We start from the raw sequence: 57671 nt of genomic DNA, 5'->3' as shown, positions 1-57671 counted from the left end.
GGCGCGCACCGCCGAGATGGCGGCGCTGACCGTGTCGAGTGCCGTGCAGGGCCAGGGCGACGGCGACCGCATCCTCAAGCGCATCGAGCAGCGCGCCAAGGCCCAGGGCCTGACCAGCATCTTCGTGCTGACCACGCGCACCATGCACTGGTTCATCAAGCGCGGCTTCCAGCCGGTCGACCCCGAGTGGCTGCCCGAGGAGCGCAAGCGCAAATACAACCGCGACCGGCGCTCACAGGTGCTGGTCAAGAAACTGGTCTGAGCCAGGGCCTTTCCAACCCCGCTACAGTCGCCTCCGTTCAATCTCTGCAAGGAATAACTCCCATGGCCCGCATCGTGCAATGTGTTCATCTGAAGAAAGAAGGCGAAGGCCTGGATTTCGCCCCCTACCCCGGTGACCTGGGCAAGCGCATCTACCAGAACGTCTGCAAGGAGGCGTGGCAGATGTGGCTGCGCCACCAGACCATGCTGGTCAATGAAAACCGGCTGAATCTGGCCGATGCCCGCGCCCGCCAGTATCTGGCGCGCCAGATGGAGCAGTTCTTCTTTGGCGAGGGCGCCGACAAACCCGCCGGCTATGTGCCGCCCAGCGCCTGAGCGGAGCTTGATCGGGGACAATATTCGGTAACGCGAATCATTCTTGTTCGATGCTAGACTGAAGGCTTCTCGCATTCGCGCAAGCCTTCGGAGTTCGCATGACCAGCCCCCGCTTCCCCCGCCTCAAAACCCTGCTGCACGCCTCGCTTTGCGGTATCGCCCTTGCCGCGACCGGCGTCGGCGCGCAAGCCCAGGACAAGGTGTTGAATCTCTATTCCGCACGGCACTATCAGACCGACGAGGCGCTGTACGCGAATTTCACCAAGGCCACCGGCATCCAGATCAACCGCGTCGACACCGATGACGCCGGTCTGCTGGCCCGCCTGCAAAGCGAAGGCGCGGCCAGCCCGGCCGACGTGATCTTGCTGGTCGATGCCTCGCGGCTGTGGCGCGCCGAAACCGACGGCCTGTTCCTGCCCGTCAAGTCCAGCCTGCTGGAGTCGCGGATACCGGCACAGCTCCGTGCCATCGACAACGGCCAGGGTTCGGCATGGTTTGGTTTTTCAACGCGAGCCCGCGTCGTGGTTTACAACAAGCTCAGTGTCAACCGCGAAGACGTCGACACCTACGAGGAACTGGGCGATGCCAAGAACAAGGGCAAGCTCTGCACGCGTGGCGGCTCCCACCCCTACAACCTGTCGCTGTTTGGTGCCGTGCTCGAGCACCTCGGCGCCGAGCGCACCGAGACCTGGCTCAAGGGTATGGTGGCCAATATGGCCCGCGACCCCAAGGGCGGAGATACTGACCAGATCAAGGCCGTGGCCAGCGGCGAATGCGGCATTGCGCTGACGAACACCTATTACCTGGCGCGCATGATGCGTTCGACCAAGCCCGAGGACCGCACGGTGGTCGAGAAGATCGGCGTGGTCTTCCCCAATCAGAACTCCTGGGGTACGCATATCAATATTGCCGGCGGCGCGGTGGCCAGGCACGCCAAGAATCGCGACAACGCGGTCAAGTTTCTTGAATACCTGAGCAGCCCGGAGGCGCAGGCCTATTTCGCCAACGGCAACAACGAATGGCCGGCGGTGACCGACACCAAGGTCGCCAATCCCGCCCTGCAGGCGCTCGGAAACTTCAAGAGCGAAACCATTCCATCGGCGGTGGTCGGGCGCAATCAATCCAAGGTACAGCAATTGCTTGACCGCGTCGGCTACAAATGATTTGCCCATCACGTCCGGGGTTTTAATCAGAAATCCCGGCGTGATGCAATTCACGCGCTGATGAATATCGACACGAATACCTCAGGTAGGCAAATAGATAAGCTTATGCCTATAATCAGTCCGTCCCATACTGGGTTTGGCCCGAAACCTACCGAGGAAGCGAACGATGGCATCTCTGAAAGACCTTTTGGCCCAACGGGCCGCCCTGGACCAGCAAATCCAGGAAACCACCTCGCGTGAACGCAGCGACGCAATTGCCAAAGTCAGGATGCTGATGTCCGAGTATGGCTTGACGATTGCCGATCTGAGCACCAAGACACCCAAGGTGGAAAAGGTATCCAAGGTTGCGGCCAAGTATCGCAACAAGTCCACCGGTGAATCCTGGAGCGGCCGTGGTCTGCAGCCGAAGTGGTTGAAGGCAGCCATTGGCGCGGGTGCCAAACTGGAAGACTTCGCCATTTAGTGCGCCCGAGTCAAGACAAAAGGCCACCCTCGCGGTGGCCTTTTTGTTTGCGGGCTCCATAGACCTGACCACCGAAACCTCGACGTCGAGGGCGGTAGACTCCTTTCGTGATCCCACCCGGCTTTATCCAGGACCTGATTTCCCGCATCGACATCGTCGAGGTCGTCGGCCGCCATGTCGAGCTCAAGAAGGCGGGCATCAACCACAAGGGCCTGTGCCCCTTCCACGGCGAGAAGTCACCCAGCTTCATCGTCAGCCCGACGCGCCAGACCTACCACTGCTTCGGCTGCGGCGTGCATGGCAATGCCATCGGCTTTCTGATGGAACACAGCGGCCTGGGTTTTGTCGAGGCGGTCAAGGACCTGGCCCAGCAGGCCGGCATGGTGGTGCCCGAGGAGGAGCGCTCGCCCGAGGAGCGGGAACAGGCGGCCCAGCAAAAGCAGAAACAGGCCACGCTGACCGAAGTGCTGGAGCGCGCCGGCGACCACTATCGCCGCCAGCTGAAGGAAACACCGCGAGCCATCGACTATCTGAAGAAGCGCGGGCTGACCGGCGAGATTGCCGCCCGCTTCGGCATCGGCTATGCACCCGAGGGCTGGCGCAGCCTGGCCGGCGTGTTCCCTGCCTATGACGACCCGCTGCTCAGCGAGGCTGGCCTGGTCATCGTGCAGGGTGAAGACGCCGCCGAGCAGCGCCGCTATGACCGCTTCCGCGACCGCATCATGTTCCCGATACGCAGCGTGCAGGGCGACGTGATCGGCTTTGGCGGCCGCGTCCTCGACAAGGGCGAGCCCAAGTACCTGAACTCGCCGGAAACCCCGGTGTTCAGCAAGGGCCGCGAGCTCTACGGCCTGTTCGAGGCCCGCCAGGGCCTGCGCGCCAAGGGCTATGCCTTGGTCGTCGAGGGCTATATGGACGTGGTCGCGCTGGCGCAATGGGGTTTCCCGAACGCGGTGGCCACGCTGGGCACGGCCTGCGGGCCCGAGCATGTTCAGAAACTGTTCCGCTTCACCGACTCAATCGTCTTCAGCTTTGATGGCGACGCCGCAGGCCGCCGCGCTGCCGGCCGTGCGCTTGAAGCCGCCCTGCCCTTTGCCACCGACACGCGCACGGTACGCTTCCTGTTCCTGCCCACCGAGCATGACCCGGACTCCTATATCCGCGAGCTGGGCCCCGAGGCCTTCGAGCGCTGCGTGGAGCAGGCCATGCCGCTGTCCAAGCAGTTGCTGGAGGTGGCCAGCGAGGGCTGCGCGATGGACAGCGCCGAGGGCCGCGCCCGCCTGCTGGCGAACGTGAAGCCGCTGTGGGCCGCCCTGCCGGTCGGGGGGCTGAAGCGCCTCTTGATCGGCGAGATCGCCAAACTGGCCCAGTTGCCCGAGGCCGAGCTGATGCAGCAGTGGCAGGGCGGCGGCGCCGCGGCGGAATCCCGCCAACGCAATGATGAGCCTGACTACATCGGCGAACCGCCTGCGTTCGACGACTATATGGATCATGGCGCCCCAAGCGCACCGCGCGTCCCGCGCCGTGACCAACCCTGGACGCCCAAACCCGGTGGGCAGGGAAAGTGGCAGGGCAAGGGCAAGTGGCGCGACCGCGGAGAAGCCCCGATGCCGCCACAGTCGCCCCGGGTCGAGCCCGACGGCCCGGCCGACAATGCGGTGCGCATGCTGCTTTTGCACAGCGACTGGTGGGATCAGCTCAGTGCCGACGACCATCAGCTGCTGCACGAACTGCCCGGCGAGCATGGCGCGCTGATCGCGTGGCTGGAGCGCCGACTGGTGGACCATGGCCCGGAGGCTTGGCCGGCGATGCAAGCCGCAATGGTGGGAGACTCCGTGCAACCTGCAGCAGATCGCATCATGAAAGCGATGGCGGCCGAGGATGCGCACGGACAAGACGAGCTGCGAAGAGTGATTTGCAAGCTGTGGATCGAACGGCTAGAGACCGAAGCGGCGCAAATTGCAGCCGACGCCGCCGCGCCCGGTGCATTGGTGCGACTTCAGCAGGTTCGGCTTCAGATCCAAACTTTGAGGGCCGCCTCGCAGCCCGCACCTAACCAATAGCAATCGAAGGCAATATTTCGCCAAGCCTTTGAATATTGGCGATTCTTCAGCGATAATTGAGGGTTGTTACGCGCGGCAAGAGTGACGGCAGCACCTCCGGTCCCCGGCCACCCACTGACCCTGGGTACCCTTCAATGGGTTGATAGGCCAACCAATACCCGCAAGGGCTGCACTCCACAAACGATCACCCTCAGCTTGCCCGCTTCCGGCGCTGTGCCACACGTCCGCTCGTCGGCCGTGGGTACGGCCTGCCTAGCTGTCGCTGAAACGCATGAAATCCGGCATTGATTTGCTGTTTTTTGATGCCATCTACCGGCACTGGCCTTGCCCCGCCCCTAAGCACTTGAGGACTTGCATGACCGCAAAGAAGACCGCCCCGTCGAAGGCTGACGCCCCCGCCACGACCGAAGCAGAAGACAAGAAGAAATCTGCCAAGGCAGCCAAGGCCGCTCCCGCAGCCAAGGCGGACGACGAAGTCAAGGCCAAGCGCGGGCGCAAGCCCAAGGCCGCCGCGGTCGAGACCAAGAAGAAGGACGACATCCCCGAAGAGGACTTCAGCGATGTCGAGGCCGATCTGGAGCTGGAGGCTGAAGCCGAGCCGGAAGCCGAGGTCGAAGACACCGGCGAAGCCAAGCCCAAGGCCAAGCCGCTGCGCATGAAGGTGTCGCGGGCCAAGGAGCGCGCGCTGATGCGCGAGTTCGGCCTGGACGAGACCGCGCTGACCGAAGAGGAAGTCGCCAAGCGCCGTCATGAGCTGAAGACGCTCATCAAGATGGGCAAGACGCGCGGCTTCCTGACCCACCAGGAAATCAACGACCACCTGCCCGAAAAGCTGGTGGACAACGAAATCCTCGAAGCCATCGTGTCGATGTTGAACGACATGGGCATCGCGGTCTATGAGCAGGCGCCCGACGCGGCCACCCTGCTGATCGCCGGCGCCAGCACCTCGACGGCCACCGAAGAAGAAGCCGAAGAAGCCGCCGAAGCGGCACTGTCGACGGTGGACTCCGAGTTCGGCCGCACCACCGACCCGGTGCGCATGTATATGCGCGAAATGGGCACGGTCGAGCTGCTGACCCGTGAAGGCGAAATCGAGATCGCCAAGCGCATCGAAGGCGGCCTGCAGGCGATGATGCTGGCCATCTCCGCCTCGCCCACCACGATCGCCGAGATCCTGGCCATGGCCGGCCGCATCCGCTCGGGCGAAGCCAAGATCTCCGAAATCGTCGACGGCTTCGTGTCCGAAGGCGAGGCCGACGACTATGTGGCCGAAGAAGACGTGGACTTCTTCGACGAGGAAGACGACGACGACGGCCAGGGCGGCAGCAAGGCGCTGACCAAGAAGCTCGAAGAGCTGAAGAACGCGGCGCTGGTCAAGTTCGATGCGCTGTCGACCAACTTCGACAAGATGCGCAAGGCCTTCGAGAAGGACGGCTACAAGTCGCCTTCGTACGAGAAGAGCCAGCATGCCATCAGCTCGGAGCTGATGACCATACGCTTCACCGTCAAGACGATCGAGAAGCTGTGCGACATCCTGCGCTCGCAGGTCGATGACGTGCGACGCTACGAGCGCGAACTGCGCAAGATCGTCGTCGACAAGTGCGGCATGCCGCAGGAGCACTTCATCAAGACCTTCCCGCCCAATGCGCTGAACCGCAGCTGGGCCGAGAAGGAAATCGCCACCGGCAAGCCTTTTGCTGCCGTGCTGACGCGCAATCTGCCGGCGGTGCAGGAACTGCAGCAGAAGCTGATCGACCTGCAAGGCCGGGCCGTCGTGCCGCTGGAAGACCTGAAGGGCATCAACAAGCGCATGAACGAGGGTGAGAAGTCCTCGCGCGATGCCAAGAAGGAGATGATCGAGGCCAATCTGCGCCTGGTGATCTCGATCGCGAAGAAGTACACCAACCGTGGCCTGCAGTTCCTGGACCTGATCCAGGAAGGCAATATCGGCCTGATGAAGGCGGTGGACAAGTTCGAATATCGCCGCGGCTACAAATTCTCGACCTATGCAACCTGGTGGATCCGTCAGGCCATCACCCGTTCGATCGCCGATCAAGCGCGCACCATCCGCATCCCGGTGCACATGATCGAGACGATCAACAAGATGAACCGCCTGAGCCGCCAGCATTTGCAGGAGTTCGGCTTCGAGCCGGATGCACCGACGCTGGCCGAGAAGATGGAGATCCCCGAGGACAAGATCCGCAAGATCATGAAGATCGCCAAGGAGCCGATCTCGATGGAAACGCCGATCGGCGACGACGACGATTCGCATCTGGGCGACTTCATCGAGGACACCAACAACACGGCGCCCATCGAGGCCGCCATGCAGGCGGGTCTGCGCGATGTGGTCAAGGACATCCTCGACAGCCTGACGCCGCGCGAGGCCAAGGTGCTGCGCATGCGCTTCGGCATCGAGATGAGCACGGACCACACGCTGGAAGAAGTCGGCAAGCAGTTCGACGTCACCCGCGAGCGCATCCGCCAGATCGAAGCCAAGGCGATCCGCAAGCTCAAGCATCCGAGCCGGTCGGACAAGCTGCGCACGTATCTGGATAACATCTGATTCTGCGCATGCACTCTGCATCTAAGGCCGGCCGCAATGCCGGCCTTTTTCATGTGCGCTGCGCAGCATCAGCCGTCACGACCCGGCGCTACACTGAGCAGTAGTTCTCATCTCACAGCCCAACACCTTCACTCATGACCCTGATACGGGAGCGCACCGTCTTGTTTGCCGACCTGCGCGGCAGCACGGCGCTCTATGAGTCGCTGGGCAATGCCGAGGCCACGGCTGTGGTGACACAGACCGTCAAGCAGGTCAGCGAGGCGGTGGGCAAGTGCGGTGGCACCCTGGTCAAGACACTTGGCGATGGCTTGATGGCCATCTTCGCCACACCGCCCGAGGGTTTGAAGTCCGCAGCGATGATGCACGAGGCCTTGCAGCGCATGGTCCTGCGCGGCCGCCAGCGCGGCGCATCGAAGGCGCTCAGAGGCATGAAGCTGCAGGTGGCGCTGGCCCGCGGCGAGGTGGTCGAGATGGCCGGCGACTGCTTTGGCGATGCGGTCAATGTCGCGGCCCGTCTGCTCGACCATGCAGGCGACAACGAGACCCTGATCACGGGCGAAGTGCTGGCCGGCCTGCCCAAGGCCCAACACGGGCACTTCCGCAGCCTCGACCGCATCACCCTGCGCGGCCGCGTCGAGCCCATCCACGTGCTGGTGCTGGACACCTCGAATGGCGGCGACGTCGCGCCGACACAATTCGGCGACGTGATCCGCTCGGCCGAGCCCGACGGTATACGCCTGGTCTGGCTGGACCTGGACCGGGTCTTCGACGCCGCCGCCATGCCCATCGTGCTGGGCCGCAGCGTGCAGGCCACCTACTGCATCACCGATGCCCGCGTGTCGCGCTCCCATGCGCGCATCGACTGGCATGGCAACACATTCTCCCTGACCGATCTCAGCTACAACGGCACCTATGTGCGCTTCGGTACCGATGGCGAGATTCTCAACCTCAGGCGCGGCTCCTGCACCCTGCATGGCAGCGGCGTGATCGGCCTGGGCAGTCCGCCGACCGACCTGAGTGCGCCCAGCGTCCGCTTCGAAGTCCTGCACTTTGCCGACACCCAACCGGGCCAACATTTCAGCGGACGCTCCGGCGGCTGACCTCAAACTCGACCCATGCGCTATCAACCCGAACCCGCCTTCTCTCACGGCCAGACGCCGCGCACCGCCGTGCTGCTGTGCAATCTGGGCACGCCCGATGAGCCCACCGCTCCGGCGCTGCGCCGCTACCTGGCCCAGTTCCTCAGCGACACCCGCGTGGTCGAGATTCCGGCCATCGTCTGGAAAGTGATCTTGCACGGCATCATCCTGCGCGTGCGGCCGGCCAAGTCGGCGGCCAAGTACGCAAGTGTCTGGATGCCCGAGGGCTCGCCGCTGCGCGTCTGGACCGAGCGGCAGGCCAAGCTGCTGGGTGGCTATCTTGGCGAGCGGGGCCACGCCGTGGCTGTGCGCTATGCCATGCGTTATGGCAACCCGGGCATCCCGCAGGTGCTTGACGAGTTGGCCGCCCAGGGCGTGACCCGCCTGCTGATACTGCCGGCCTATCCGCAGTACTCCGGCGCGACGACGGCCAGCACCATCGACGCGGTCTCGCAGTGGACGACCCAGCGCCGCAACATCCCCGAACTGCGCTTCGTCAACCGCTACCACGATGACCCCGGCTTCATTGCCGCCCTGGCCAATAGCGTGCGCGAGCATTGGGAGCGCGAGGGCCGGCCGGACAAGCTGGTGATGAGTTTTCACGGCATGCCGGCACGCACCCTGGCCCTCGGCGACCCTTATCACTGCGAGTGCCTGAAGACGGGGCGTCTCTTGGCTGAGGCACTGAACCTAGCCAAGGAACAATACCTGGTGACCTTCCAGAGCCGCTTCGGCAAGGCCAAGTGGTTGGAGCCCTACACCGAGCCCAGCCTGAAGCGTCTGGCAGCTGAGGGCGTGGCCCGCGTTGATGTGATCTGCCCCGGCTTCAGCGCTGACTGCCTGGAGACCCTTGAAGAGATCAACCTGGAAGCCCGCGAGGCCTTCCTAGCCGCCGGTGGCAAGGACTTCCACTACATCCCCTGCCTGAACGACAGGCCCGATGGCATGCGCGCCCTCACCGCCCTGGCCGAGCGCCATCTGCAGGGCTGGCCCACGCAGGTGGCGCCTGATGCGGCGGCCCTGCAGCGTCAGCGCGAGGCCGCGCTGGCGCTGGGTGCTGCCAGCTGATTTCAGCGGCGGCGCCGTGCCACCGACGCCGTCAGCAGCAAGCCACCCAACATCAGCGCCCAGGTGCCCGGCTCCGGCACCGGAACGGCACTGAACACCGCACCGCCATCGGCGCTGAACGTGAAACTGCTGATCGTGTACTGGTCGGCCTGGGCCGTGAAGCTGGCGGTGGCAAACAGGTCGTGCGCCAGATCGCTGTCACCACCAGCACCGCGCGAACGGAAGAATTTGTCCACATCAAAGCCGCCGCTGCTCTGGAAGGCATTCGGATCCGTGGCACCCAGGAAGCGGAACTCGACCTTCAGCGCCGACAGGTCCAGCAGCGAGCCCTCGCCGAACACCACCTGGTCGGTGTTGAAACCGCCCGCGCCATCACTCTCCACCTCCAGGATCAACCGGCTGCCGGCCGCAGCCGAGAACGCGCCGTTGATGGCCATCGTCCCAGGCGAATTGCCCGGGCTGAAGATGCCGTAGTTGGTGACCGTGCCATTGATCGTGCCATTGCCGCCGAGGAAGCCATTGGTGCCGATGATGACGGTCGGCGCGTTCAGCACGCTGTTGTTGAGCACGAAGGTGCCGGTGCCGCCATCCACGCTGCCTCCCGCCGTCTTGTTGCGGCCCACGCCCACCCAGCCAGCGTTGACGGTCGAGTTCTCGCTGACGATCAAGGTGCCATCCGATCCCGACAGCCGGCCGATGTAGAGCGAGCCGTCGCCCAGGTCTATGCTGCTGGCGCCGCGCACGCGGGCGAATGCCGTTCCATCTCGGCCCAAATTCATGGTCGCCATGCCCGGCGCCGCGATGACGTGAATGGCCGAAGCGCCGGACAGCGTCAGGCTGCCATCGCCGAGAGGAAAGTTGCTGGTGCCGCCCAGGTTGAGGCTGGCACCGCTGGATCCCATATTGCTGATGGTGACGCTGCTGCCGTTGCCTATCATCGCCACGCCGACGCCGCCGCCATTGCCGATCGACAAATTGGCCCCGGCCTGATTCGAACCGGTTTGCTGGCCCGTCAAGGTCAGCACACCGGCATCGAGCTTGAGCACGCCGACGCCGCCGGTGCGACCGATGGTGATGCTGGTGGAACTGACCTCACCGTGGTCCTGCACCGTCAGCTGGCCATTGCTCTGCGGACCATGGCCGACGCCGATGTAGCGATCACTGCCGCTGAGCCTGATCTCCGAGCCGGCCCCCGAGACCAGGGCAATGCCCTTGCCGCCATTGGCCGATTCCGACACACCGCCGATCAGCAGGCTGGTGCTGCGTGAGGCGGCCGGCGTCGACACCGCCTGGCCATCCAGCAACAGCTTCCCCCCGGCCAGGACGTTCAGCTGGCCCGAGCCCTCACGCCCCACGCGCATCTGCGGATTGAGCGCCTCGCCCACGCCGCCACCGGGCAGCACCGAGGCCGCGGAGATCATCACCGTCGAGCCTGCGCCGCTGATGTTAAGCGTGCCCGACGAACTGGCATCACGGCCGATGTTCAGGACCGTGCCCGACGGCCGTGCCACGGCGGTCTGCAGGAGGATCTTGCCGCCGCTGCTGACAGTGACGACGCCCGTGCCTCCGCCCCGGCCGATGTCCATGCTCCCGGTGGCGGCCGTGCCGTTCGCGGCGGCGGACGCCGTGCCGTTGATCGATACCTCGGAGCCGCCCCCGTCCACGAGCAGTTGGCCGAAGGAGGCATCGCGGCCGACCGACAGATAGAACATGCCGCTGGCCGTGGCGCCCTCGCGTATCTCCAACGAGGCGCTACCAAGCGTTCGACCCACCTGCAGCACGCCGGCATCGCCGGTGAACAGGAGGCTGGAGCCGGCGCCACGTAGGCTCATGTCGGTGCGTCCGCCACCGGTGGTCAGGTTCAGGTAGCTGAAAATGCCCTCCACGCCATCGATGCGCATCTGGCCACCATCGCGGATGTCGATATTGGCCACGGCGTAGCGGTCCAGGGCCGTCGAAATGCCCGACCCGGGATTGAAGATCGCGCCGGTGACGCTGTTCCAGGTCTCGCCCCCGACGCTGACCCAGCGCGAACCGGCGCCGCTGATCAGCACATTGCTGACGCTGCGCTCGTAGCCGGTGCTGGAGGTGTCCCATTGCCGCGTGCCGATCTGGGCGCGGTCGGTCTTCAGCTCGCCCCCGGCCAGCACATTGACATTGGCCGTCACGGTGGCGCCCGGTGTGCCGTAGGTGTAGCCGACCAGATTCTGGATCCCGAGACCCGGATGGCCGACGAACAACTGGCTGCCGATGCGCACCTGGCTGCCAGCGCCGGTCACATTGAGCGTGGCGTTGTCGCCGGCGGCAGAGCCGACAAAAGAGTCGCAGTAATGGAACTGGATCAGGCAGGCGCTGTACTGGGTGCTTGTGTCAAGCGTCGCACCCGCAGCGACGGTCAGCACGCCGGTGCCCCAGTTGCCGACCCACAGACGCTGCGCCTGCGAGCCCGTGCCATTGCCGACCAGCTCGACGCGGCTGCCGGCACCGGTCAGCAGGCCGCTGCCATTGCCGGTGCCGCCGTTGCCGAAGCTCAGGTTCGCCAGTTGCAGGAAGGAACCGCCATCGACCTGCAGCGAACCGACGCCGCCCGACCCGATGATGACGGTCGCGGCCGGTGCCACGGTATCACCCGGCCCCAGCAAGGCCCCCGGCGGATTGGAGGCTGTGCTGCCGGTGGTCGATATGCCCGCCTGTCCGGGCAAGGCCCAAAGGGCCAGCGCAGCGGCCAGGGCAATCGGCGCTAGGGGTTTCAGTTTGAAGACTGGCGGCACAGCGCCGCGAACAGGGGCAACGGGCAAATGCATGTCCTGATCCTCATGTTGACACCCAGCTCCAGGGCCTGGGCAAGATGAGAATAGGTTGCAATTTGCATCAAATCATCCGCAAAGTTGAGGTCCGCACATTTCAATCTAGGGGCGCACAAACCCTGAGGCCCCGACAGGCCGCCTTTCCTCAGGCGGCCCGGTTGCTGCGCCAGCGCATCACCCGCGGCGCCACCAGCACCAGCACGACGACGGCCAGCAGGCCCGCCGACATCGGCCGCTGGAAGAACACGCCCCAGTGCCCCTCGCCGATCGACAGCGCATTGCGCATCTGCGCCTCGGCGATGGGGCCGAGAATCATGCCCACGACCACCGGCGCGGTCGGGAAGTCGAAGCGCCGCATCACCACGCCGAGCAGGCCTATGGCCAGCATCAGATACAAGTCGAAGGCGCTCTGGCGCATGCCGTACACACCCACGGTGGCGAAGATCAGGATGCCGGCGTAGAGCTGCGGTTTGGGAATCTTCAAGAGCTTCACCCACAGGCCCACCATCGGCAGGTTCAGCACCAGCAGCATCACATTGCCGATGTAGAGCGAGGCGATCAGCGCCCAGACCAGGGCGGACGAGGTCTGGAACAGCTGGGGCCCGGCCTGGATGCCGTAGTTCTGCAGCGCACTCAAGAGGATGGCCGCCGTCACCGAGGTCGGTATGCCCAGCGTCAGCAGCGGCACCAGGGTCGCCGTCACCGCCGAGTTGTTGGCCGCCTCCGGGCCGGCCACGCCTTCGATCGCACCGGTGGTGCCGAACTCATGCTGGTGCTTGGACAGCTTGCGCTCGGCTGCATAGCTCAGAAAGGTCGGGATCTCGGAGCCACCGGCCGGAATGGTGCCGAACGGAAAGCCGATGAAGGTGCCGCGCAGCCAGGCCGGCCAGGAGCGCCGCCACTCGCTCTTGGTCATGTGCACCGAGCTCATCTTGTTCAGCTCCTGCGAGCTGCGACCCTCGTACAGGGCGTTGTAGAGCGTCTCGCCGACGGCGAACAGGCCCACCGCCACCAGCACCGTCTCGATGCCGTCCATGAACTCGGGGATGCCCGCCGTGTAGCGCACCTGGGCGGTGATCTGATCCAGGCCGACCAGGCCCATGGCCAGGCCGATAAACAGCGCCGTCATGCCGCGCAGGGTGCTCTTGCCCAGCACGGCACTGACGGTCGTGAAGGCCAGCAGCATCAGGCAGAAGTACTCGGGCGGGCCCAGGGTGACGGCAAACTCGGCCACCACCGGCGCGAACAGCGTGACCAGCACGGTGGCAATGGTGCCGGCGACGAAGGAGCCTATCGCCGACGTGGCAAGAGCTGCCCCCGCGCGGCCGCTCTTGGCCATCTTGAAGCCCTCCAGCGCCGTCACCATCGTCCCCGTCTCGCCCGGCGTATTGAGCAGGATGGAGGTGGTCGAGCCGCCATACATGGCGCCGTAGTAGATGCCGGCGAAGAAGATCATCGAGGCGGTCGGCTCGACCTGCGCCGTGATCGGCAGCAGCATCGCCACCGTCACCGCCGGGCCCAGCCCCGGCAGCACGCCGATGCCGGTGCCGATGACGCAGCCGAGAAAGGCCCACAGCAGATTGATTGGCGTGCCGGCAGTGGCAAAGCCACCCAGCAAGTTGTTCCAGAGATCCATCATTGCCCCTAGTCAGTTGGGGTCGGAGCTTGCTGGGTACAGCAAGGTCCAACCCGCAAAGTCAGCACATCAGATCCAACCGCTGGCCGTCAGGCCCGGCAGATTGATCGCCAGCAATTTGGTGAACAGCCAGAACACCGGTGCGGCGATCAGGATGCCGGTGACAGCGTCGATCAGCGCCTGACGCGGCCCGCCGCCGGGCTTGCCTTCGGACATGCGCAGCCCGCGCACGGCCATTGCAAAGCACAGGGTGCAGGCAAGGATGAAGCCGATCACCGTGATCAGGCTGGCATTGGCAATCACGCCGGCCACCACCCAGGCCACCGCCCGCCAGTCGCCATGAACGGCGCCCGAGGCCGGCTCCATCTCGCGGTAGCCGCCGCTGCGCGCCTCCCAGATCAGCCACAGGCCGCAGACCATCAGCACCACGGATACCAGCCAGGGCAAGGCATTCGGGCCGACGCCCGCATAACCCGCGTCGGACGGAATTGCGGCCGCACCATAGGCCATCACGGCGCCGATCAGCAGCGCGCCAAGGCCCACCAGCGACTGGTTGAGCACGGTTCGGGGTTGGGTCGTCATGCGCCCTCCGTCAGAAATGGAAGAGGCGGGCTGAGCAGCCCGCCGACCGACACATCGATATGCCGTGAGAGGCTTAGATCATGCCGGACTTGACCATGGTCGCGCGCAGCGTCGCGAACTCGCGATCGACGAATTCGTCGAAGGCCGGGCCGGTCAGCAGGGCCGGGGTCCAGCCGTTCTTCTCCAGCGCCTCGGCCCAGGCCTTGGACTTGGTGGCCTTCAGGATCATGTCGGTCAAGGCTTTGCGCTGCTCGGGCGTGACGCCGGCTGCGGCATAGACGCCGCGCCAGTTGCCGATCTCGACGTTGTAGCCCAGCTCCTTCAAGGTCGGGATGTCCAGGCCCTTCAGGCGCGTCGGCGAGGTCACGGCCACGGCGCGCATCTTGCCGCTCTCGATGTATTGCTGGAACTCGCTGTAGCCGCTGCCGCCCACGGTGACGTTGCCGCCCAGGATGGCCGCCGTCGCCTCACCGCCGCCACGGAAGGGCACGTAGTTGATCTTGGCCGCATCGACACCGGCCTCGCGCGCCAGCATGGCCGCGGCGATGTGCTCGGTCGAGCCGCGCGAACCACCGCCCCACTTGACGCTGCCGGGGTCCTTCTTCATCTGCTCGACCACATCCTTCATGGTCTTCAGCGGCGAGGTGGCCGGCAGCACGAACACGTTGTACTCGCTGGTCAGGCGCGCCAGCGGCGTGGCCTGCGACAGATTCACCGGCGGCTTGCCGGTGATGATGCCGCCCAGCATCACCGCACCCATCACCATCAAGGCATTGCCGTCGCCCTTGCTGGCATTGACGAACTGGGCCAGACCGATGGCACCGGCCGCGCCGCCCTTGTTCTCGTATTGCACCGAGGTCGCCACACCGGCGTCCTGCAGAGCCTTGCCCAGCGCGCGGCCGGTGGTGTCCCAGCCGCCGCCCGGATTGGCGGGAATCATCATCTTCAGATTCGCCGAGGCGAAGGCGGTGCTGGGCAGCACGCCGGCAGCGGCCAGGGCAGCCAGGGACTTCAGAAAGGTGTCGCGACGCATGGTTTTGTCTCCATAGTGGTATTTGGCCTGTGCATATTCGCGCCCGAGGCTGTCAGTCGGCTGTCCAGTGACCTAGGGCAAATGCTAGGCTCGCCACCCATGAAGCTGCTTCTTGTCGAAGACGATCCCGCCATGCAGCTGACCCTGGCCCGCGCATTCGAGCGTCGCGGCATGCAGGTCGTCAGCTGCGGCGACGGCCTGCGCGCGCTGGACCGCTGGCAGGCCAGCCTGCCCGATGTGGTGCTGCTGGACCTCAGCCTGCCCGGGCTCGATGGACTGGACGTGCTGCAGCAGGCCCGCGCCGCCGGCCTGAAGACGCCGGTGCTGATACTGACCGCCCGCGGCACCGTCGGCGACCGCATCCTCGGCCTGAACAGCGGCGCCGACGACTATCTGCCCAAGCCCTTCGACCTCGACGAGCTGGAAGCCCGCGTGCAGGCGCTGGCCCGCCGCGCCGGCAGCGAGAGCGCCGGAGGCACGCGCCCCGGGCGCGAGTTCTGCGGCATGAGTCTGGACGCCGACAGCGGTGCCATCTACTTCCAGGGCGCCGTGCTTGAACTGACCCCGCGCGAGGGAGCCCTGCTGCGCGCGCTGCTGGCCCGGCCCGGCCATGCGGTGGCCAAGGAGCGCCTGTTCGAGCTGGTGTTCCAGGGCGAGCCCGACGTGCAGATCGAGGCCATCGAGGTGGTCGTCTACCGCCTGCGCAAGCGAATTGCCCAGACCGGCGCCCAGCTGGTGACGCTGCGCGGCCTGGGCTATCTGCTGAAGGCCGGGGCATGAGGGACCATACATGAGGGTGCTGAGCCGTGGCGGCCACACCTCGCTGCGCCGGCGCCTGGTGATCGGCATCCTGCTGCCGGTGATCGCGCTGATCGCCTTCAACACCGTCAGCCTCTACCGCCAGGCCCTGCAGGCAGCCGACACCGCCTATGACCGCACCTTGCTGGCCTCCGCCAAGTCCATCGGCGAGTTGCTGGAGGTCTCGGGGGCGGGCACCGAGGCACGGCTGCGCGCCACCGTGCTCTATTCGGCGCTGGAGCCCTTCGAGGCCGACAACCGCAGCCGGCTGTTCTACCGGGTCAGCGGTTTCCAGGGCGAGATGGTGTCGGGTTTCGATGACTTCCCGGCCTGGCGAGGCAAGCTGCCGACCCAGGGGCCGTACGCCGCCCTGGTCGATTTCTATGACGACAGCTATCGCGGACTGCCGGTGCGCGTGGCGGTGCTGCTGCAACCGGTGGCCGGCGCCGGCGGCCAGGGCGTCGCCACCATCCAGGTGGCCGAGACCCTGGAGCTGCGCCAGACGCTGGCACGCAAGATCCTGGTCGAGACGCTGTGGCGCCAGGCCCTGCTGGTGATCGTGATCGTCGTCGTCGTCGTGCTGGTGGTGCAACGCGCCACTCTGCCGGTGCGCCGCCTCAGCGCCCAGCTGCTGGCCCGCGGCGAGGACGATCTGGCCCCGGTGGAGGCCCCCGATGCCCCACGCGAATGGCTGCCCCTCGTCGAGGCCACCAACCAGGTGGTCGCCAAGCTGCGGCATCTGCTGGAACATCAGAAGCGCTTTGTGCGCGATGCCTCGCACCAGCTGAAAACACCGCTGGCGGTGCTGAAGACCCAGGTGCAATCGGCCCTGCATGGCGATGTCGAGCCGATGCTGGCGCTGCGCGAGATCAACACCACCGTCGAGCGCGCCACCCAGCTGGCCAATCAGATGCTGGCGCTGGCCAAGGTCGAGCAGTTGCGCCAGCAGCTCGAGCCGGCGCCGGTGCAGGACTGGGCCCAGGTGACGCGGGCGGTGGCGCTGGACCTGTCGGCGCTGATCGCCGAGAGCCAGTTGGACTTCGATATCGCCACCGTGCCGGCACCGATACGCAGCTATGAATGGGCACTGCGCGAGCTGACCCGCAATCTGCTACACAACGCCATCCAGCACAGCCCCGAGCAGGGGCGGCTGAACATTGCCCTGGTGGCCGACGCGAACTATGCGGCGCTGACCATCAGCGACAGCGGCCCGGGGCTGAGCGACGCCCAGCGCGACAAGCTGTTCCTGCCCTTTGCTGCCGGCGAAAAGCGTCAGGGTTCGGGCCTGGGCCTGGCGATCTGCCACGAGATCGTGTTGTCGCTGGGCGGCAGCATCAGCCTGGACAATCTCGTCCGCGGCGGCCGCGTCACCGGGCTGGCGGCGACGGTCAGGTTGCCGTTGGCCGACGATAGAGGACAATAGCCCCCTTTCCTCCTCTGACAACGTCGCACCTTGAGACTGGACAAATGGCTTTGGGCCGCCCGCTTCTATAAAACCCGCTCGCTGGCCGCCGAGGAAGTCGGCAAAGGCCGGGTGCAGGTGAATGGCCAGCCGGCCAAGGCGGCCAAGGAGTTGCGCGCGGGCGATCTGCTCGATCTGCGCCAGGCCCAGATCGCCCGCACCGTGCGGGTGCTGGGTTTGAGCGCCATCCGCGGCCCCGCGCCCCAGGCCCAGGCGCTGTACGAGGAGACGCCGGAGAGCCTGGCCGCCCGTGCCAAGGCCGCCGAGCAGCAGCGCCTGGCGCCGGAGCCGGCCGCCAGCATCACCGAGGGGCGCCCGACCAAGCAGGACCGGCGCAGGCTGGCCGACTGGGACCGCTGGAGCGCCAGCATCGACTGACCAAGCCCGCCTTGGCTACGCCGATTTCGCGAAATTTGGCGGAATCGTAGAAATTCCCCTCTTGAAACCCAGGGCAATGGGCCCACATCAAGCCGGAACCTTTCTTCGGCTTTCACTGACCATGACCAACGACAACTCCACACCCCAAGAGCCTGGCACGGCAGCCGCCGAAACCACGGCCGCAGCCGCCACACAGACCAGCCCCGCCACGCCGGAGGCCCAGTTGGCCGAGGCCCAGGGCCGCCTAGCGGAAATGTCCGACGCCTATCTGCGCGCCAAGGCAGAGGTCGAGAACATCCGCCGCCGCTCGGACGATGAAATGTCCAAGGCTCGCAAATTCGCCGTCGAGGCCTTTGCCGAGGCGATGCTGCCGGTGATGGACAGCATGGAAGCGGCGATCGCCATGCCCGACGCCAAGGTCGAGCAGGTGCTGGAAGGCGTGCACGCCACCAAGCGCCAGCTGGCCAGCGCGCTGGAGCGCAACAAGGTGCTCGAGATCAACCCCGCCGCCGGCACCCGATTCGACCCGCATCAGCACCAAGCGATCAGCGTCGTGCCGGCCGAGCAGGAAGCGAACACCGTGGTCATGGTGCTGCAAAAGGGCTATTCGATCGCCGACCGCGTGCTGCGCCCGGCCTTGGTCACCGTGACCGCACCCAAGTAATTAACAGCCGCCGTCACTTGAAAGACGGCGACTTATCCACAGATTAGAAGCATCAGCAATTCAGGTATCAGGAGCAAAAAAATGGGCAAAATCATCGGCATTGACCTGGGCACCACGAACTCGTGCGTGGCCGTCATGGAAGGCAACACCACCCGCGTGATCGAGAACAGCGAAGGTGCGCGCACCACGCCGTCCATCATTGCGTATCAGGAAGATGGCGAGATCCTGGTCGGTGCCTCGGCCAAGCGCCAGGCCGTCACCAACCCGAAGAACACGCTGTACGCGGTGAAGCGCCTGATCGGCCGCAAGTTCACCGAGAAGGAAGTGCAGAAGGACATCGATCTGATGCCCTACAAGATCGCGGCCGCCGACAACGGCGACGCCTGGGTCGAGGTGCGCGGCAAGAAGCTGGCACCGCCCCAGGTCTCGGCCGAAATCCTGCGCAAGATGAAGAAGACCGCCGAGGACTATCTCGGCGAGGAAGTCACCGAGGCCGTGATCACGGTGCCGGCCTACTTCAATGACGCCCAGCGTCAGGCGACCAAGGACGCCGGCCGCATTGCCGGCCTGGACGTCAAGCGCATCATCAACGAGCCCACCGCCGCGGCCCTGGCCTTCGGCCTGGACAAGCATGGCAAGGGCGACCGCAAGATCGCCGTCTATGACCTGGGTGGCGGCACCTTTGACGTGTCCATCATCGAGATCGCCGACGTCGACGGCGAGATGCAGTTCGAAGTGCTGTCGACCAACGGCGACACCTTCCTGGGCGGCGAAGACTTCGACCAGCGCATCATCGACTACATCATTGCCGAGTTCAAGAAAGAGCAAGGCGTTGATCTGGGCAAGGACGTGCTGGCCCTGCAGCGCCTGAAGGAAGCCGCCGAAAAGGCCAAGATCGAGCTGTCGAACTCGACGCAGACCGACATCAACCTGCCGTACGTGACGGCCGATGCCTCGGGCCCGAAGCACCTCAACATCAAGCTGACCCGCGCCAAGCTGGAGTCGTTGGTGGAAGAGCTGATCGAGCGCACCATCGCCCCTTGCCGCGTGGCCATCAAGGATGCCGGCGTCAAGAACAGCGAGATCGACGACGTGATCCTGGTCGGCGGCATGACCCGCATGCCCAAGGTGCAGGACAAGGTCAAGGAGTTCTTCGGCAAGGAGCCACGCAAGGACGTCAACCCCGATGAAGCCGTTGCCGTGGGCGCAGCTATTCAGGGCCAGGTCTTGGGCGGCGAGCGCAAGGACGTGCTGCTGCTGGACGTGACACCGCTGAGCCTGGGCATCGAAACCCTGGGCGGCGTGATGACCAAGATGATCCAGAAGAACACGACCATCCCGACCAAGTTCAGCCAGACCTTCTCCACCGCCGACGACAACCAGCCGGCCGTGACCATCAAGGTCTTCCAGGGCGAGCGCGAGCTGGCCGTGGGCAACAAGAGCCTGGGCGAATTCAATCTGGAAGGCATCCCCCCGTCGCCGCGCGGCATGCCCCAGATCGAGGTGACCTTCGACATCGACGCCAACGGCATCCTGCACGTCGGCGCCAAGGACAAGGCCACCGGCAAGGAAAACAAGATCACCATCAAGGCGAACTCGGGCCTGTCCGAGGCCGAGATCGAGAAGATGGTGAAGGACGCCGAGGCCAACGCCGTCGAGGACAAGAAGAAGGTCGAGATCGTGCAGGCCAAGAATCAGGCCGATGGCCTGGTGCACAGCGTGCGCAAGTCGATGACCGAGTACGGCGACAAGCTCGATGCCGATGAAAAGGCCAAGATCGAGGCCGCCATCAAGGACGTCGAGGAAGCGATGAAGGGCGAGGACAAGGCCGACATCGAAGCCAAGAGCGAGGTGCTGGTCACGGCCAGCCAGAAGCTGGGCGAGAAGATGTATGCCGACCAGCAGGCCGCCGCAGCGGCCGCCGGCCCCGCCGGTGGCGAGGCCCCGCAACAGCCGGCCGGCGACAGCAAGCCCGCCGACGACAATGTGGTGGACGCCGAGTTCAAGGAAGTCAAGGACAAGAAGTAAGCATCGGGGCACCGGGGCAGCCCGGTGACCTTTCGCCGCGTGAGAGTGTGCTGAACCTGGCGTTCAACCCTCCTCGCGGCGTTCTCATTTGACGAGCCGGACAAGCCCATGGCAAAGCGTGACTATTACGAAGTCCTCGGTGTGGCGAAGAACGCCACCGACGACGAGATCAAGAAGGCCTACCGCAAGCTGGCCATGAAGCACCACCCCGACCGCAATCAGGGTGACGGCGCCAAGGCGTCGGAAGAGAAGTTCAAGGAGGCCAAGGAGGCCTACGAGATGCTCACCGACACGCAAAAGCGCGCGGCCTATGACCAGTACGGCCATGCCGGCGTCGACCCGAATATGGGTGGCCGCGGCGGCGGCCCCGGTGGCGAGGGTTTCGGCGGCTTTGCCGAGGCCTTTGGCGACATCTTCGGCGACATCTTCGGTGGCGCTGGCGCCGCCGGTGCGCGGCGTGGCGCGGGCGGCCAGCAGGTCTATCGCGGCAGCGATCTCAGCTACGCGATGGAGATCTCGCTGGAGGAAGCCGCACGCGGCAAGGAAACACAGATCCGCGTGCCCACCTGGGAAAGCTGCGAGACCTGCAGCGGCACCGGCGCCAAGCCGGGCACCACGGCCAAGGGCTGCGGCGCCTGCAATGGCAGCGGCACCGTGCACATGCGCCAGGGCTTCTTCTCGGTGCAGCAGACCTGCCCCCACTGCCACGGCACCGGCAAGATCATCCCCGACCCCTGCATGACCTGCAACGGCCAGGGCAAGGTCAAGAAGAGCAAGACCCTGGAGGTCAAGATCCCGGCCGGCATCAACGAGGGCATGCGCATCCGTTCGGCCGGCAATGGCGAGCCCGGTGTCAACGGCGGCCCGGCCGGCGACCTGTACATCGAGATCCGCATCAAGCAGCACGAGATCTTCGAGCGCGATGGCGACGACCTGCACTGCACCGTGCCGATCAGCTTCACCACCGCGGCCCTGGGCGGCAGCATCGAGGTGCCCACCCTGGGCGGCAAGGCCGAGATCGACCTGCCCGAGAGCACCCAGCACGGCAAGACCTTCCGCCTGCGCGGCAAGGGCATCAAGGGCGTGCGCTCGTCCTACCCCGGTGATCTGTACTGCCACTTCAGCATCGAGACCCCGGTCAAGCTGACCGAGCACCAGCGCAAGCTGCTGAAGGAGCTGGACAAGTCGCTGAAGGACGGCGGCGAGCGCCACTCGCCCAACGCCAAGAGCTGGACGGACAAGGTCAAGGATCTTTTCAAGTAATTGGGGTTGGACCTTGCTGTACCCAGCAAGCTCCGGCCTCAACTGACCAGAAGATTGGGGATGGCCCCTGGGGCCGGAAGCTTGATGCAGATCAAACCTTCGGCCCCTGGTAGAACTCCCAGTTCAAGCTCCCTGTGCAATAGTCGATAAAACCTGCAAGAGCCCCCACCCGACTATCCGCACTTTGTCCCCGCCCATCCCCTCGCCGAACCACGCGGAGCATCTGCGCTGGCCGAGCCGTGGCACAGGGGAACGTCCATGATGATGCTGGACAAGGAGATTGCCACCGCCAGCGCGCTGGTGATCGACAGCAACCCGACCTCGCGCAGCGTGATGTCGGCGCAGTTGCGGGACCTGGGTGTGGGTCTGGTCAAGCAGGTCGGACGCATCACCGAGGCGCGCCTGATCCTGGAGCACAAGCAGTACGAAATCGTGCTGTGCGACTATCACTTCGACGGCGTCGAGATGTCGGGCCAGGACCTTCTGGACGAGCTGCGTCGCGAACAGCTGCTGCCCTACTCGACCGTGTTCGTGATGGTCACCGGCGAGGCCACCTATGCCAAGGTGGCCGAGGCCGCCGAAGCCGCGCTCGATGGCTATCTGCTCAAGCCTTACTCCGCCACCTCGCTGGCCGACCGCCTGAGCCAGGCACGCCACCGCAAGAAGGTTTTGAAAGACATCTTCGAGGCACTGGAGAAGCAGGACTTCGAGCTCGCCTCCAATCTGTGCGTGCGCCGGTTCGAGGCCCGCGATCAGTATTGGCTCTATGCCGCCCGTATCGGCGCCGAGCTGCTGCTGCGCCTGGACCGCCACGGCGAGGCACGCAAGCTCTATGACGCCGTGGTCGAGGCGCGCACCGTGCCCTGGGCAAGGCTGGGCGTGGCGCGCGCCCATCTGGCCGCCGGCGACACGGTGGCCGCACGCCGCACGCTGGAGACCCTGATCGGCGACATCCCCGGCCATGCCGACTCCTATGACGTGATGGGCCGGGTGCAGATGGAACAGGGCGAGATCGGCAGCGCCCTGGAAACCTACCGCCTGGCCGCCCAGCTGACGCCCGGCTGCCTTCTGCGCCAGCAGCACTGCGGTACGCTGGCCTTCTACATGGGCCACAAGGACGAGGCGCTGAAGATGCTGGAGCGCACCGTCAGCGCCGGCCTGAAGTCCAAGCTGTTCGACATGCTGACGATGGTGCTGATCGCACTGCTGCGCTTCGACAACAAGGACAGCAAGGGCCTGCTCTATGCCCACGAGACGGTGCGCCGCGCACTCGAGAACGATGCCGACTCGCTGCGCCTGCGCCGCTTCGAGAAGGTCATCGCGGCAATGCGCTTGCTGCTGGACCGCAAGCTTGGCGACGCGCTGGAGCTGTCGCGCGAGCTGGCCAAGGAAATCACACTGGACGACTTCGACATCGAGGCGGCCAGCAATCTGGTCGCGCTGTGGACGCGCCTGTCGCAGCAGGAGATCCAGCTTGACGAGATGGAGGCCATGATGCGCCAGGTGGGCCTGCGTTTTTGCACGTCCAAATCCAGCACCGAGATCTTGGTCTCGGTGGCCGAAAAGTCGGAGCCCGCGACCAGCATCATCCGCAGCTGCCAGTCCGAGATCACCGCCTTCGCCGAACAGGCAATGAGCCACTCGATGCGCGGCCGTCCGCGCCTGGCGGTGGAGTCACTGATCACCCGGGGCACCGAGACGCGCAATGCCAAGCTGATCGAGTTGGCCGGCCTGGTCGTCAAACGCCACCAGGAGCGCATCGAGAACGGCGCCGAGCTGCTGGCCCAGGCCAATGAGTTGCAGCGCAGGTTCTGTCAGCCCAGCACCGGCGTGGTCAACAAGAAGCGCGGCGGCCGCAGCGCAGGCGGCATGGTGCTGCGCACCTGAACCGAAGCTGAACCGTCTCGGCGCCGCCCCATTTTTGACCCGATCGGCACCATGGGCTTCGGCGACAATACCGCTCCCCCCAGCCGCGCTCTTTGCATGCCCAGCCTTTTCTCGTCCAAGACTCAACGCTCCCCGCTGCTGCTCGCTTGGCTGACCGCCCTGTGGTTGGGCACCCTGTGTAACTGGCCCTTGTGGAAGGCCCTGCTGGCGCTGCCGGAGACGGGCAGCCCGCGCGGCCTGCTGTTCATGCTGGCATTTGCCGGCATCATCACCGGCGTGCTGGCGTCGATACTGAGCCTCGCCGCCTGGCGCCGCGTCATCAAGCCGGTCGCCGCCCTACTGCTGATCAGCGCCGCAGCGGGCGCCCATTTCATGGGCACCTACGGCGTGGTCATAGACGACACGATGATCGTCAATGTGCTGCAGACCGATGCGCGCGAGACCCGCGACCTGCTGAGCCTGCGCATGCTGGTCACCCTGGTGCTGCTGGCCGGCCTGCCCGCTGTCTATCTGTGGCGCACAAGCCTGGCATCGCTCGGTTTCGGGCGGCAGTTGCTGCGTAATCTGGTCGGGGTGTTGCTCGGGCTGGCGCTGGCCGTGGCCTTGCTGATGGCCTGTTTTGCCGATATGGCCTCAACGATGCGCAATCACAAATCGCTGCGCTATCTGATCAACCCGCTGAACAGCTATTACGCGCTGGGCCAGGTGGCCTTCAAGAAGAGCAGCAAGCCGAGGGGCCCGCCGCAGATCGTCGCGGCGGATGCCGTGCTCGCCGCGCGCCCCGACGGCCGCAAGCCGCCGCTGCTGCTGCTGGTGGTCGGCGAAACGGCCAGAGCGATGAATTTCTCGCTCAACGGCTATGCACGGGCGACCAATCCGGAGCTGGCCAAGCTCGATGTCCTGAGCTTCCGCGACGTCACATCCTGCGGCACCAGCACGGCCGCCTCGCTGCCCTGCATGTTCTCGCACCTGGGCCGCGAGCAGTACGGTAATAGCAAGGAGGTGCACCAGGAGAACCTGCTGGATGCGCTGCAGCGCGCCGGCCTGGCCGTGCTGTGGCTGGACAATCAATCAGGCTGCAAGGGCATTTGCGAGCGCGTGCCCAATGCCATGGCCCATATCGCGGCCAGCGGCGCACCGACTCTGCCTGAGGCCCTGTGCAACGGCCCCGAGTGCCTCGACGGCGCCTTGCTACATGGCCTGGATCAGCGCCTGGAGGCCCTGCCCGCCGAACGTCGTGCCAAGGGTGTGGTGCTGGTGCTGCACCAGATGGGCAGTCATGGCCCGGCCTATTACAAGCGCTCGCCAGCGGACCTCAAGCCCTTTCAGCCCGAGTGCAAGACCAATGTGTTGCAGCAATGCGATCCCCAGCAATTGGTCAACGCCTACGACAACTCGATCGTCTATGCCGACCATGTGCTGGCCCAGGCTATCGCCTGGTTGCAGCAAAAGACCTCGGGCTTCGATCCGACCCTGCTCTACCTGTCCGACCATGGCGAGTCGCTGGGCGAGAACAATCTCTATCTGCACGGCATGCCCTATGCCTTCGCACCGCGCGAGCAGACCCACATTCCCATGGTGCTGTGGCTGCCCGGCACGGGCAGCGCCATCGACCGCGGCTGCATGCGAGCCAAGCTCGAGCAGCCGCTCTCACACGACCACCTGTTCCACAGCGTGCTGGGCCTGCTGGGCGTGCAGGCGAGCATCTACAAGGCCGACCGCGACTTCTTCGCCGGTTGCAAACAAGGGCAATGACGATGCACTCTCAGGCGACAGCAACGGTGGAACGCGGTGCAGCCTATCTCAGGCGCGATCTGATCACTGCCGCCATGCTGCTGATCGCCCTGCTGGCCTGGGATGTGGCCGGTTGGGATCTGGCCGCGACACGCATTTTCGGCGGCCTGCACGGCTTTGCCTGGCGTGAAAGTGTCCTCACCAGCGGCGTGCTGCATCAGGGTGGGCGCCTCTTCGGGTGGGCCGTCTTCGCGGCGCTGGTCTGGAATGTCTGGAAGCCTCTGCCCGGGCTGGGCGGCAGCAACGCCATGCGCCGGCGGCTTCGCCTGTGGTGGGTGTTCGCCACGGTCGTCTGCCTGCTGCTGATACCGGCACTCAAGCGCGGCAGCCTCAGCAGCTGCCCCTGGGATCTGCAGGAGTTTGGCGGCATCGCCCGGTACGTGAGCCATTGGCGCTGGGGTGTCGGCGACGGTGGCCCGGGGCGCTGCTTTCCGTCTGGCCATGCGTCCGCCGCATTTGCCTTCATCGGCGGCTATTTCGCGCTGCGCGAGCAGCACAGCCGGCTGGCCCGCGGCTTTCTGATCGCAGCCTGCAGCCTGGGTGCGATGTTCGGCCTCGCGCAGATGGCGCGTGGCGCCCACTATCCCAGCCACACGCTGTGGACGGCCTGGATTTGCTGGAGCACCTCGCTGCTGCTGTACCACGCGATGCAACGCTGGCTGACACCTGCTCAAGCTAGAACAACTCGGCCTGAGCCCCATCAGCCTGCCGAGCTACAGGCACCCTGAACTGACCCAGGTCGAGCGAAAAGCGCTGACGGTTGAGCCCCAGCCGTGCGCAGGCCTTGTGCATGCGCTGCTGCATCAGCTCGGCCCACAGGCCCTCGCCCTTCATCCGCGAGCCGAAGTTCGGGTCATTGTCCTTGCCGCCGCGCATCTCGCGTATGCGCGCCATGACGCGAGCCGCGCGGTCCGGGAAGTGCTGCTCCAGCCACTGCTGGAACAGCGGATTCACCTCCCAGGGCAGGCGCACCGGGATGCTGAAGGCGGTGCGCGCACCGGCATTGGCGCCGGCCTCCAGCACACGCTCCAGCTCAGGTTCGTTGATGAAGGGAATCAGCGGCGAGACACTGATTCCCACCGGCACCCCGGCCCGTGCCAGCTTCTCCATCGTCTCCAGCCGGCGTGCCGGCGCAGCCGCACGCGGCTCCATGATGCGGCTGAGCCTGGCATCCAGGCTGGTGATGGACAGATAGACGGCCACCAGTTGGCGCTCGGCCATCGGCACGATCAGGTCCAGATCACGCTCGATGCCGGACGACTTGCTGATCACCGAGAACGGGTGATGGTGCTCGCTCAGGACCTCGATGATGGCCCGTGTGATGCCCAGCTTGCGTTCCACCGGCTGGTAGGCATCGGTGGCAGCGCCTATGCAGATAGGATGGGGCTGATATCCCTTGCCAGACAGCGTGCTGCGCAGGCGCTCGGCGGCATTCACCTTGGCGACGATGCGGGTCTCGAAGTCCAGTCCCGGCGACAGGTTCAGATAGCTGTGCGTGGGCCGGGCAAAGCAATAGATGCAGCCATGCTCGCAGCCGCGGTAGGGGTTCAGCGAGAGCTCGAAGAAGATGTCGGGCGAGCTGTTGGTGTTGACGACACGCCTGGCCTGCTCCTCGATGATCTGGGTGGCCGGCGGCAGGTGTTCTTCGCTGGCCTGCTGGTCCAGAGTGCCCCAGCCATCGTCGAAGCCCTCGCGCTCGTCGCTGTGGAAGCGATGGGCAATCTGCCAGGCCGTGCCGCGGCCCTTGCGCGGCGGCGCCACCGTGGCGCGGCCGTCGGCCTGCTCGGCCTCGCTGGGCACGGCGGCAATAGGAACAAAGCGTTTCTTGCTGGACGACATACTGTAACTATATACAGTATTTCACCACCCTCCCGGTAAAGTCCGGGGCGACCCCGTCTTAGTAGTCCGGCCCGCCGTCGCTGGCCATGCCCGGCGCCAGGTTGTCGAACTTGGTCAGCGGGCGCAGGAAGGTCAGCTTGACCGTGCCCACCGGGCCGTTACGCTGCTTGCCGATGATGATCTCGGCCACGCCCGGCTCCTTGCACTCGTCCTTGGTGTAGTACTCGTCGCGGTAGATGAACATGATGATGTCCGCGTCCTGCTCGATCGCGCCCGACTCGCGCAGGTCGGACATCATCGGCCGCTTGTCGGGCCGCGTTTCGACCGAGCGGTTCAGCTGCGACAGCGCGATTACCGGGCACTTCAACTCCTTGGCCAGGGCCTTCAGGCCCCGCGAGATTTCGCCGATCACGGTGGCCCGGTTCTCCTCATTGCCACCGCTGCCGCTCATCAGCTGCAGGTAGTCGATGATGATCAGCCCCAGCTTGCCGCATTGGCGCGACTGGCGGCGCGCACGGGCGCGCACCTCGGATGGCGACAGGCCCGGGCTCTCGTCGATGAAGATGCTGGACTTGCTGAGCTTGTCGACCGCCTCGGCCAATCGGCTCCATTCATCATCGCGCAGCGCGCCGGTGCGCAGATGGCTCTGGTCGATGCGGCCGATCGAGCCAACCATACGCAGGGCCAGCTGGGCGGCGCCCATTTCCATCGAGAAGATGACGACCGGCAGGCCCTCGTTGATGGCCACGTTCTCGCCGATATTGATGGCGAACGCCGTCTTGCCCATCGAGGGGCGCGCGGCCAGCACGATCAGGTCGCCCGGCTGCAGGCCGGCGGTCATGCGGTCCAGGTCGTAGAAGCCGGTTCTGACGCCGGTCACTTCCTCGGCACCGTTCTCGGCCAGCTCGTTGACACGGTCGAGCAGCTCGATGACCAGCTTGTCCATGCTCAGAAAACCCTGCTTGGTGCGCGTGCCCTCCTCGCCAATGCGGAAAATCTGTGCCTCGGCCTCGTCCAGGATGGTGTTGACCGGCGTACCCTGCGGATTGAAGGCCTTGGTGGCAATCTCGTCGCTGGCCGAGATCAGCTTGCGCAGGATCGCCCGCTCGCGGACGATTTCGGCATAGCGGCGCAGATTGGCCGCGCTGGGCACGCTTTGCGCCAGCGCGTTCAGATAGGTCAGCCCGCCGCACTCGTCGGCCTTACCCAGGCTTTGCAGCTGCTCGTAGACCGTCACCACGTCGGCCGGCTTGCTGCCATTGATCAGGCCGCCGATGGCGGCAAAGATCGTTCGGTGCTCGTAGCGGTAGAAGTCGGATTCGGTGACCAGGTCACCGGCGCGGTCCCAGGCCGAGTTGTCCAGCAGCAAGCCTCCCAGCACGCTCTGCTCGGCCTCCACCGAATGGGGCGGCACGCGCAGGCGGGCCACCTCGTCATCACGTGGCTCGGCGCCGGGAAAACTGCTTTTGGAGAAGACGGCTGACATGGCTGGAACTATACGGCGGGAAGGCCCCCGCCCCTGTGGACAACACTGTGGGCAAGCTGGGGAGTCGCTGGGGGCAAGCGACTCATTTGTAACCGTGGCGCCTTGTCGCGGCGCACCATGAAAAAAGGCCGGCAATGCCGGCCTTTACAAAGCTGCACATGCCGTGGCATGCGCGGACTTGATCGCTCAGTCAGCTTCAGCAACCACTTGCACGGTCACTTCAACCACCACATCGGTGTGCGGAGCGACGCTGACCGGGTGCTCGCCCACGGTCTTCAGCGGGCCGTTGGGCAGGCGAACCTGGGCCTTGGCAATGGTGAAGCCCAGCTTGACCAGCGCTTCGGCGATGTCGGCATTGGTGACCGAACCGAACAGACGGCCGTCCACGCCAGCCTTTTGGCTGACGCGCACGGTCTTGCCGGCCATCGACTCGCCCAGAGCCTGGGCAACGGCCAGCTTCTCGGCAGCAGCCTTTTCCAGCTCGGCGCGCTTGACTTCGAATTCCTTGATCGCCACTTCGGTCGCACGGCGAGCCTTGCGCGAAGGGATCAGGAAGTTGCGTGCGTAGCCGTCCTTGACCTTGACGATATCGCCCAGATTGCCGAGGTTCGCGACCTTTTCAAGCAGAATGATTTGCATGTTGGGTGACTCCTCAGACCTTGTGCTGGTCGCTGTACGGCAGCATGGCCAGGAAGCGCGCGCGCTTGATGGCAACCGTCAGCTGACGCTGGAAGAAAGCACGCGTACCGGTCAGACGAGCCGGCGTGATCTTGCCGTTTTCGCCGACGAAGTCGCGCAGGGTATCGATGTCCTTGTAGTCGATCTGTTCGACGCCAGTGACGGTGAAGCGGCAGAAACGCTTGCGGCGGAACAGCAGCGACTGGGTATTGCGCTTGGGCTTGCGGTCCTTGGAGAACCGGCCTTTACCACGAGGTGGTGCCATTTTTAGACCTCTTTCAATTCAATCCGGAACAAAACAAACAGTGCGAGCTTTCAGTCCAGGGCGGTGATGTGAAACACCGTACCGCGACCGTTGCGCTGGGCAGCGAGAAAGCCTGTGAAACAAGCCGACTCTCCAATCCCCAGTGCGCTGACCCGCTGTGACAAACCGCCTATCACCACCGCTTTGAGCTCCATCGAGACTTTGCGCGGGGTTCCGGCTTCCTGGACTTGCGACTCGTGCTTCAGGCACATGTCGATCACGGGCAGACCGGCGGGTGTGTATCTCACAGCGCCTCGTTCCAGCAGCTGCGCGCTCAGAACCAACTGGTTCACGGCAGGCAGCGAAGGGACGTGGCTCGCGGCTATGGACTTCAGGCAGTCGCTTCCTGCGACACCGGGGCCTTGCGGGCCTCTTCGCGCTCAACCGCCTTCATCATGATCGACGGTGCGGTTTCGGCCTTGGGCTTGACCACCGTCAGGTGGCGCAGCACGGCGTCATTGAAGCGGAAACCCGTTTCGAGCTCAGCCAGGACTTCCTTGCTGACTTCGATGTTCAGGCACAGATAGTGGGCCTTGGCCAGCTTCTGGATCAGGTAAGCCATCTGACGACGGCCCCAGTCTTCCAGACGATGGACCGTGCCACCACCGGCGGTGATCAGGGTCTTGTAACGCTCCAGCATAGCCGGAACTTGTTCGCTTTGATCCGGATGGATCAGCAGAACGATCTCGTAATGACGCATGTTTACTCCTTGTGGATTCCGAACCTTGGGGGGAATTCGGGTTCGTGGAAGCCGTGCTGCAGCGTCAAAGTCGCAGCGACGGCAAGGTGAAGCCCACGATTATAGCCTGATCAAGCCACCAACGCCGGCTCTTTGCACAGCGATGCGGCAATATCAGGCCTCGACACGGGGCCTGCGGAGCCAGTCCACCATCTCGCCCTGCTCGCGGGAGGGCTTGGGTGTCAGCAGGCTCACCAGCACCATCACCGCAAAGCCCAGCGGCACGCCAAACACGCCGGCCGAGATAGGCTGGATGCCCCACCACAGCTCGATCGGCGAGTTGATGCCCAGCAGATTGCGCAGCCAGGGGTGGTTGGTGGCCAGGTAGTAGCAGGTCAGGCCCAGGCCGGCGGCCATGCCGCACAGCGCACCCCAGGTGTTGGCCCGCTTCCAGAACACGCCCAGCACCAGCGCCGGGAAGAACGCCGCGCCGGCGAACGAGAACGCGGCCGAGACCAGGAACAGGATGTCGGCCGGCTTCTGCACCGCCACCGCCGCCGCGCCCAGGGCCACCACCAGCAGCAGGGCCTTGGAGATGGTGACGCGCCGGGCCGCCGTCGCATTCGGATTGACCATGCGGTAGTAGAAATCATGCGACAACGCGCTGGCGATGGTCAGCAGCAGGCCGTCCGCGGTCGACAATGCCGCGGCCAGGCCGCCGGCCGCCACCATGCCCGACACCACATAGGGCAGGCCGGCAATCTCCGGCGTGGCCAGCATCACGATATCGCCGTTGATGGCCATCTCGCCGAGCTGGAAGATGCCGTCGCGGTTGACGTCGCTGACCGACAGCAGGCTGGCATCGACCTTGGACCACTGCGCGATCCAGGCCGGCAACTGGTCGAACGGCGTGCCCACCAGCACATTGAAGACCTCGAACTTGACCATCACCGCCAGCGCCGGCGCGGTCACATAGAGCAGGAAGATGAAGACCAGCGACCAGGTCACCGACTCGCGCGCCTCGCGCACCGAGGGCGTGGTGTAGCAGCGCATCAGGATGTGCGGCAGCCCGGCGGTGCCGACCATTAGGCAGAACACAAGGGCCAGGAAATTCAGGCGCGAACTGTCGTAGCTGCCCCGAGCCTGGGCGTCACCCTCAGGATCGCCGGCGAACTGTTCGGTATGGGCATGCATGCCCGCCAGCGGCCGGGCGCGGGCCTCGTTGAGGGCAAGGGCCTTGGTCCACACCTCCCGGGCCTCGTTGGCGCTTTTGGGCAATGAAGCCAGGGCCTTCTCGGCCGCCTGCACCTCGGCCAGCCCGGCTTCGCTGGCCTTCAGCGCAGCCACACGGGCCTGCGCCTGCGCGCGGTCGCGGGCCAGCGAGCCCGGCACGTCGGCAAGCTTCGCCTCGAAGGCCAGGGCGCGCTGCTTGAAGACCTGTATGACCTCCAGCTCCTTGGGGTCGCGCATCAGCTGCTGCTCGCGCTCGCTGACCTGCTGCAGTTGGTAGCCATAGACCAGCTGGGGCAACGGAATGCCGGTCTGTTTGACCGACAGCCACACCACCGGAACCAGGTAGGCAATGATGATGATGATGTACTGCGCCACCTGGGTCCAGGTGACGGCCCGCATCCCGCCCAGAAATGAGCACAGCAGCACACCGCCGAGGCCGACGAACACACCGATCTCGAAGGTCAGGCCGGTCAGCCGCGTGGTGATCAGGCCCACGCCATAGATCTGCGCCACCACATAGGTGAAGGAGCACAGGATGGTGGCCAGAATGGCGACCGTGCGCACCAGATGGCTGGCATAGCGGGCGCCCAGAAAGTCGGGGATGGTGTACTCGCCGAAGCGCCGCAGATAGGGCGCCAGCAACAGGGCCACCAGGCAGTAGCCACCGGTCCAGCCCAGCACGAAGGCCAGGCCGGCATAGCCCGACAGGTAGAGGCTGCCCGCCAGGCCCAGGAAGGAAGCCGCGCTCATCCAGTCGGCGGCGGTGGCCATGCCGTTGTACATCGCCGGCACGCGCCGGCCAGCCACGTAATACTCGGTCGCGTCGGTGGTGCGGCTCATGATGCCTATGCAGGCATAGAGGGCCACCGGCGCGAGCAGGAAGATGAAGCCTATGCCCGACTTGGGCAGGCCGGCGCGCTCCAGCAGGCCCATGCCCAGCACAAAGGCAATAAAGCCGAGCGTGTACCAGCCATAGATCTTGTTGAGCCTTCGCTTGAAGGCGGGCGCGCTCATGGTCCGCTTGTCTCGCTGTCGTCGTTGTGATTGATCGGCCTGGCACCCATCATGGGCATGCAGGGCCCCCTGGCAATCCTGATCTACCCGGGAAACCCACCGCAGCGCGCGCAAAAACGGCCCCGAAGGGCCGTTGTGCGAGGCGGCTGCAGCTTAGCGCTTGGCCAAACGGGTCCAGGTCTCGACCACGCTATCGGGGTTCAGCGACATCGAGGCGATGCCTTCCTGGGCCAGCCAGTCGGCAAAGTCCGGGTGGTCGCTGGGGCCCTGGCCGCAGATGCCGATGTACTTGCCGGTGGCCCGGCAGGCGGCGATGGCACGCGAGATCAAGGCCTTGACGGCCGGATCGCGCTCGTCGAAGTCGCCGACCAGCTGCTCGTGGCCCGAATCACGGTCCAGGCCCAGCGTCAACTGGGTCAGGTCGTTGGAGCCTATCGACATGCCGTCGAAATGCTCCAGGAACTGCTCGGCCAGGATGGCGTTGCTGGGCACCTCGCACATCATGATCAGGCGCAGGCCGTCCTGGCCGCGCTTGAGGCCACGATCGCCCAGCATGGCGACGACGCGCTCGGCCTGGCGCACCGTGCGCACGAAGGGCACCATGATCTCGACATTGGTCAGCCCCATGTCGATGCGCACCCGCTTCAGCGCCTCGCATTCCATCGCGAAGGCGTCCTGGAAGTCGCCGCTGATATAGCGGGAAGCGCCGCGGAAGCCCAGCATCGGGTTCTCTTCATCGGGCTCGTAGCGCGAGCCGCCGATCAGCTTGCGGTACTCGTTGCTCTTGAAGTCCGACAAACGCACGATCACCGGGCGGGGCCAGAAGGCGGCGGCAATGGTGGCCACGCCCTCGACCAGCTTGTCCACATAGAAGGCGCGCGGCGAGGCGTGGCCGCGCGCCACCGACTCTACCGCCTTCTTCAGGTCCGCATCGACATTCGGATAGTCGAGGATGGCCTTCGGGTGCACGCCGATATTGTTGTTGATGATGAACTCCAGCCGTGCCAGGCCGACGCCGGCGCTGGGCATCTGGCAGAAGTTGAAGGCCAGCTGCGGGTTGCCGACGTTCATCATGATCTTGACCGGGCAGTAGGGCAGCTCGCCGCGCAGCACCTCGGTGACCTCGGTCTCAAGCAGGCCGTCGTAGATGTGGCCGGTGTCGCCCTCGGAGCAAGCCACGGTGACCAGCTGGCCGTCCTTCAGCGTCTCGGTCGCGTCACCACAGCCAACCACGGCCGGGATGCCCAGCTCGCGGGCGATGATGGCGGCGTGGCAGGTACGGCCGCCACGATTCGTGACGATGGCGGCGGCGCGCTTCATCACCGGCTCCCAGTTCGGGTCGGTCATGTCGGTGACCAGCACATCGCCGGGCTGGACGCGGTCCATCTCGGCAATGCTGTGCACCAGGCGCACCGGGCCGGTGCCTATCTTCTGACCGATGGCGCGGCCCTCGGCCAGCACGGCGCTATGGCCCTTGAGCTTGTAACGGTGCTCGGCCTTGCCCTCGGCCTGGCTCTTCACCGTCTCGGGGCGGGCCTGCAGGATGTAGATCTGGCCATCGATGCCGTCGCGGCCCCATTCGATGTCCATCGCGCGGCCATAGTGCTGCTCGATGATCAGCGCGTAGCGGGCCAGCTCGGTGACCTCGGCGTCATTCAGCGAATAGCGGTTGCGCTGCTCGGGTGCGGTGTCCACCGTCTTGACCAGACGGCCGGTGGCGGCCTTCTCCTCGGGCGAGGCAAACTCCATCCGAATCAGCTTGGAGCCGAGGTTGCGGCGTATCACGGCCACCTTGCCGCGCGCCAGCGCCGGCTTGTGGACGTAGAACTCGTCGGGGTTGACGGCGCCCTGCACCACGGTTTCGCCAAGGCCGTAGCTGGAGGTGATGAAGACCACGTCCTTGAAGCCGGACTCGGTGTCCATCGTGAACATCACGCCAGACGAGCCCAGGTCGGAGCGCACCATGCGCTGCACGCCGGCCGACAGGGCCACTTCGCTGTGCTCGAAGCCCTTGTGCACCCGGTAGCTGATGGCGCGGTCGTTGTACAACGAGGCGAACACCTCCTTGAGCTTGTGCAGCACCGTCTCGATGCCGACAACGTTCAGGAAGCTTTCCTGCTGGCCGGCGAAGGAGGCATCGGGCAAGTCTTCGGCGGTGGCCGACGAGCGCACGGCAAACGAGGCTTCCGGGTTGCCAGCGCTGATGCGGGCGAACTCGGCGCGGATCGCCGCTTCCAGATCGGCCGGGAAGGGCTGGGCCTCGACCCAGCCGCGGATTTCGGCCCCGGCCTCGGCCAGTGCGCGCACGTCGTCGGTGTTCAGGGCCGCCAGACGGGTCTTGATGCGCTCATCCAGGCCCTCGTAGTTCAGGAAGGCCCGGAAGGCGTGGGCGGTGGTGGCAAAGCCACCCGGCACGCGCACGCCACTGGCGGCAAGCTGGGAAATCATTTCGCCGAGGCTGGCGTTCTTGCCGCCGACCACCTCGACATCGCTCATTCTCAGGTGCTCAAACGGTACGACCAGGGCGGTCGCCTCATAGTTGGCAGACATAGGGAAACTCCATAAGGTTGAAAAACCGGGGTTCCCGCGTCAATTCGATCAACCATGCCATGCGCGGCGCAACGGGCGCTCTGGCGCATGGGTCTGCACCCATTTGTAGATTCTGATTCGAGGGAGACAGTGTGCACGGCCGGGCGTCGCGGAGAAGATGTTCGGGATTCTACGGGCAAGCCCTTCTATGATGGGCACTTACCCTGAACTCAATGCCCCGCCATGCCCAATCGCTCTGTGTACTTTGTCTCGGACGGTACGGCCATCACGGCCGAAACCTTTGGCAAATCGATACTGGCCCAGTTCCCGGGCAAGCCGCGGCTGGTGCGCCGGCCCTTCATCGACTCCGAAGACAAGGCCCGGCAGGTGATCAACGAGATCAATGTGCTGGGCGCGACCGAGGGCAAGCGGCCGGTGGTCTTTGTCACGCTGGTGGATTTGTCGGTGCTGGCCTTCTTCAAGGCCCATTGCAAGGGCCTGGTGCTGGACATGTTCAACACCTTCATCGAGCCGCTGGAGGCCGAGTTCGCCGTCAAGTCCAACCACCGCGTGGGGCGCTTCTCCGATGTGGCCAAGAGTCAGGAGTACCACGACCGCATCGAGGCGATCAACTTCTCGCTGGCCCATGACGATGGCCAGGCGACCCGCAATATCGAGGCCGCCGACGTGATACTGGTCGGCGTCAGCCGCTGCGGCAAGACGCCGACGTCCCTCTACCTGGCCATGCAGCACGGCATCAAGGCCGCCAACTACCCGCTGATCCCCGAGGATTTCGAGCGCGGCAAGCTGCCCTCGATGCTGGCCCCGCACAAGAAGCGCTGCTTCGGCCTGACCATTGACCCGGACCGGCTGAGCCAGGTCCGCAACGAGCGCCGCCCGGGCAGCAAATATGCCTCGCTGGCGAACTGCCGCTACGAGGTCAATGAGGCCGAGGCAATGATGAAGCGCGAGGGCATTGCCTGGCTGTCATCGACCCACAAGTCGATCGAGGAGATCTCGGCGACGATATTGCGGGACATCAAGCCCGACGCCTTGGCGATTTACTGAGGCGTTGCGACAAGGCGCTGCCTGGCCGACTCGTACAGGCAGATCGCCGCCGCGCTGGCGACATTCAGCGATTCCTCGCCGCCCGGCTGCGGGATGCGCACGGTCAGCGCACAGCGGGCCATCAGCTCGTCGCTGATGCCCTGCCCTTCATGGCCCAGCACCCAGGCGCAGGGCTGGGGCAGGCTCAGCTGCTGCAGCTCCCGCTCGGCATAGGAGCTGGTGGCCACCATCGCCGCCTGCAGGCCGTCCAGATCGGCCAGGCTCAGGCCCTCGACCAGATTCAGCGCGAAATGTGCGCCCATGCCGGCCCGCAGGACCTTGGGCGACCACAGCGCGGCCGTGCCTTTCAGGGCAAGCACCTGGCGCACGCCCAGCGCCGAGGCGCTGCGCAGAATGCTGCCAACATTGCCGGCGTCTTGCAGCCGGTCCAGGATCACACTGTCCACTGCGGGCAAGACGGCCGCCGACGCCAGATGCGGCACCTCGAAACCAAGCTCGGCCGGTGACTCCAGCCCGCTGATGCTCTTGAACAGCGCGCGCGGCACGATCACCACCTTGGGCGCCTGCTCGGCCAGCGCACGCAGCTCCGGCTGGCCCCAGCCCTCCTCGGTCAGCAGGGCCAGGCTCAAGGCATGGCCGCGCTGCAGGCAGGCCCGGGCCAGATGGTCGCCCTCCAGCCAGACGGAGCCGAGCTTGCGGTAGGCGCCGGCGTCCTGCGACAGCTTGCGCAGGCGCATCAACAGCGGGTTGTCTCGCGAGGTGATGTGCAGCGGCTGTTTCGTGAGGCTCATCGCGCCTGCTCCAGGCAAAGTCGTACCGGGCCGAACGTGCGCCTGTGCCAGGCGCAGGCACCGTGCTCGCGCAGGGCCTGCAGGTGCTCGGCCGTCGGATAGCCCTTGTGGGTGGCGAAACCATAGTGCGGATGGGCCTCGTGCATGGCCAGGCATTGGCGGTCGCGCGAGACCTTGGCCAGTATCGACGCGGCCGAAATGGCCTTGACCTTGCTGTCACCCTTGACGATGGCCTCAGCCGGAATCTTCAACAGCGGAATGCGGTTGCCGTCGACCAGCACCTTGGCCGGCTTCAGGCGCAGGCCCTCGACGGCGCGCTTCATTGCCAGCATCGTCGCGTGCAGGATGTTCAGCCGGTCTATCTCCTCGACGCTGGCCTCGGCAATGCAAAAGCACAGGGCCTTGGCGTGGATCTCGTCGAACAGCCGCTCGCGGGTGCGCTCGCTCAAGACCTTGGAGTCATTCAGGCCCTTGATCGGCTGCAGCTCGTCGAGTATCACGGCCGCGGCCACCACCGGCCCGGCCAGCGGCCCACGGCCGGCCTCATCGACGCCGGCCATCAGGCCCGGGCCGTCCCAGATCAGGCCCATCTGTTCAGGCCTTGTTGAGGATTTTCGCGATGGCATCGGTGGCAATCTGGGCGGTGTTGCAGCGCAGCAGCTGGTGCTGTTCCATGAAGCGGGCCTGCACCGCTTCGCAGCGCGCCGGGTCGTCAAGCCAGGACAGTGCAGCGGCGGCGAGCGCCTCGGGCGTGCAGTCGTCCTGCAGCAGTTCGGGCACCAGGAAATCGCGGGCTAGCACATTGGGCAGGCCCACCCAGGGCTGGTAGCGCCGGCCGCGTATGCGCAGCCAGTTCAGCCAGTGCATGCGGTACGCGATGACCATGGGCCGTTTGAACAGGGCCGCCTCAAGCGTTGCCGTGCCGCTGGCCACCAGCGTGATGTCGCAGGCGGCCAGCGCCTCGTGCGAGCGGCCGTCCAGCTGTTGCAGATTCACATTCGGCGCAAAGCGCTGCACCAGCGGCGTGATCAGCTCGGCCAGGCCCGGTGCCACCGGCATCACGAAGCGCAGCTCGGGCCGCGCCAGCTGCAACAGCGCGGCGGCCTGCAGCAGCGGCTGGGCGATGAAGCGGATCTCGCTCCTGCGGCTGCCGGGCAGCAGGGCGACGACGGTATCTCTGTCGTTCAGCCCCAGCGCCTTGCGGCTGGCGACCTTGGGTGGCTGCAGGGGAATCGCGTCGGCCAGCGGATGGCCGACATAGGTGGCGGCAATGCCATGCTGCTGCAGCAGCGCCGGTTCGAACGGGAACAGGCACAGCACATGGTCGACGGCACGGGCAATCTTCTGTACCCGCTCGCCGCGCCAGGCCCAGATCGACGGGCAGACAAAATGCACCGTCTTGACGCCGGCTTCGCGCAGCTTCAGCTCCAGGCCGAAATTGAAGTCGGGGGCATCGACGCCGATGAAGAGTTCGGGCTTGTCGGCCAACAGGCGCTGGGCCAGCTGATCGCGTATGCCCATGATCTCGCGGTAGTGCAGCAGGGCATCCACATAGCCGAATACCGACAGCTTGTGGTGCGGCCACCAGGCATCGAAGCCCTGGGCGGCCATCTTGGGCCCGCCTATGCCGTGAGCCGTCAGCCCCGGCCAGCGGGCGCGCAGGCCGCCGAGCAGCAGGCCGGCCAGCAGATCACCGGACGCCTCGCCGGCGACCATCGCCAAACGTGGCGTCTTGTCACTCATGTCTAGCGCACGATGCCGCGCGTCGAGGCGGTCAGGAAGTCCAGCATCAGGTCCACATCGCCGGCGGCCTCGGGCACGGCCTCGCGCTGGGCGGCGATCTCGGCCTTGGCCTGGTCCAGCGTCAGACCCTTGCGATACAGGCTGCGGTACATCTGCTTGACGACGCCGATGCGCTCGGGCGCGAAGCCGCGGCGCTTCAGGCCCTCGCTGTTCAGGCCGGTGGCCTGGGCCGTGTTGCCGGAGGCCATCACGAAGGGCGGCACGTCCTGGAACACGATGCTGCCCATGCTGGTCATGCAATGGGCACCGAACTTGACGAACTGATGCACGACGGTGAAACCGCCGAAGATCACCCAGTCACCGACCTCGACGTGGCCGGCCAGCTGCGCATTGTTGGCGAAGATGGTCTTGTTGCCGATGATGCAGTCGTGGGCAATGTGCACATAGGCCATCAACCAGTTGTCATCGCCGATACGGGTCACGCCGCCGTCCTGCGCCGTGCCCCGGTTGAAGGTGCAGAACTCGCGGATGGTGTTGCGGTCACCTATCACCAGCTCGGTCGGCTCGCCCGCGTATTTCTTGTCCTGCGGCGCGGCGCCGATCGAGCCGAACTGGAAGATGCGGTTGTCGCGGCCGATGCGGGTATGGCCCTCGATCACGCAGTGCGGGCCGACGGTGGTGCCAGCGGCGATCTGCACATCGGGGCCGATCAGCGTGTAGGCGCCAACGGTGACCGACTCATCGAGCCGGGCCTTGGGATCGACCAGGGCGGTGGGGTGAATCTGGGCCATGACCGACTCCGGTTCAGGACTCGATGCGACGCATCGCGCAGATCAGCTCGGCCTCGACGGCCAGCTCTTCGCCGACCAGCGCACGGGCGGTGAACTTGAAGATGCCGGCCTTGGCGCGACCCAGGGTCACTTCCAGGGTCAGCTGGTCGCCGGGCTCAACCGGGCGCTTGAAGCGGGCATTGTCGATGCCGACGAAGTAGTAGACAGTCTTGTCGTCGAGTACCGCCCCGGCCGACTCGACGGCCAGTATGGCGGCGGCCTGGGCCAGCGCCTCGATCATCAGCACGCCGGGCATGACCGGGCGGTTCGGATAGTGGCCGGTGAAGAAGTGCTCGTTGATGGTGACGTTCTTGATGGCGCGAATGCTCACGCCCTTGTTCAGCTCGAGCACGCGGTCGACCAGCAGCATCGGGTAGCGATGCGGCAGGCGTTTGATGATTTCGTGTATGTCCATCATGGAGTGATCTTCTTTTCGAGAGCGCGCAAGCGTTCCCGCAATGCATGCAATTGTCTGAGTGTGGCGGCGTTCTTTTCCCAGGACGCATTGTCGTCGAACGGGAACACGCCGCTGTAATGGCCCGGCTTGGCAATCGTGCGCGTGACCACGGTCGCGGCCGACACATGGACATGGTCGGCCAGGCTCAGATGGCCGAGGATGATGGCCCCGCCGCCGACCGTGCAATGCGCGCCGATGGTGGCGCTGCCGGCCACCCCGGCGCAGCCCGCCATCGCGGTATGCGCACCGACCTTCACGTTGTGGCCGATCTGCACCAGGTTGTCGAGCTTGACGCCGTCTTCCAGCACGGTGTCGTCCAGCGCGCCGCGGTCTATGCAGCTGTTGGCGCCGATCTCGACGTCATTGCCGATGCGCACGGCGCCGAGCTGTTCGATCTTTTCCCAGCGGCCTTCGGTCGGGGCGAAGCCGAAGCCATCCGCACCGATGACGGCACCGCTGTGGATGATGCAGCGTTGGCCGATCACGCAATCGAAGCCGATGGTGACGCGGGGCGACAAGCGGCTGCCCTCCCCCACCTGCGCCCGCTCGCCGATCACGCAGTGCGCGCCGATGCGTGCGCCGGCGGCAATACGTGCATGGGCCTCGATCACCGCCAGCGGGCCTATGTCCACACCCTCGCCGATCTGGGCCGAGGCATCGATCAGGGCCGACGGGTGGATGCGCGGCGCGCTCAAGGGCCGCGCACGCTGCGCCCACCACTGCGTGCAGCGGGCGAAGTACAGGTAAGGGTCGGGGGTGACGATGGCGGCGCCGCGGGCGGCGGCCGCATCGCGCATCGCCGGCGCCACGATCACGCAGGCGGCCTGGGTCGAGGCCAGCTGCGACTGGTAGCGCGGGTTGGAGAGGAATGACAGCGTCTGTGCGTCGGCCGAATCCAGCGGGCCCAACCGCGCAAGCTTGATGGCGCTGGCAGAACCGGGTGCGCCGACCAATTCGCCGCCCAGGGCAGCGATCAGCTCACCCAGTTCGACTTCAATCACCGCAGCGGGTCACGAGAAACAACGCCGGGCCGCCCCAAGTGTTTCTCCTCCCCCTCGGGGGGCGGACGGCGCAAGGCGACGGCCTTGGGGGCACTTACTTGCCACCCTGAGCATTGAGCAGGTCTATCACCTTCTTGGTGATGTCGATGCGGTTGCTGGCATGCAGCGCGTCCTGCACGATCAGGTCGTACTTGTCGTTGTCGAATATCTGCTTGATGACGCGGTTGGCGCGATCGACGACACCTGACAGCTCCTCGTTCTTGCGCTGAGTCAGGTCTTCCTGCCACTCGCGGCGCTTGCGCTGCAGATCGCGGTCCTGCTCGACCAGATCACGCTGGCGGCGGTTGCGCTCGGATTCGGCCAGCGTCGGTGCGTCCTTCTCCAGCTTCTCGGCGGAGGTGCGCAGACGGGTCTCGATATCCTTGAGCTCCTTCTCGCGCTTGCCGAATTCGGCTTCCAGCTTCAGCTGTGCCGCCTTGGCCAGATTGGCTTCACGCAGCACGCGCTCGCTGTTCACATAGCCGATCTTCAGTTCCTGCGCCTGCAAGGCAGCCGTAGGCAAGGTCATCATGGCCGCCAGGGCCAAGGATTTCAGCAGCGTGCTCTTCATCAGAATGCAGTCCCGATCTGGAATTGGAGTTTCTCGATTCTATCCGTGGGCTTCTTGCGCAATGGCGTGCCCCAGCTCAGCTTCAGCGGCCCCATCGGCGAGATCCAGCTGATGCCAAGCCCTGCCGAAGTGCGCAGGTCGCCGGCCTTGATCTTTTCATGCTCGGCCCAGACATTGCCGGCGTCGAAGAAGCCGAACAGGCGGAAGGTCTTGTCATTGCCGGTGCCTGGCACCGGAATGTACAGCTCGGCGTTGATGTTCACGCGCCGGTTGCCGCCGATATAGGAGTTGGTGATGTCCACCGGGCCCAGCGTACCGGGCTCGAATACCCGCACCGAGCCCAGGCCGCCGCCCTGGAAGTTCTTGAACACCGGATACGGCCGTCCACCCAGGCCCTTGCCCCAGCCCAGCTCGGCATTGATGCCCCAGGTGAACTTGGCGTACAGCGGGAAGTACTGCTGATACTGCAGATTGGCACGGGCATAGCGGGCATCGCCGACCGGGCTCAACTCCAGATTGACACGCTGCATCTTGCCGGCCGTCGGCGACAACAGGCTGTCGCGCTCATCGCGCTGCCAGCCCAGCGTCAGCGGGAAGCTGGTGCTGGTGGCGCCGAACAGCTCGCGATAACGGTTCAGATTCTCCGGCAGACCCTTGTCGGTGGTGATCTCGGTGCGCTCATAGCCAAGCCCCAGGAACACGACGTCGAACTCGGACAGGGGCACGCCGAACTTCAGCCCGGCGCTGTGCGTCACGTACTCGTACTCTTCGCCCAGATTGTTGTAAGGCCTGACGGTGCGATAACCCAGATCGACGGTGCGCGAGACGCCATCGACGGTGAAATAGGGGTCGGTGGTGCTGAGCACCAGCGCACGGCCGGTCTTGCCGGTGTTGACCTCGACGCCGAGGTAATGGCCCGAGCCGAAGACATTGTCCTGCTTGATCGAGCCGGTGAAGCTGAGCTTTTGCGCGCTCGAATAGCCGGCGCCGACGGTGATGTTGCCGGTGGGCTTTTCCTTGACGGTGACGGTCAGATCGACCTGGTCCGGCGCGCCGGCGACCTCATTGGTCTCGACGCCCGCGTCGCTGAAATAGCCGAGGCGGTTGACGCGGTCGGTGGACAGCTTGATGCGCTGGCCGTCATACCAGGCCGACTCGAACTGGCGGAACTCCCGGCGCACGACCTCGTCGCGGGTGCGTGAGTTGCCCGACACATTGACGCGGCGCACATAGACGCGGCGCTGCGGTTCGGCGACAAAAGTGACCACCACCTGGCCGGTGGCGCGATCGATCTCGGGCCGGCTTTCAACACGGGCAAAGGCATAGCCGTAGGAGCCGAACAGATCGGTGAAGGCACGGGTGGTGTTGGCCACCAGCTCGCCGCGGTAGGCCTGACCGGGCTTCAGCGCGATCAGGCTCTTGAAGTCTTCCTCGCGGCCGAAGTACTCGCCCTCAAGCTTGACCGCCGTCACCGTATAGGGCTGGCCCTCGTTGACCGTGATCGAGATATTGATGCTCTGCTTGTCCGGCGAGATCGTCACCTGGGCCGACTCGACGGCGAACTCCAGATAGCCGCGGTTCAGGTAGTAGGAGCGCAGCGTCTCCAGATCGGCATTCAGCTTGGAGCGCGAATATCGGTCGGTCTTGGTGTACCAGGTCAGCCAGCCGCTGCTGGTCTGCTCCAGCAGGCCGGTCAGGGTCGACTCGGAGAACACCTTGCTGCCCAGGATGCGGATCTGGCCGATCTTGGCCGGTTCGCCCTCGGCAACGGCAAAGCTGACGTTGACGCGGTTGCGCTCGATCGGGGTGATCGTCGTCACCACCTCGGCGCCGTAAAGACTGCGGGTCAAGTATTGCCGCTTCAACTCCTGCTCGGCGCGGTCGGCCAGGGCCTTGTCGAAGGGCAGGCCCTCACCGATGCCGACCTCCTTCAGCGACTTGGTCAGTGCCTCGTTGTCGAACTCCTTCAGACCGACGAAGCTGACGTTGGCAATCACCGGGCGCTCGTCGATATAGACGACCACCGAGGTGCCGTCGATGGCAATGCGCACGTCCTTGAACAAGCCGGTGGCGAACAGCGCACGCAGCGCGGCGGCGCCCTTCTCGTCGCTGTAGGTGTCACCGATGCGAAAGGGCAGCGAGGCGAATACGGTGCCGGGGTCGGTGCGCTGCAGGCCCTCGACGCGGATGTCTTTCAACACAAAGGGATCAACGGCCCACACATTGCCGGACTGCAGGGCAGCGGCAAGGGCAACGGTCAGGAGAGCGGGGCGCAAGCGCGGGCTGGAGCGAAAGGATGATGACATGAGGTAATCAGTGCAGGCCCATCAGGCGGGCCACATCGTTGGAAAGGGCCAGTGACATCATCAGCAGCATCGCGAACGCGCCAGCGCGCTGCAGCCACTTCAACCACCATTCGGAGACCGGCCGGCCGGTCACTCCCTCGAAAAGATAATACATGAGGTGCCCCCCATCGAGCATGGGCAAAGGCAGCAGGTTCAACACCCCCAGGCTGACACTCACCATCGCGAGAAAGCCGAGATAATAAGACACTCCGAGCCGCACGGACTGCCCGGCATAGTCGGCGATGGTGATGGGGCCGCTGAGATTGCGCAGCGAAGCCTCGCCGATCAGCATGCGGCCGAAGATCTTCAGGCTCATCGTGGACACGTCCCAGGTGCGCTCCACGCCCCGCAGCAGGCCCTGGACGGGGCCGTAATCGACCGTCACGATTTCCGGCGCCGCGCCGACAAAGGCCTCGATCCGGCCGATTTGCCGGGTACCGTCCTGTGCCACCACCGGTAGCACATTCAGGTCCATCACCTGACCGGCCCGCTCCACATGCCACAGCATCTCGCGCGGCTGACCCTTGTCCAGTGATTGACGGATCTGCTCGCGCAGCATCGCCGCGTCGCTGATCGTCACGCCATCGACCGACAGCACGCGGTCGCCCGCACGCAGGCCGGCCTTGGCCGCCGGCCCGGCGGCCTTGACCTCGCCCAGCACCGGCTCGCTATACGGGCCGCCCAGGCCGATCTTGCGCAGCAGCTCGGCGTCCAGCTCCTGGTCGGCAAGGCTGGCGGTGCCCAGCACCAGATTGCGGCGGCCCCGACCATCGCGGTCGGTCACGGTCAGGTGCAGGTTCTCGCCCTTGCTCAACGCGCGGGTCAGCTGCCAGCGCAGCTCGGGCAGCGAGCGCACTTCCTCCCAGGCCAGGCCATCGCTGGAACCCGCCTGCACCCAGTCGCCGGCACGCATGCCGGCGCGCTGGGCGAGGCTCTCGGCCACTGGCGAACCCAGCACGGCCTTGGGCTCGTCCAGGCCTATCCAGTTGGCGCAGGCATAGAGCAGTATGGCCAACAGCAGGTTCGCGATCGGCCCTGCCGCGACGATGGCCGTGCGCTGGCGCAGGCTCTTGTTGTTGAAGGCCTGGCTGCGCAGGCCCTCGGGCACCGGCCCTTCGCGCTCGTCAAGCATGCGCACATAGCCGCCCAGCGGCAAGGCGCAGAGCGTGAACTCGGTGTCCGACGGGCTGCGCTGGCGGCGCCAGATCACCTGACCGAAGCCGACCGAGAAGCGCAGCACCTTCACGCCGCAGGCCCGGGCAACGCGGTAGTGGCCGTACTCATGCACGACGATCAGCACGCCCAGGGTCAGCACAAAGGCCAGCAGGGTGATCATGGGGCCAGGCCTCGCGCCAGTTGCTGCGCATGGGCGCGGGCACGTTGATCGAGCGCCAGCAGCCCCTCCAGCGAGTGGGTGTCACCGGCCTCGGGATGCACGGCGGCCAGGGTCTGCTCGTTGAGCTGATGGATCTGGTCGAAGCGGATCTGGCGTTCCAGGAAGGCGGCCACGGCCACCTCGTTGGCGGCGTTCAGCACGGCCGTGCTGCCCTCGGGTGCGGCCATCGCCGCCCATGACAGGGCCAGGCCCGGATAGCGGGCATGGTCGGGCGGCTCGAAGCTCAGGCCACCCAGCGCATGGAAGTCCAGCGCCTCGGCGCCCGATTCGATGCGCTCGGGGAAGGACAGGCCGTAGGCGATCGGGACGCGCATGTCCGGCGTGCCCAACTGGGCCAGTACCGAGTTGTCGCGGCAGACGACCATCGAATGCACGATCTGCTGCGGATGGATCAGCACTCGCACCTGTTCGGGCTTCAGGTCGAACAACCAGCGCGCCTCTATCACCTCCAGCGCCTTGTTCATCATCGTCGCCGAATCGACCGAGATCTTGCGGCCCATGACGAAGTTCGGATGGGCACAGGCCATCTCGGGCGTGACCTCGCGCATCGTCGCCGGATCGCGGGTGCGGAACGGGCCGCCGGAAGACGTCAGCAGGATGTGGTCAATGCGCTGCGCCCAGGCCGAGCGATCTTCGGGCAGGCACTGGAAGATCGCCGAATGCTCGCTGTCGATCGGCAACAGCATCGCCCCGCCCTGCTGCACCGCCTGCATGAACAAGGCGCCGCCGACGACCAGGGCCTCCTTGTTGGCCAGCATCAAGCGCTTGCCGGCGCGCGCAGCGGCCAGGCAAGGCGCCAGGCCCGCGGCACCGACGATCGCCGCCATCACCGAATCGACCTCAGGATGGGCGGCGATATCGGCAAGCGCCTGCGCGCCGTCCAGCACCTCGGTGCGCGAACCCTCGTCGCGCAGCTTGTCGCGCAGCTGCCGGGCAGCGGCAGCATCGGGCATCAGCGCATAGCGCGGTTGCCACCGCATCACCTGTGCGAACAGCTCATCGACACGGCTCATCGCACTGAGCGCGAAGACGTCATAGCGCTCGGGATGGCGCGCAATCACATCCAGGGTGTTGGTGCCGATCGAGCCGGTGGAGCCGAGTACGCAGACGCGTTGGCGTTGGATGGATGCAGACATGTCAGAAATACCGGGAATGCGAGGCCAGGGCCATCGCCAAAGGGAAGACCGGCAGCAGCGCGTCGACGCGGTCAAGCACGCCGCCGTGGCCGGGCAGCAAGCCGCTGCTGTCCTTGGCGCCGCAGGCGCGCTTGATCAGCGATTCGAACAGGTCACCAACGACGCTCATCGCGCTGAGCAGCAGCAGGGCCAGCAGGGCGATCAGCCAGCCAAATTTGACGAACAGTAGCTGGTAGAGGCTGGGGCCATCGACGATAAGCTGCTGGTCGATCACGAAGGCCCACAGCAGTGCCAGTGCGAACACGCCGGCCATGCCGCTCCAGACGCCCTCCCAGCTCTTGCCGGGACTGATGGCCGGGGCCAGCTTGCGTTTGCCAAAGGCTCGGCCGCCGAAGTAGGCGGCAATATCGGCCATCCAGACGAGGCAGAAAATGGACAGCAGGAAGTTGATGCTCATCGCCTTGGCCTGGGCCATGGCCAGCCAGGCCGCCCACAGGCACAGCAGGCCCAGGGCCAGGCGCGGCGCCTTGCCCAGGCGCGGCCAGCCCGCAGGGCCCAGGCTCAGCGCATAGGCACCACCCAGCACCCAGGCCAGGCTGACACCCCACCAGACCCAGGACGGCATCGCATGCAGGCCGACACTGAGCAGCGTGCCTGCGCAAAGGGCCGCCGTCAGGCCGCCATAGGCCAGCGCAGCGGCGCCGGCCAGGCCATTGAGCCGCGCCCATTCCCAGCCGGCGGCGGCAATCAGCACCAGGGTGAGCAGTGCAAAAGGCCAGGGCGAGGCCGCGAACAGTGCCGGCAGCAGGATCGCCAGAAGCACCACGGCCGTGACAATCCGTTGTTTGAGCAAGGTCAGGCTCCTAGAGCGGCCACAGCATCTGCGGTCTTGACGCCGCCAAAGCGCCGGTCGCGCAGGCGGAACTCCTGTATTGCGGCGTCCAATTGCGTTTCACCAAACTCCGGCCACAGGCAGTCGGAGAACACGAACTCGGAATAGGCCACCTGCCAGAGCAGGAAGTTGCTGATGCGCACCTCGCCGCCGGTGCGGATGAACAAATCGGGGTCGGGTGCATAGCTCATGGCCATGAACTGCGACAGCTTGGCTTCGTCCAGCTGATCCGGCGAGACGCCTGCGCGCATCGCCTGCTTGCAGGCTTGCACCACATCCCAGCGGCCACCGTAGTTGAAGGCCACCGACAGGGTCAACTTGGTGTTGTGCTGGGTGGCCGTCTCGGCCTCATTCCAGGCCGCACGCAGCTTGTCGGACACCGCATCGCGGTCACCGACGATGCGGATGCGCACGCCCATGCTACCCATGCGGGCCAGATAGCGCGACACCGCCGCCAGCACCAGGCCCATCAGGCCCGAGACCTCGTCGCTGGGCCGCTTCCAGTTCTCGGACGAGAAGGCGAACACGGTGACGTACTCGATCTTGCGGTCGATGCAGGCCTGCACCACCTTGACCAGGCTGTCGACACCGGCCTTGTGGCCGAAGAAGCGCGGCAAAAAGCGCTTCTTGGCCCAGCGCCCGTTGCCGTCCATGACGATGGCAACGTGGCGCGGCACGATGGAGGTCTCGCTACTCACCGGGGCGCAGGAGCTCAAACGGCCATGATCTCGGCTTCCTTGCCCGAGATCAGCTTGTCGATCTCGGCGATCACCGCGTTGGTGAGCTTCTGGATCTCGTCCAGGCTGCGGCGCTCGTCGTCCTCGGTGATCAGCTTGTCTTTCAGCAGCTTCTTGGCATGCTCGTTGGCGTCGCGGCGCAGATTGCGCACGGCAATGCGGCAGTCCTCACCGGCGTTGCGCACCACCTTGGTCAGGTCGCGGCGGCGCTCTTCGGTCAGCGCGGGCATGGGCACGCGTATCAGCTCGCCCTGCGAGGCCGGGTTCAGGCCCAGGTCGGATTCGCGAATCGCCTTCTCGATCTTTGGCGCCAGGTTCTTTTCCCAGGGCTGCACGCTGATCGTGCGGGCGTCCAGCAGAGTCACGTTGGCGACCTGGCTGATCGGCACCATGGACCCGTAATAGTCCACATGGACCTGGTCGAGGATGCCGGGATGGGCACGGCCGGTACGGATCTTCTGCAGATCGCCCTTGAAGGACTCGATGGACTTGGCCATCTTCTGCTCTGCGTTCTGCTTGATTTCTGCAATGCTCATAGTGGGGGCCTCTTCAATGACGCATCAAACGTGGACGAGTGTGCCCTCGTCCTCGCCCATCACCACGCGCTTGAGCGCGCCCGGCTTGAAGATGCTGAACACCTTGATGGGCAATTTCTGGTCGCGGCACAGCGCAAACGCCGTCGCATCCAGCACCTGCAGGTTCTTCGCGATGGCCTCGTCGAAGCTGATGCGGTGATAGCGCGTGGCGCTAGGGTCTTTCTTGGGATCGGCCGTATAGACGCCGTCCACCTTGGTCGCCTTCAGCACGATTTCGGCACCGACCTCGGCGCCGCGCAACGCTGCGGCCGTGTCGGTGGTGAAGAAGGGGTTGCCGGTACCGGCACCAAAGATCACGACCTTGCCTTCTTCGAGATACTGCAGCGCCTTGGGGCGCACATAGGGCTCGACCACCTGCTCGATGGCAATGGCCGACATGACCCGCGCGGTCATGCCTTCCTGGCGCATCGTGTCGGCAAGCGCCAGGGCATTCATCACCGTGGCCAGCATGCCCATATAGTCGGCCGTGGCGCGATCCATGCCGACCGAGCCGCCCGCGACACCGCGGAAGATATTGCCGCCGCCGATGACCACAGCCACCTCGACGCCCATCTGCGTGACCTCGCGGATCTCGCGCACCATGCGCACGATGGTCGCGCGGTTGATGCCATAGGCGTCGTCACCCATCAGGGCTTCGCCGGAGAGTTTGAGCAGGATTCTTTTGTGCGCGGGCATTCTGACCTCGGAAGCTAGGTGGATGAGCGCCATGTCGGTCGGGCGACGCCGCCCTGCCTTCACGGCCCCAAGTGTAAAGGGCGCCAGGAGGCGCCCTTTCGTTGCTTACTGCCCCTTGGCAGCAGCGACCTGTGCCGCCACTTCGGCAGCAAAGTCGTCAACCTTCTTCTCGATGCCTTCGCCCACCACATACATGGTGAAGCCCTTGATTGCGGTGGCCTTGTCCTTGAGCATGGCGGCCACGGTCTGCTTGCCGTCTGCAGCCTTCACGAAGACCTGGTCGAACAGCGACACTTCCTTCAGGTACTTCTGCACCGAGCCTTCGACCATCTTGGCGACGATGTCGGCCGGCTTGCCGGATTCGGCAGCCTTTTGCGTGGCCACCGAACGCTCTTTCTCGATCAGAGCGGCAGGCACGTCGTTGGACGACAGGGCGACCGGCTTCATTGCGGCGACGTGCATGGCGACGTCCTTGGCGGCGACATCGTCACCGTCGAACTCGACCATCACGCCGATGCGCGTGCCGTGCAGGTAGCTGGCCAGCTTGCCGCCGTTGGCATAGCGCTGGAAGCGGCGGATGGCCATGTTCTCGCCAATCTTGCCGATCAGGCCCTTGCGCACGTCTTCCAGCGTCGGGCCGAAACCGTCCTGCTCGTAGGCCAAAGCCGACAGCGCGGCCACATCGGCCGGGTTGTGCTTGGCAATCAGCTCGGCCGTGGCCTTGGTAAAGGCCAGGAAGCTGTCGTTCTTCGACACGAAGTCGGTTTCGCAGTTGATCTCGACCAGGGCGCCGGTCGTGCCATCGACAAAGGAGGACACCACGCCTTCGGCAGTGATGCGCGAAGCCGCCTTGCCAGCCTTGGAGCCGAGCTTGACGCGCAGCAGCTCTTCCGCACGCTCCATATCGCCCTCGGCTTCGGTCAGTGCCTTCTTGCACTCCATCATCGGGGCATCGGTCTTGGCGCGCAGTTCGGCCACCATGCTTGCTGTAATTGCCATTTTGTATCTCCGTTGAACGAGCTTGCAGCGTTGGCGGCCACTGGGGCTGCACCGCTGCTGGAAACAAGGTTCTGTGTAAAAAAGGGGCTGAAATCAGCCCCTGTGTTGGCGGCTGCTACGAGCTCAGGCGCCTTCGCTGACTTCCACGAATTCGTCGGAACCGGCGGCCACGGCGTGCACCACTTCGTTGGTCGCGTTGGCCTTGCCGTCCATCACCGCATCGGCAATGGCCTTGGCGTACAGGGCCACGGCCTTGGACGAGTCGTCGTTGCCGGGGATCACGTAATCGATGCCTTCGGGCGAGTGGTTGGTGTCGACGATGCCGATCACCGGGATGCCCAGCTTCTTGGCTTCGGCCACGGCAATCTTGTGGTAGCCGACGTCGATCACGAACATGGCGTCAGGCAGCGCGGTCATGTCCTGGATGCCGCCGATGTCTTTTTCCAGCTTGGCCAGGTCACGTGCGAACAGCAGCGCTTCCTTCTTGATCATCGACTCGGTGCCGGCTTCGACCTGAGCCTGCATGTCCTTCAGCTTCTTCAGCGAGCCCTTGACCGTCTTGAAGTTGGTCATCATGCCGCCCAGCCAGCGCTGGTCAACATAAGGCATGCCGACGCGCTGGGCTTCCATGGCGATCACTTCGCGGGCCTGGCGCTTGGTGCCGATCATCAGGATCGTGCCGCGGCGGGCTGCCAGCTGGCGCACGAACTTCATGGCTTCCTCGAACAGCGGCTGCGTCTTTTCGAGGTTGATGATGTGAATCTTGTTGCGATGGCCGTAGATATACGGGGCCATCTTGGGGTTCCAGAAGCGGGTTTGGTGACCAAAGTGGACGCCGGCTTCCAGCATTTCACGCATCGTAACGGACATGTTTCAACTCCAAAGGTTGGTTCTAAAATCCGGCTTGAATCGCGAGAGCTTCCGTAAGCCTTCGCAACACCTTTCAGCAGCCGGGTTTGTTTGGTCCGGGTCCATGACAACAGTCACGCACCACGAGGACCTGCGGTTTGATTTACCGAGCATTCCCGGCAAAACCCAAAGATTATATACCACCGATGACGCATGACCTGACCGGCACGGCCGACGCAGTACGAGCCGGGGCTGCCAGCGCCACCGGCCTGATGCAGGCCAGCATAGAGGCCGCCAATGGCAGCGCCTGCACCCGCGCCTTCGTGCGCACTTTTTTCGAAAGCGCCCTCACCCAGGCCATGGCGGTGGACCTGCAACTGGAGGCCGGCCTGCCGCTGCCGCCGCTGGCGGGCCTGGCGATCAGCGTCAAGGATTTGTTCGATGTGCAGGGTTTTCCCAGCACCGGTGCCTCGCGGGCCATGTCCGACGCGAAGCCGGCCGAGCGGGACTGCCTGGCCGTGCAGCGCCTGCGCCGCGCCGGCGCGGCGCTGATCGGCCATTGCAATATGAGCGAGTTCGCCTTTTCAGGTGTGGGCATCAACCCCCACTACGGCACGCCGCGCAATCCTGTCACCCTTAAGCTGGACAAGAAGCCGCGCATTCCGGGCGGCTCGACCTCGGGCGGCGCGGTCAGCGTGGCCGGCGGCGCAGCCTGGGCGACGCTGGGCTCGGACACCGGCGGCTCGATCCGCATCCCGGCCGCGCTGCAGGGCCTGGTCGGCTTCAAGAACACCAAGCGGCTGACGCCTCTGGACGGCGCGATCCCGCTGTCGCAAAGCCTGGACACGGCCTGCGCGATCACCCTGTCGGTGCGCGACGCCGTGCTGCTGCATGAGATCCTGTCCGACACCCGGGTACAGCTTACGCATAGACCGCTGCGCCAGCGCCGCTTTGCCGTGGCCAGAGAGCTGATGCAGGACGGCATGGATGCCACGGTTGCCACGGCTTTCGAGCGCACGCTGGCACAGCTGCGCGAGGCCGGTGCGCAGATCGAGGAAATCAGCATTGGCCCGCTGCTGGAGCTGGGCAAGCTGCTGGCCCGTGGCAGCCTTCCAGCGGCCGAGAGCTGGGCCTGGCACCGCCAGCGCATCAGCGAGCGCGAGGCCGACTACGACCCCCGCGTGGTGCAGCGCATTCGCACCGGCGAGCACATGAGCGCGGCCGACTATATCGATGTGGTCAATGGCCGGAGCGCCTGGATCACACGCATGCAGGCAGCGCTGCAGGGCGTCGACGCCGTGCTGAGCCCCACGGTGCCCATCGTCGCGCCGGAGATTGCCCCGCTTGTGGCCAGCGACGAGCACTTCTTCGCCGCCAACAGCCTGCTGCTGCGCAACACGGCGGTGGTCAATATGCTGGACGGCTGCGCCCTCTCGCTGCCTTGCCATACGTCCAGGGAGATGCCGGTCGGTCTGATGGTCTGGAATACAGCCCTGCAGGATGACACCGTGCTTGATGCGGGCTTGCAGATTGAAGCGGCACTCGCGCCGCATCGTCAGCCACCCGCACTGGTGGCTGCAACATGAAGGTCGCCGTGATTGGCGCCGGCATCATCGGCGTGACCACGGCCTACGAGCTGGCCGCCGACGGCCATCAGGTGACCGTGTTCGAGCGCAGTGGCAGCGTCGCCGCCGGCACCAGCTTTGCCAATGCCGGGATCGTCGCACCCGGCTATGTCAGCCCCTGGGCCGCCCCGGGCATGCCGGCCAAGGTTCTGCGAGGCCTGTTCAGCACCCACACGCCGGTGCGCCTGCATGCCACGATGGACATGGGCACGGTGCGCTGGCTGTGGAAGGCCTGGCGCGCCAGCCGGCTCAAGGCCTACCAGGCCAATCGAGCGGCGATGCATGGCCTGGCCAGCTACAGCCGCGACCGGCTGCACGAGCTGGTCCGCACCTTGAAGCTGGACTATGAGCGCGCCGATGGCTATCTGGTGCTGCTGCGCGGCGAGCGCGAGCTGGCCGGCATCCAGCCCGGCCTGCAGCTGTTGACCGAGCTGGGCCAGAAGCACCGCCTGCTCGACGCGGCCGAATGCCGGCAGGTCGAACCCGGGCTGAGCGCCGACACCGAGCTGCGCGCCGGCGTGCACCTGCCGCAGGACGAGGTCGGCAACTGCCGCCAGTTCGCCCACCTGATGAAGAACGAGGCGCAGCGCCTGGGCGTGCAGTTCCGCTTCCACACCACGGTGCAGCACCTCAGCCCGGGCGCCAAACCGCAGCTGATGCACCAGTACACGCCGCCGGGTGAAAGCCTCGGCGGCGCGCAGGACGCCGCGAACAGCGAGCTGGCCAGCGTTGCCGGCCCGGCGACACAGCCGATGGTCATGGGCCCGGTGCTGGAAGACTTTGATGCCATCCTGGTCTGCGCGGCCATGGGCGCGCCGGCGCTGCTGCACCCCCACGGCCTCAAGCTGCCGATGGCGGCTGTCTACGGCTATTCCATCACCGCACCGCTGCGCCATATCGAGGCCCATCCGGACCTCGGCCCCCGCGCGGGCCTGATGGACGAGCGCTACAAGGTGGCGATCAGTCGCCTGGGCCACCGCGTGCGTGTGGCCGGCAGTGCCGAGTTCGGTGGCGCGCCGGGGACCATGAACAAGGGCGCGATTGCTACGCTGTACAAGGTCCTGCATGACTGGTTCCCGGGTGCGGCGCAGAGCGGCAAGCTGCAGCACTGGAAGGGTGCCCGGCCGATGCTGCCCGACGGCCCGCCGGTACTGGGCGCCTGCGGTATCCCCGGCGTCTGGCTGAACCTGGGCCATGGCTCAAGCGGCTGGGCCCTGTCCTGCGGCTCGGCGCGGGTGCTGGCCGACCAGGTGGCGGGCCGCGCGCCCGAGGTCAAGACCGAGGGGCTGGGCGTCGAGCGCCTGCGCTGAAGCGATGATCACGCCACTGCTGCCCTCTGTGCTGGCTCGGCCCCTGTACGGCACCGCCAGCTCGCGCGCGATCGAGCAGGCAGCACTGAACATGGCCGCGCCGCATGAGTTGATGGCCCGCGCCGGCCTGGCCTCGGCACGCCTGGCGCTGGCCCTGGCACCCCATGCGCGGGCGATCTGGATCGCCTGCGGGCCGGGCAACAATGGCGGCGACGGCCTGGTCGCTGCGCGCTTGCTGCATGGCCTGGGCAAGCAGGTACAGGTGAGCCTGATCGGCGACGCTTCCCGGCTGCCCGCCGACGCTGCCGAGGCTTTGCAGCAAGCGCAGGCGGCCGGCGTGCCCGTCTCCAGCGACCGGCCTGCCGCCGACAAGAGCGTAGACCTGGCGATCGACGCGCTGCTGGGCCTGGGCGTCAGCCGCGCTGTCGAGGGCGCGCTGGGCCAGGCGATTGCCGCGCTGAACGCCCTGCCCTGCCCGGTGCTGGCCCTTGATCTGCCCAGCGGATTGAGCGGCGACACCGGACAGGCCCTCGGGCCCTTGGTCGTGCAGGCGCAGCACACGCTTGCCCTGCTGAGCTTGAAGCCCGGACTGTTCACCGGCTCGGGCCGCGAGCGGGCGGGCCGGATCTGGTTCGATGATCTCGGCATCACCCCATCCGCGCCAGCCGATGCACTGCTGCTGGGCCTGGACGCCTGCGTGCACTGGATGCAGCCGCGCCGCCATGGCCAGCACAAGGGCAGCTTCGGCGATGTCATCGTGCTGGGCGGTGCGCCGGGCATGGGCGGCGCCGCATTGCTGGCCGCCCGCGCGGCCCATGCGGCGGGCGCCGGCCGTGTGTATCTGAGCCTGCTCGACGATGCAGCCGGCGGCTTGGCCGACCCGACCCGTCCCGAACTGATGACCATGGCCTGGCGCCAGGCGCTGGTGGCTGATGCACTGCAACATCGCACCGTCGTCTGCGGCTGCGGCGGTGGGTCGCTGGTGGCGCAAGCCCTGCCCGCCCTGCTGGCGTTGAGTCCACGCCTGGTGCTCGACGCAGATGCGCTGAATGCGATCGCTGCCGATGCCTCGCTGCAGGCCCTGCTGAGCCAACGGATGGCAAAGGGCTTGCAATCCGTGCTCACCCCGCACCCGCTGGAAGCCGCGCGCCTGCTCGGTTGCAGCACATCCGACCTCCAGGCCGACCGGCTCGCCGCCGCTGATCAACTGTGCCAGCGCTACCAGTGCACCGTGGTGCTGAAGGGCTCGGGCTCGGTGATCGCCTCGCCTGGATGCCTGACCGCAATCAATTCCAGCGGCAATGCCGCGCTGGCCACCGCCGGCACCGGCGATGTGCTGGCCGGCTGGCTGGGCGGTCTGTGGGCACAGGCGCCGGAGTCAGGTCTTGCTGCCGCCAGCGCTGCCTGCCACTGGCATGGCCTCGCCGCCGATCGCGGCGGTCGCTCACTGCTGCGCGCGGCCGACCTGATCGAAGCGATGTTCGCGCTCCGATCCTGAGGCGTCGAATAAAGCATCAACGGCGCTTGCGCGTGCGGCTCTCCGGGCCGCCCTTCAGTGCCGACTTGCGTGCCGCTTTGACCGGATTCAGCTTGGCCGAGGGCGTGCGCGCCACCGCGCTCTTGCGCCCGGCCTTGGCCGCGCGGCTGGCGCGCTGCACATCCGCCAGCGCCTGTTGCGCGGAGGCTGGTGGCTCGCCTGCCTTATCGCGCGCGGCGCGGCTGGTGATGGCGCGCTCCTCATCACCTTCGCGCAGCATGCGGAAGTCGATCTTGCGGCCATCCAGGTCGACCCGGCTGACCTGCACCCGCACCCGGGCGCCCAGGGCGTAGCGGATGCCGGTGCGCTCGCCTCGAAGCTCCTGGCGCATCTCGTCGAAGCGGAAATACTCGCCACCGAGCTCGGTGATGTGCACCAGGCCCTCGACGTACAGGCCATCGAGCTGCACGAACACACCGAAGCTGGTGACGGCCTTGACGGTGCCCGAATACTCCTCGCCGAGGTGATCGCGCATATAGCGGCACTTCAGCCAGGCCTCGACGTCGCGCGAGGCCTCGTCGGCCCGGCGCTCGTTGGCACTGCAATGGGCGCCGACCATCTCCCAGCGCTCGCCCTCGGTCACCGCGTGCGGCGCCTCGGCCGGCCCGCGGCGCGGTTTGGCCGCCGCTTCGTCGATGCGCCCCGACAGCAGGTGATAGCGCTTGCCAGGCTGCAGCAGAGCCTTGATGACACGATGCACCAAGAGGTCCGGGTAGCGGCGTATCGGGCTGGTGAAGTGCGTGTAGGCCTGGTAGGACAGGCCGAAGTGACCAGCATTCTTCGAGGTGTAGATGGCCTGCTGCATCGAGCGCAGCAGCATCGTGTGGATCTGCTGCGCGTCGGGCCGCTCCTTGGTCGCCTGGGCGATGGCCTGATACTCGCCTGGGGTCGGATCGTCGCTGATGCCCAGACCCACGCCCAGCGTGCGCAGATAGGCCTGCAGCACGGCGCGCTTCTCCGGCGTCGGGCCCTCATGCACGCGGTACAGCGAGGGATGCTTCTTGCCGGCGATGAAATCGGCGGCGCAGACATTGGCCGCGAGCATCGCCTCCTCGATCAGCCGGTGCGCCTCGTTGCGCGTGCGCGGCACGATCTTCTCGATGCGGCCGTTGTCGTCGCAGACGATCTGCGTCTCCGTGGTCTCGAAATCGACGGCGCCGCGACGGGCACGCTCCGCCAGCAGCGCGCGATAGACCTCGTGCAGATGCAGCAGGTGCGGCACCAGCTCCTCGCGCTTGGCCGCTTCGGGGCCGCGCGTGTTGCTGAGGATGGCTGCCACCTCGTTGTAGGTGAAGCGGGCATGCGAGCAGATGATGGCCGGGAAGAACTGGTAGGCATGGACATCGCCCTGCTCACTGACCAGCATGTCGCAGACCATGCTCAGCCTGTCCTCGTAGGGGTTCAGCGAGCACAGGCCGTTGGACAGCTTCTCGGGCAGCATCGGAATCACGCGGCGTGGGAAATACACCGAGGTGGCGCGCTCGAACGCGTCCTCGTCGATGGGCTCGCCCGGCTTGACGTAGTGGCTGACGTCGGCAATGGCCACCAGCAGCCGCCAACCGGTGAAGGCGCTCTTGCCGCGGCCGGTCTTGATCGGCTCGCAATACACGGCGTCATCGAAGTCTCGTGCGTCCTCGCCGTCGATGGTGACCAGCGGAATGTCGGTCAGGTCGATGCGATTGCGCTTGTCGATGGCGCGTAGTTTTTCGGGCAGCTTGGCCGCCTGGGCCAGGGTCTCGGCGCTGAAGCGGTGCGGCACCTCGTACTTGCGCACCGCGATCTCGATCTCCATGCCGGGGTCGTCGATCTCGCCCAGCACTTCAAGAATGCGCCCCACCGGCTGCGAGTACAGCGACGGGGGCTCGGTCAGCTCGACCGACACGACCTGACCCGCCGTGGCGGTGGCGATCGCGTTCTTCGGGAT

Annotated in this window: 50 protein-coding genes (2 of these 50 only partly in view); 21 read left to right on the top strand and 29 right to left on the bottom strand. The window is 65.7% G+C overall.

Annotated features, from left to right (window positions below; all coding sequences use genetic code 11):
- The 8 genes from argA to hemH form a co-directional block, all read left to right on the top strand.
- Positions 1–262, top strand: partial view of an amino-acid N-acetyltransferase gene (gene argA, locus DES47_RS01545; RefSeq protein WP_133698902.1) — the 3' end only. Its footprint begins 1079 nt before the window's first position; 262 of the gene's 1341 nt are visible here — the last part of the coding sequence; its start codon lies beyond the left edge, outside the window; its stop codon occupies positions 260–262.
- A gap of 62 nt (positions 263–324) precedes the next feature.
- A complete protein-coding gene (locus DES47_RS01540; protein WP_133698901.1) occupies positions 325–597 on the top strand; it encodes an oxidative damage protection protein in 273 nt (90 codons plus the stop codon).
- A 98-nt stretch (positions 598–695) separates the two neighbouring features.
- Positions 696–1760, top strand: a complete 1065-nt coding sequence (locus DES47_RS01535) for an extracellular solute-binding protein (RefSeq protein ID WP_133698900.1) — start codon at positions 696–698, stop codon at positions 1758–1760.
- Between the two features lie 166 nt (positions 1761–1926).
- A complete protein-coding gene (locus tag DES47_RS01530; protein ID WP_133698899.1) occupies positions 1927–2223 on the top strand; it encodes an H-NS histone family protein in 297 nt (98 codons plus the stop codon).
- 107 nt (positions 2224–2330) lie between these two features.
- The gene (dnaG, locus tag DES47_RS01525) at positions 2331–4286 is read left to right on the top strand and encodes a DNA primase (RefSeq protein WP_133698898.1); all 1956 of its coding nucleotides are present in this window, start codon (positions 2331–2333) and stop codon (positions 4284–4286) included.
- 355 nt (positions 4287–4641) lie between these two features.
- Complete coding sequence (gene rpoD / locus DES47_RS01520; RefSeq protein ID WP_133698897.1) at positions 4642–6849, top strand: RNA polymerase sigma factor RpoD; 2208 nt, start codon at positions 4642–4644, stop codon at positions 6847–6849.
- Between the two features lie 134 nt (positions 6850–6983).
- The gene (locus DES47_RS01515) at positions 6984–7949 is read left to right on the top strand and encodes an adenylate/guanylate cyclase domain-containing protein (RefSeq protein WP_133698896.1); all 966 of its coding nucleotides are present in this window, start codon (positions 6984–6986) and stop codon (positions 7947–7949) included.
- Positions 7950–7964: 15 nt separating this feature from the next.
- Complete coding sequence (gene hemH / locus DES47_RS01510; RefSeq protein WP_133698895.1) at positions 7965–9056, top strand: ferrochelatase; 1092 nt, start codon at positions 7965–7967, stop codon at positions 9054–9056.
- A 2-nt stretch (positions 9057–9058) separates the two neighbouring features.
- Here the strand turns inward: hemH and DES47_RS01505 are convergent, their stop codons facing one another.
- The 4 genes from DES47_RS01505 to DES47_RS01490 form a co-directional block, all read right to left on the bottom strand.
- Complete coding sequence (locus DES47_RS01505; protein ID WP_133698894.1) at positions 9059–11860, bottom strand: PEP-CTERM sorting domain-containing protein; 2802 nt, start codon at positions 11858–11860, stop codon at positions 9059–9061.
- A gap of 148 nt (positions 11861–12008) precedes the next feature.
- Positions 12009–13499: a tripartite tricarboxylate transporter permease gene (locus DES47_RS01500; protein WP_133698893.1), complete on the bottom strand. Its 1491-nt coding sequence runs from the start codon at positions 13497–13499 to the stop codon at positions 12009–12011.
- Between the two features lie 69 nt (positions 13500–13568).
- Positions 13569–14081, bottom strand: a complete 513-nt coding sequence (locus tag DES47_RS01495) for a tripartite tricarboxylate transporter TctB family protein (RefSeq protein ID WP_133698892.1) — start codon at positions 14079–14081, stop codon at positions 13569–13571.
- Between the two features lie 73 nt (positions 14082–14154).
- Positions 14155–15114: a Bug family tripartite tricarboxylate transporter substrate binding protein gene (locus DES47_RS01490; protein WP_133698891.1), complete on the bottom strand. Its 960-nt coding sequence runs from the start codon at positions 15112–15114 to the stop codon at positions 14155–14157.
- A 99-nt stretch (positions 15115–15213) separates the two neighbouring features.
- Here DES47_RS01490 and DES47_RS01485 point away from each other — a divergent pair, with 99 nt between their 5' ends.
- The 9 genes from DES47_RS01485 to DES47_RS01445 all read left to right on the top strand — a co-directional run bounded on the left by DES47_RS01485 (position 15214) and on the right by DES47_RS01445 (position 26116).
- Entirely contained in the window at positions 15214–15894 is a 681-nt protein-coding gene (locus DES47_RS01485; protein ID WP_133698890.1) for a response regulator transcription factor, read from the top strand.
- A 10-nt stretch (positions 15895–15904) separates the two neighbouring features.
- The gene (locus tag DES47_RS01480) at positions 15905–17335 is read left to right on the top strand and encodes a sensor histidine kinase (RefSeq protein WP_133698889.1); all 1431 of its coding nucleotides are present in this window, start codon (positions 15905–15907) and stop codon (positions 17333–17335) included.
- Between the two features lie 30 nt (positions 17336–17365).
- Entirely contained in the window at positions 17366–17752 is a 387-nt protein-coding gene (locus DES47_RS01475; RefSeq protein WP_133698888.1) for an RNA-binding S4 domain-containing protein, read from the top strand.
- A gap of 121 nt (positions 17753–17873) precedes the next feature.
- Positions 17874–18416: a nucleotide exchange factor GrpE gene (gene grpE / locus DES47_RS01470; RefSeq protein ID WP_133698887.1), complete on the top strand. Its 543-nt coding sequence runs from the start codon at positions 17874–17876 to the stop codon at positions 18414–18416.
- 81 nt (positions 18417–18497) lie between these two features.
- A complete protein-coding gene (gene dnaK / locus DES47_RS01465) occupies positions 18498–20444 on the top strand; it encodes a molecular chaperone DnaK (protein WP_133698886.1) in 1947 nt (648 codons plus the stop codon).
- A 108-nt stretch (positions 20445–20552) separates the two neighbouring features.
- On the top strand, positions 20553–21707 hold the full coding sequence (gene dnaJ / locus DES47_RS01460) for a molecular chaperone DnaJ (RefSeq protein ID WP_133698885.1): 1155 nt from the start codon (positions 20553–20555) through the stop codon (positions 21705–21707).
- 258 nt (positions 21708–21965) lie between these two features.
- On the top strand, positions 21966–23594 hold the full coding sequence (locus DES47_RS01455) for a response regulator (RefSeq protein WP_133698884.1): 1629 nt from the start codon (positions 21966–21968) through the stop codon (positions 23592–23594).
- A 96-nt stretch (positions 23595–23690) separates the two neighbouring features.
- The gene (locus DES47_RS01450; protein WP_133698883.1) at positions 23691–25349 is read left to right on the top strand and encodes a phosphoethanolamine transferase; all 1659 of its coding nucleotides are present in this window, start codon (positions 23691–23693) and stop codon (positions 25347–25349) included.
- Positions 25346–26116: a phosphatase PAP2 family protein gene (locus DES47_RS01445; protein ID WP_243748112.1), complete on the top strand. Its 771-nt coding sequence runs from the start codon at positions 25346–25348 to the stop codon at positions 26114–26116. The genes DES47_RS01450 and DES47_RS01445 overlap by 4 nt, the downstream gene beginning before the upstream one ends.
- Here the strand turns inward: DES47_RS01445 and DES47_RS01440 are convergent.
- From DES47_RS01440 to ppsA, 8 genes are all read right to left on the bottom strand, one after another.
- Positions 26064–27227 carry a PA0069 family radical SAM protein gene (locus DES47_RS01440; protein WP_133698882.1) on the bottom strand — a complete coding sequence of 388 codons (1164 nt, stop codon included), beginning with the start codon at positions 27225–27227 and terminating at the stop codon, positions 26064–26066. The genes DES47_RS01445 and DES47_RS01440 overlap by 53 nt on opposite strands.
- Before the next feature lie 58 nt (positions 27228–27285).
- Positions 27286–28713 carry a replicative DNA helicase gene (gene dnaB, locus DES47_RS01435; RefSeq protein ID WP_133698881.1) on the bottom strand — a complete coding sequence of 476 codons (1428 nt, stop codon included), beginning with the start codon at positions 28711–28713 and terminating at the stop codon, positions 27286–27288.
- Between the two features lie 186 nt (positions 28714–28899).
- Positions 28900–29352, bottom strand: coding sequence for a 50S ribosomal protein L9 (gene rplI, locus DES47_RS01430; RefSeq protein ID WP_133698880.1), 453 nt, complete (start codon positions 29350–29352; stop codon positions 28900–28902).
- 13 nt (positions 29353–29365) lie between these two features.
- Entirely contained in the window at positions 29366–29656 is a 291-nt protein-coding gene (rpsR, locus tag DES47_RS01425; protein WP_133698879.1) for a 30S ribosomal protein S18, read from the bottom strand.
- 50 nt (positions 29657–29706) lie between these two features.
- Positions 29707–29988, bottom strand: a complete 282-nt coding sequence (priB, locus tag DES47_RS01420) for a primosomal replication protein N (protein WP_133698878.1) — start codon at positions 29986–29988, stop codon at positions 29707–29709.
- A 38-nt stretch (positions 29989–30026) separates the two neighbouring features.
- Positions 30027–30395, bottom strand: coding sequence for a 30S ribosomal protein S6 (gene rpsF, locus DES47_RS01415; RefSeq protein ID WP_133698877.1), 369 nt, complete (start codon positions 30393–30395; stop codon positions 30027–30029).
- A 153-nt stretch (positions 30396–30548) separates the two neighbouring features.
- Complete coding sequence (locus DES47_RS01410) at positions 30549–32621, bottom strand: sodium:solute symporter family protein (RefSeq protein WP_133698876.1); 2073 nt, start codon at positions 32619–32621, stop codon at positions 30549–30551.
- 153 nt (positions 32622–32774) lie between these two features.
- Entirely contained in the window at positions 32775–35171 is a 2397-nt protein-coding gene (gene ppsA / locus DES47_RS01405) for a phosphoenolpyruvate synthase (protein ID WP_133698875.1), read from the bottom strand.
- 222 nt (positions 35172–35393) lie between these two features.
- On the opposite strand from ppsA, the gene ppsR reads away from it, so the two are divergent.
- A complete protein-coding gene (gene ppsR / locus DES47_RS01400; protein ID WP_133698874.1) occupies positions 35394–36218 on the top strand; it encodes a posphoenolpyruvate synthetase regulatory kinase/phosphorylase PpsR in 825 nt (274 codons plus the stop codon).
- Here the strand turns inward: ppsR and DES47_RS01395 are convergent.
- The 16 genes from DES47_RS01395 to rpsB form a co-directional block, all read right to left on the bottom strand.
- Positions 36212–37009, bottom strand: a complete 798-nt coding sequence (locus tag DES47_RS01395) for a TrmH family RNA methyltransferase (RefSeq protein WP_133698873.1) — start codon at positions 37007–37009, stop codon at positions 36212–36214. The two genes, ppsR and DES47_RS01395, sit on opposite strands and share 7 nt — an antisense overlap.
- Positions 37006–37635 carry a ribonuclease HII gene (gene rnhB, locus DES47_RS01390; RefSeq protein WP_133698872.1) on the bottom strand — a complete coding sequence of 210 codons (630 nt, stop codon included), beginning with the start codon at positions 37633–37635 and terminating at the stop codon, positions 37006–37008. The genes DES47_RS01395 and rnhB overlap by 4 nt, the downstream gene beginning before the upstream one ends.
- Positions 37604–38752 carry a lipid-A-disaccharide synthase gene (gene lpxB, locus DES47_RS01385; RefSeq protein ID WP_133698871.1) on the bottom strand — a complete coding sequence of 383 codons (1149 nt, stop codon included), beginning with the start codon at positions 38750–38752 and terminating at the stop codon, positions 37604–37606. The genes rnhB and lpxB overlap by 32 nt, the downstream gene beginning before the upstream one ends.
- A gap of 2 nt (positions 38753–38754) precedes the next feature.
- The gene (gene lpxA / locus DES47_RS01380; protein ID WP_133698870.1) at positions 38755–39543 is read right to left on the bottom strand and encodes an acyl-ACP--UDP-N-acetylglucosamine O-acyltransferase; all 789 of its coding nucleotides are present in this window, start codon (positions 39541–39543) and stop codon (positions 38755–38757) included.
- A 13-nt stretch (positions 39544–39556) separates the two neighbouring features.
- A complete protein-coding gene (fabZ, locus tag DES47_RS01375) occupies positions 39557–40000 on the bottom strand; it encodes a 3-hydroxyacyl-ACP dehydratase FabZ (RefSeq protein ID WP_133698869.1) in 444 nt (147 codons plus the stop codon).
- Positions 39997–41037 (bottom strand): UDP-3-O-(3-hydroxymyristoyl)glucosamine N-acyltransferase, encoded by a 1041-nt coding sequence (lpxD, locus tag DES47_RS01370; protein WP_133699677.1) that lies wholly within the window; start codon positions 41035–41037, stop codon positions 39997–39999. Before lpxD ends, fabZ begins: the two co-directional genes overlap by 4 nt.
- 97 nt (positions 41038–41134) lie before the next feature.
- On the bottom strand, positions 41135–41650 hold the full coding sequence (locus tag DES47_RS01365; RefSeq protein ID WP_133698868.1) for an OmpH/Skp family outer membrane protein: 516 nt from the start codon (positions 41648–41650) through the stop codon (positions 41135–41137).
- A complete protein-coding gene (gene bamA, locus DES47_RS01360; protein ID WP_133698867.1) occupies positions 41650–43956 on the bottom strand; it encodes an outer membrane protein assembly factor BamA in 2307 nt (768 codons plus the stop codon). The genes DES47_RS01365 and bamA overlap by 1 nt, the downstream gene beginning before the upstream one ends.
- 7 nt (positions 43957–43963) lie before the next feature.
- The gene (gene rseP, locus DES47_RS01355) at positions 43964–45331 is read right to left on the bottom strand and encodes an RIP metalloprotease RseP (protein WP_133698866.1); all 1368 of its coding nucleotides are present in this window, start codon (positions 45329–45331) and stop codon (positions 43964–43966) included.
- The gene (gene ispC, locus DES47_RS01350) at positions 45328–46527 is read right to left on the bottom strand and encodes a 1-deoxy-D-xylulose-5-phosphate reductoisomerase (RefSeq protein ID WP_133698865.1); all 1200 of its coding nucleotides are present in this window, start codon (positions 46525–46527) and stop codon (positions 45328–45330) included. The genes rseP and ispC overlap by 4 nt, the downstream gene beginning before the upstream one ends.
- A gap of 1 nt (position 46528) precedes the next feature.
- Positions 46529–47380, bottom strand: a complete 852-nt coding sequence (locus DES47_RS01345) for a phosphatidate cytidylyltransferase (protein WP_133698864.1) — start codon at positions 47378–47380, stop codon at positions 46529–46531.
- A gap of 2 nt (positions 47381–47382) precedes the next feature.
- Entirely contained in the window at positions 47383–48117 is a 735-nt protein-coding gene (gene uppS / locus DES47_RS01340; protein WP_208114879.1) for a polyprenyl diphosphate synthase, read from the bottom strand.
- Between the two features lie 14 nt (positions 48118–48131).
- Positions 48132–48692, bottom strand: a complete 561-nt coding sequence (gene frr, locus DES47_RS01335; protein ID WP_133698863.1) for a ribosome recycling factor — start codon at positions 48690–48692, stop codon at positions 48132–48134.
- Between the two features lie 24 nt (positions 48693–48716).
- Positions 48717–49427: a UMP kinase gene (gene pyrH, locus DES47_RS01330; RefSeq protein WP_133698862.1), complete on the bottom strand. Its 711-nt coding sequence runs from the start codon at positions 49425–49427 to the stop codon at positions 48717–48719.
- Between the two features lie 105 nt (positions 49428–49532).
- A complete protein-coding gene (gene tsf, locus DES47_RS01325) occupies positions 49533–50426 on the bottom strand; it encodes a translation elongation factor Ts (protein WP_133698861.1) in 894 nt (297 codons plus the stop codon).
- Positions 50427–50549: 123 nt separating this feature from the next.
- On the bottom strand, positions 50550–51296 hold the full coding sequence (gene rpsB, locus DES47_RS01320) for a 30S ribosomal protein S2 (RefSeq protein WP_133698860.1): 747 nt from the start codon (positions 51294–51296) through the stop codon (positions 50550–50552).
- Positions 51297–51481: 185 nt separating this feature from the next.
- Here rpsB and DES47_RS01315 point away from each other — a divergent pair, with 185 nt between their 5' ends.
- The 3 genes from DES47_RS01315 to DES47_RS01305 are packed head-to-tail and all read left to right on the top strand — an operon-like array spanning position 51482 to position 55708.
- Positions 51482–52861 carry an amidase gene (locus DES47_RS01315; protein ID WP_133698859.1) on the top strand — a complete coding sequence of 460 codons (1380 nt, stop codon included), beginning with the start codon at positions 51482–51484 and terminating at the stop codon, positions 52859–52861.
- Positions 52858–54210, top strand: coding sequence for an FAD-dependent oxidoreductase (locus tag DES47_RS01310; RefSeq protein ID WP_133698858.1), 1353 nt, complete (start codon positions 52858–52860; stop codon positions 54208–54210). Before DES47_RS01315 ends, DES47_RS01310 begins: the two co-directional genes overlap by 4 nt.
- A gap of 4 nt (positions 54211–54214) precedes the next feature.
- Positions 54215–55708 carry an NAD(P)H-hydrate dehydratase gene (locus DES47_RS01305; protein WP_133698857.1) on the top strand — a complete coding sequence of 498 codons (1494 nt, stop codon included), beginning with the start codon at positions 54215–54217 and terminating at the stop codon, positions 55706–55708.
- A 16-nt stretch (positions 55709–55724) separates the two neighbouring features.
- Here DES47_RS01305 and rnr read toward each other — a convergent pair whose 3' ends face one another.
- A protein-coding gene (rnr, locus tag DES47_RS01300) for a ribonuclease R (RefSeq protein ID WP_133698856.1) crosses the window boundary here: on the bottom strand, positions 55725–57671 show its 3' portion. It continues 288 nt past the right edge of the window; only the last 1947 of its 2235 coding nucleotides appear in the window; the start codon falls outside the window, past its right edge; it ends in the stop codon at positions 55725–55727.

This window comes from Roseateles toxinivorans (assembly GCF_004362525.1).
GTDB lineage: Bacteria > Pseudomonadota > Gammaproteobacteria > Burkholderiales > Burkholderiaceae_C > Paucibacter > Paucibacter toxinivorans.
This window is presented reverse-complemented; position numbering and strand designations above follow the sequence as displayed.

Bases quoted from the DNA above. Each gene is read 5' to 3' on its own strand.
- grpE (WP_133698887.1), top strand. From the start codon at position 17,874: ATGACCAACGACAACTCCACACCCCAAGAGCCTGGCACGGCAGCCGCC.
- fabZ (WP_133698869.1), bottom strand. From the start codon at position 40,000: ATGATGGACATACACGAAATCATCAAACGCCTGCCGCATCGCTACCCG.
- rpsF (WP_133698877.1), bottom strand. From the start codon at position 30,395: ATGCGTCATTACGAGATCGTTCTGCTGATCCATCCGGATCAAAGCGAA.
- rpsR (WP_133698879.1), bottom strand. From the start codon at position 29,656: ATGGCACCACCTCGTGGTAAAGGCCGGTTCTCCAAGGACCGCAAGCCC.
- DES47_RS01490 (WP_133698891.1), bottom strand. From the start codon at position 15,114: ATGCGTCGCGACACCTTTCTGAAGTCCCTGGCTGCCCTGGCCGCTGCC.
- rplI (WP_133698880.1), bottom strand. From the start codon at position 29,352: ATGCAAATCATTCTGCTTGAAAAGGTCGCGAACCTCGGCAATCTGGGC.
- ppsR (WP_133698874.1), top strand. From the start codon at position 35,394: ATGCCCAATCGCTCTGTGTACTTTGTCTCGGACGGTACGGCCATCACG.
- lpxA (WP_133698870.1), bottom strand. From the start codon at position 39,543: ATGGCCCAGATTCACCCCACCGCCCTGGTCGATCCCAAGGCCCGGCTC.
- DES47_RS01315 (WP_133698859.1), top strand. From the start codon at position 51,482: ATGACGCATGACCTGACCGGCACGGCCGACGCAGTACGAGCCGGGGCT.
- DES47_RS01530 (WP_133698899.1), top strand. From the start codon at position 1,927: ATGGCATCTCTGAAAGACCTTTTGGCCCAACGGGCCGCCCTGGACCAG.
- DES47_RS01455 (WP_133698884.1), top strand. From the start codon at position 21,966: ATGATGATGCTGGACAAGGAGATTGCCACCGCCAGCGCGCTGGTGATC.
- lpxB (WP_133698871.1), bottom strand. From the start codon at position 38,752: ATGAGTGACAAGACGCCACGTTTGGCGATGGTCGCCGGCGAGGCGTCC.
- pyrH (WP_133698862.1), bottom strand. From the start codon at position 49,427: ATGCCCGCGCACAAAAGAATCCTGCTCAAACTCTCCGGCGAAGCCCTG.
- rnhB (WP_133698872.1), bottom strand. From the start codon at position 37,635: ATGCCATCGCGAAAATCCTCAACAAGGCCTGAACAGATGGGCCTGATC.
- DES47_RS01305 (WP_133698857.1), top strand. From the start codon at position 54,215: ATGATCACGCCACTGCTGCCCTCTGTGCTGGCTCGGCCCCTGTACGGC.
- ppsA (WP_133698875.1), bottom strand. From the start codon at position 35,171: ATGTCTGCCAACTATGAGGCGACCGCCCTGGTCGTACCGTTTGAGCAC.
- DES47_RS01540 (WP_133698901.1), top strand. From the start codon at position 325: ATGGCCCGCATCGTGCAATGTGTTCATCTGAAGAAAGAAGGCGAAGGC.
- dnaJ (WP_133698885.1), top strand. From the start codon at position 20,553: ATGGCAAAGCGTGACTATTACGAAGTCCTCGGTGTGGCGAAGAACGCC.
- tsf (WP_133698861.1), bottom strand. From the start codon at position 50,426: ATGGCAATTACAGCAAGCATGGTGGCCGAACTGCGCGCCAAGACCGAT.
- DES47_RS01480 (WP_133698889.1), top strand. From the start codon at position 15,905: ATGAGGGTGCTGAGCCGTGGCGGCCACACCTCGCTGCGCCGGCGCCTG.
- DES47_RS01440 (WP_133698882.1), bottom strand. From the start codon at position 27,227: ATGTCGTCCAGCAAGAAACGCTTTGTTCCTATTGCCGCCGTGCCCAGC.
- DES47_RS01485 (WP_133698890.1), top strand. From the start codon at position 15,214: ATGAAGCTGCTTCTTGTCGAAGACGATCCCGCCATGCAGCTGACCCTG.
- DES47_RS01395 (WP_133698873.1), bottom strand. From the start codon at position 37,009: ATGAGCCTCACGAAACAGCCGCTGCACATCACCTCGCGAGACAACCCG.
- DES47_RS01365 (WP_133698868.1), bottom strand. From the start codon at position 41,650: ATGAAGAGCACGCTGCTGAAATCCTTGGCCCTGGCGGCCATGATGACC.
- bamA (WP_133698867.1), bottom strand. From the start codon at position 43,956: ATGTCATCATCCTTTCGCTCCAGCCCGCGCTTGCGCCCCGCTCTCCTG.
- DES47_RS01445 (WP_243748112.1), top strand. From the start codon at position 25,346: ATGACGATGCACTCTCAGGCGACAGCAACGGTGGAACGCGGTGCAGCC.
- dnaK (WP_133698886.1), top strand. From the start codon at position 18,498: ATGGGCAAAATCATCGGCATTGACCTGGGCACCACGAACTCGTGCGTG.
- DES47_RS01500 (WP_133698893.1), bottom strand. From the start codon at position 13,499: ATGGATCTCTGGAACAACTTGCTGGGTGGCTTTGCCACTGCCGGCACG.
- rpsB (WP_133698860.1), bottom strand. From the start codon at position 51,296: ATGTCCGTTACGATGCGTGAAATGCTGGAAGCCGGCGTCCACTTTGGT.
- DES47_RS01410 (WP_133698876.1), bottom strand. From the start codon at position 32,621: ATGAGCGCGCCCGCCTTCAAGCGAAGGCTCAACAAGATCTATGGCTGG.
- DES47_RS01505 (WP_133698894.1), bottom strand. From the start codon at position 11,860: ATGCATTTGCCCGTTGCCCCTGTTCGCGGCGCTGTGCCGCCAGTCTTC.
- rpoD (WP_133698897.1), top strand. From the start codon at position 4,642: ATGACCGCAAAGAAGACCGCCCCGTCGAAGGCTGACGCCCCCGCCACG.
- DES47_RS01310 (WP_133698858.1), top strand. From the start codon at position 52,858: ATGAAGGTCGCCGTGATTGGCGCCGGCATCATCGGCGTGACCACGGCC.
- DES47_RS01450 (WP_133698883.1), top strand. From the start codon at position 23,691: ATGCCCAGCCTTTTCTCGTCCAAGACTCAACGCTCCCCGCTGCTGCTC.
- DES47_RS01535 (WP_133698900.1), top strand. From the start codon at position 696: ATGACCAGCCCCCGCTTCCCCCGCCTCAAAACCCTGCTGCACGCCTCG.
- hemH (WP_133698895.1), top strand. From the start codon at position 7,965: ATGCGCTATCAACCCGAACCCGCCTTCTCTCACGGCCAGACGCCGCGC.
- DES47_RS01495 (WP_133698892.1), bottom strand. From the start codon at position 14,081: ATGACGACCCAACCCCGAACCGTGCTCAACCAGTCGCTGGTGGGCCTT.
- frr (WP_133698863.1), bottom strand. From the start codon at position 48,692: ATGAGCATTGCAGAAATCAAGCAGAACGCAGAGCAGAAGATGGCCAAG.
- dnaB (WP_133698881.1), bottom strand. From the start codon at position 28,713: ATGTCAGCCGTCTTCTCCAAAAGCAGTTTTCCCGGCGCCGAGCCACGT.
- rseP (WP_133698866.1), bottom strand. From the start codon at position 45,331: ATGATCACCCTGCTGGCCTTTGTGCTGACCCTGGGCGTGCTGATCGTC.
- DES47_RS01515 (WP_133698896.1), top strand. From the start codon at position 6,984: ATGACCCTGATACGGGAGCGCACCGTCTTGTTTGCCGACCTGCGCGGC.
- ispC (WP_133698865.1), bottom strand. From the start codon at position 46,527: ATGTCTGCATCCATCCAACGCCAACGCGTCTGCGTACTCGGCTCCACC.